General features: G+C 64.7%; 52 protein-coding genes (1 of these 52 running past the window's edge). 28 read left to right on the top strand and 24 right to left on the bottom strand.

Features of this window, described 5'->3' with window-relative positions:
* From HV773_RS17910 to HV773_RS17925, 4 genes are all read left to right on the top strand, one after another.
* Positions 1–1,510, top strand: a 1,510-nt coding sequence (locus HV773_RS17910; protein WP_175196094.1) for an AI-2E family transporter, incomplete at its 5' end; no start/stop codon positions are given.
* Positions 1,511–1,590: 80 nt separating this feature from the next.
* Positions 1,591–1,833, top strand: a complete 243-nt coding sequence (locus HV773_RS17915; RefSeq protein WP_175196096.1) for a hypothetical protein — start codon at positions 1,591–1,593, stop codon at positions 1,831–1,833.
* A 73-nt stretch (positions 1,834–1,906) separates the two neighbouring features.
* On the top strand, positions 1,907–2,266 hold the full coding sequence (locus HV773_RS17920) for a glyoxalase superfamily protein (RefSeq protein WP_175196098.1): 360 nt from the start codon (positions 1,907–1,909) through the stop codon (positions 2,264–2,266).
* 267 nt (positions 2,267–2,533) lie between these two features.
* Positions 2,534–3,409 carry a lipid A biosynthesis lauroyl acyltransferase gene (locus HV773_RS17925; RefSeq protein ID WP_175196100.1) on the top strand — a complete coding sequence of 292 codons (876 nt, stop codon included), beginning with the start codon at positions 2,534–2,536 and terminating at the stop codon, positions 3,407–3,409.
* A 66-nt stretch (positions 3,410–3,475) separates the two neighbouring features.
* Here the strand turns inward: HV773_RS17925 and HV773_RS17930 are convergent, their stop codons facing one another.
* The gene (locus HV773_RS17930; protein WP_175196102.1) at positions 3,476–3,874 is read right to left on the bottom strand and encodes an FKBP-type peptidyl-prolyl cis-trans isomerase; all 399 of its coding nucleotides are present in this window, start codon (positions 3,872–3,874) and stop codon (positions 3,476–3,478) included.
* A 128-nt stretch (positions 3,875–4,002) separates the two neighbouring features.
* Complete coding sequence (locus HV773_RS17935; protein ID WP_175196104.1) at positions 4,003–5,151, bottom strand: branched-chain amino acid ABC transporter substrate-binding protein; 1,149 nt, start codon at positions 5,149–5,151, stop codon at positions 4,003–4,005.
* A gap of 317 nt (positions 5,152–5,468) precedes the next feature.
* Here HV773_RS17935 and gdhA point away from each other — a divergent pair, with 317 nt between their 5' ends.
* Positions 5,469–6,812: an NADP-specific glutamate dehydrogenase gene (gdhA, locus tag HV773_RS17940; RefSeq protein WP_175196106.1), complete on the top strand. Its 1,344-nt coding sequence runs from the start codon at positions 5,469–5,471 to the stop codon at positions 6,810–6,812.
* Here gdhA and HV773_RS17945 read toward each other — a convergent pair.
* Together HV773_RS17945 and HV773_RS17950 are read right to left on the bottom strand one after the other, a co-directional pair.
* Entirely contained in the window at positions 6,809–7,666 is an 858-nt protein-coding gene (locus tag HV773_RS17945; RefSeq protein ID WP_175196108.1) for a class I SAM-dependent methyltransferase, read from the bottom strand. The two genes, gdhA and HV773_RS17945, sit on opposite strands and share 4 nt — an antisense overlap.
* 42 nt (positions 7,667–7,708) lie before the next feature.
* Positions 7,709–8,713, bottom strand: a complete 1,005-nt coding sequence (locus HV773_RS17950) for a LysR substrate-binding domain-containing protein (protein WP_175196111.1) — start codon at positions 8,711–8,713, stop codon at positions 7,709–7,711.
* 139 nt (positions 8,714–8,852) lie between these two features.
* On the opposite strand from HV773_RS17950, the gene HV773_RS17955 reads away from it, so the two are divergent.
* The 6 genes from HV773_RS17955 (at position 8,853) to araH (ending at position 16,265) form a co-directional block, all read left to right on the top strand.
* Positions 8,853–10,604: an IlvD/Edd family dehydratase gene (locus HV773_RS17955; protein ID WP_175196112.1), complete on the top strand. Its 1,752-nt coding sequence runs from the start codon at positions 8,853–8,855 to the stop codon at positions 10,602–10,604.
* Positions 10,605–10,625: 21 nt separating this feature from the next.
* On the top strand, positions 10,626–11,567 hold the full coding sequence (locus tag HV773_RS17960) for a dihydrodipicolinate synthase family protein (protein ID WP_175196114.1): 942 nt from the start codon (positions 10,626–10,628) through the stop codon (positions 11,565–11,567).
* Between the two features lie 52 nt (positions 11,568–11,619).
* Complete coding sequence (locus HV773_RS17965) at positions 11,620–12,549, top strand: Gfo/Idh/MocA family protein (protein WP_175196116.1); 930 nt, start codon at positions 11,620–11,622, stop codon at positions 12,547–12,549.
* 65 nt (positions 12,550–12,614) lie between these two features.
* On the top strand, positions 12,615–13,619 hold the full coding sequence (locus HV773_RS17970) for an arabinose ABC transporter substrate-binding protein (RefSeq protein WP_175196118.1): 1,005 nt from the start codon (positions 12,615–12,617) through the stop codon (positions 13,617–13,619).
* A 42-nt stretch (positions 13,620–13,661) separates the two neighbouring features.
* Positions 13,662–15,230, top strand: coding sequence for an L-arabinose ABC transporter ATP-binding protein AraG (gene araG / locus HV773_RS17975; protein WP_175196120.1), 1,569 nt, complete (start codon positions 13,662–13,664; stop codon positions 15,228–15,230).
* A 24-nt stretch (positions 15,231–15,254) separates the two neighbouring features.
* Positions 15,255–16,265 (top strand): L-arabinose ABC transporter permease AraH, encoded by a 1,011-nt coding sequence (araH, locus tag HV773_RS17980; protein ID WP_175196122.1) that lies wholly within the window; start codon positions 15,255–15,257, stop codon positions 16,263–16,265.
* A gap of 53 nt (positions 16,266–16,318) precedes the next feature.
* On the opposite strand, the gene HV773_RS17985 is transcribed toward araH, so the two are convergent.
* The 8 genes from HV773_RS17985 to HV773_RS18020 all read right to left on the bottom strand — a co-directional run bounded on the left by HV773_RS17985 (position 16,319) and on the right by HV773_RS18020 (position 24,989).
* Positions 16,319–17,044 carry a FadR/GntR family transcriptional regulator gene (locus HV773_RS17985; RefSeq protein ID WP_175196124.1) on the bottom strand — a complete coding sequence of 242 codons (726 nt, stop codon included), beginning with the start codon at positions 17,042–17,044 and terminating at the stop codon, positions 16,319–16,321.
* 104 nt (positions 17,045–17,148) lie between these two features.
* Complete coding sequence (locus HV773_RS17990) at positions 17,149–17,931, bottom strand: ATP-binding cassette domain-containing protein (protein ID WP_175196126.1); 783 nt, start codon at positions 17,929–17,931, stop codon at positions 17,149–17,151.
* Positions 17,931–18,956, bottom strand: a complete 1,026-nt coding sequence (locus tag HV773_RS17995; protein ID WP_175196127.1) for an ABC transporter permease — start codon at positions 18,954–18,956, stop codon at positions 17,931–17,933. The genes HV773_RS17990 and HV773_RS17995 overlap by 1 nt, the downstream gene beginning before the upstream one ends.
* Positions 18,956–20,068 (bottom strand): sugar ABC transporter substrate-binding protein, encoded by a 1,113-nt coding sequence (locus HV773_RS18000; RefSeq protein ID WP_175196129.1) that lies wholly within the window; start codon positions 20,066–20,068, stop codon positions 18,956–18,958. The genes HV773_RS17995 and HV773_RS18000 overlap by 1 nt, the downstream gene beginning before the upstream one ends.
* Positions 20,069–20,192: 124 nt before the next feature.
* On the bottom strand, positions 20,193–21,281 hold the full coding sequence (gene yjfF / locus HV773_RS18005) for a galactofuranose ABC transporter, permease protein YjfF (protein WP_377731074.1): 1,089 nt from the start codon (positions 21,279–21,281) through the stop codon (positions 20,193–20,195).
* An 80-nt stretch (positions 21,282–21,361) separates the two neighbouring features.
* Entirely contained in the window at positions 21,362–22,384 is a 1,023-nt protein-coding gene (locus tag HV773_RS18010) for an ABC transporter permease (protein WP_175196319.1), read from the bottom strand.
* 56 nt (positions 22,385–22,440) lie between these two features.
* Positions 22,441–23,988: a sugar ABC transporter ATP-binding protein gene (locus HV773_RS18015; RefSeq protein ID WP_175196133.1), complete on the bottom strand. Its 1,548-nt coding sequence runs from the start codon at positions 23,986–23,988 to the stop codon at positions 22,441–22,443.
* A 32-nt stretch (positions 23,989–24,020) separates the two neighbouring features.
* A complete protein-coding gene (locus HV773_RS18020; protein ID WP_175196135.1) occupies positions 24,021–24,989 on the bottom strand; it encodes an ABC transporter substrate-binding protein in 969 nt (322 codons plus the stop codon).
* 264 nt (positions 24,990–25,253) lie between these two features.
* Here HV773_RS18020 and HV773_RS18025 point away from each other — a divergent pair, with 264 nt between their 5' ends.
* Entirely contained in the window at positions 25,254–26,996 is a 1,743-nt protein-coding gene (locus HV773_RS18025) for an IlvD/Edd family dehydratase (RefSeq protein WP_175196137.1), read from the top strand.
* Positions 26,997–27,033: 37 nt separating this feature from the next.
* On the opposite strand, the gene fabV is transcribed toward HV773_RS18025, so the two are convergent.
* Both fabV and HV773_RS18035 read right to left on the bottom strand, forming a co-directional pair.
* Positions 27,034–28,230 carry an enoyl-ACP reductase FabV gene (gene fabV, locus HV773_RS18030; RefSeq protein ID WP_175196139.1) on the bottom strand — a complete coding sequence of 399 codons (1,197 nt, stop codon included), beginning with the start codon at positions 28,228–28,230 and terminating at the stop codon, positions 27,034–27,036.
* Between the two features lie 107 nt (positions 28,231–28,337).
* Positions 28,338–29,354, bottom strand: coding sequence for an NAD-dependent epimerase/dehydratase family protein (locus tag HV773_RS18035; protein WP_175196140.1), 1,017 nt, complete (start codon positions 29,352–29,354; stop codon positions 28,338–28,340).
* A 98-nt stretch (positions 29,355–29,452) separates the two neighbouring features.
* Here HV773_RS18035 and HV773_RS18040 point away from each other — a divergent pair, with 98 nt between their 5' ends.
* A complete protein-coding gene (locus HV773_RS18040; RefSeq protein ID WP_175196153.1) occupies positions 29,453–30,352 on the top strand; it encodes a LysR family transcriptional regulator in 900 nt (299 codons plus the stop codon).
* Position 30,353: 1 nt separating this feature from the next.
* On the opposite strand, the gene HV773_RS18045 is transcribed toward HV773_RS18040, so the two are convergent.
* Positions 30,354–30,836 (bottom strand): OsmC family protein, encoded by a 483-nt coding sequence (locus HV773_RS18045; RefSeq protein WP_175196155.1) that lies wholly within the window; start codon positions 30,834–30,836, stop codon positions 30,354–30,356.
* A 198-nt stretch (positions 30,837–31,034) separates the two neighbouring features.
* Between HV773_RS18045 and HV773_RS18050 the strand changes: the two genes are divergently transcribed.
* A complete protein-coding gene (locus tag HV773_RS18050) occupies positions 31,035–31,679 on the top strand; it encodes a GNAT family N-acetyltransferase (RefSeq protein ID WP_175196156.1) in 645 nt (214 codons plus the stop codon).
* Here the strand turns inward: HV773_RS18050 and HV773_RS18055 are convergent.
* On the bottom strand, positions 31,669–33,378 hold the full coding sequence (locus HV773_RS18055; RefSeq protein ID WP_175196158.1) for a diguanylate cyclase: 1,710 nt from the start codon (positions 33,376–33,378) through the stop codon (positions 31,669–31,671). The two genes, HV773_RS18050 and HV773_RS18055, sit on opposite strands and share 11 nt — an antisense overlap.
* A gap of 332 nt (positions 33,379–33,710) precedes the next feature.
* Positions 33,711–34,352, bottom strand: coding sequence for an HD domain-containing protein (locus tag HV773_RS18060; protein WP_175196160.1), 642 nt, complete (start codon positions 34,350–34,352; stop codon positions 33,711–33,713).
* A gap of 110 nt (positions 34,353–34,462) precedes the next feature.
* Between HV773_RS18060 and HV773_RS18065 the strand changes: the two genes are divergently transcribed.
* Positions 34,463–35,464 (top strand): GlxA family transcriptional regulator, encoded by a 1,002-nt coding sequence (locus HV773_RS18065; RefSeq protein ID WP_175196162.1) that lies wholly within the window; start codon positions 34,463–34,465, stop codon positions 35,462–35,464.
* 253 nt (positions 35,465–35,717) lie between these two features.
* Positions 35,718–37,175 (top strand): sensor histidine kinase, encoded by a 1,458-nt coding sequence (locus HV773_RS18070; protein ID WP_175196164.1) that lies wholly within the window; start codon positions 35,718–35,720, stop codon positions 37,173–37,175.
* A gap of 80 nt (positions 37,176–37,255) precedes the next feature.
* Here the strand turns inward: HV773_RS18070 and HV773_RS18075 are convergent, their stop codons facing one another.
* A complete protein-coding gene (locus HV773_RS18075) occupies positions 37,256–37,753 on the bottom strand; it encodes an acyl-CoA thioesterase (RefSeq protein ID WP_175196320.1) in 498 nt (165 codons plus the stop codon).
* Positions 37,754–38,113: 360 nt separating this feature from the next.
* Between HV773_RS18075 and HV773_RS18080 the strand changes: the two genes are divergently transcribed.
* A complete protein-coding gene (locus HV773_RS18080) occupies positions 38,114–39,088 on the top strand; it encodes a response regulator (protein ID WP_175196166.1) in 975 nt (324 codons plus the stop codon).
* A 73-nt stretch (positions 39,089–39,161) separates the two neighbouring features.
* Entirely contained in the window at positions 39,162–39,950 is a 789-nt protein-coding gene (locus HV773_RS18085; protein WP_175196168.1) for an FRG domain-containing protein, read from the top strand.
* A gap of 7 nt (positions 39,951–39,957) precedes the next feature.
* Here the strand turns inward: HV773_RS18085 and HV773_RS18090 are convergent, their stop codons facing one another.
* Positions 39,958–40,818, bottom strand: coding sequence for a response regulator transcription factor (locus HV773_RS18090; RefSeq protein ID WP_175196169.1), 861 nt, complete (start codon positions 40,816–40,818; stop codon positions 39,958–39,960).
* A 235-nt stretch (positions 40,819–41,053) separates the two neighbouring features.
* Between HV773_RS18090 and HV773_RS18095 the strand changes: the two genes are divergently transcribed.
* The gene (locus HV773_RS18095) at positions 41,054–42,769 is read left to right on the top strand and encodes an amidohydrolase (RefSeq protein WP_175196171.1); all 1,716 of its coding nucleotides are present in this window, start codon (positions 41,054–41,056) and stop codon (positions 42,767–42,769) included.
* Positions 42,770–42,857: 88 nt separating this feature from the next.
* Positions 42,858–44,030, top strand: coding sequence for an MFS transporter (locus HV773_RS18100; protein WP_175196173.1), 1,173 nt, complete (start codon positions 42,858–42,860; stop codon positions 44,028–44,030).
* A gap of 69 nt (positions 44,031–44,099) precedes the next feature.
* On the opposite strand, the gene HV773_RS18105 is transcribed toward HV773_RS18100, so the two are convergent.
* Positions 44,100–44,693 carry a nuclear transport factor 2 family protein gene (locus HV773_RS18105; protein WP_175196175.1) on the bottom strand — a complete coding sequence of 198 codons (594 nt, stop codon included), beginning with the start codon at positions 44,691–44,693 and terminating at the stop codon, positions 44,100–44,102.
* Between the two features lie 123 nt (positions 44,694–44,816).
* Here HV773_RS18105 and HV773_RS18110 point away from each other — a divergent pair, with 123 nt between their 5' ends.
* Positions 44,817–45,359 (top strand): MarR family winged helix-turn-helix transcriptional regulator, encoded by a 543-nt coding sequence (locus HV773_RS18110; RefSeq protein WP_175196178.1) that lies wholly within the window; start codon positions 44,817–44,819, stop codon positions 45,357–45,359.
* 74 nt (positions 45,360–45,433) lie between these two features.
* Here the strand turns inward: HV773_RS18110 and HV773_RS18115 are convergent, their stop codons facing one another.
* Positions 45,434–46,657, bottom strand: coding sequence for an IscS subfamily cysteine desulfurase (locus tag HV773_RS18115; RefSeq protein WP_175196180.1), 1,224 nt, complete (start codon positions 46,655–46,657; stop codon positions 45,434–45,436).
* A 268-nt stretch (positions 46,658–46,925) separates the two neighbouring features.
* Here HV773_RS18115 and HV773_RS18120 point away from each other — a divergent pair, with 268 nt between their 5' ends.
* From HV773_RS18120 to HV773_RS18150, 7 genes are all read left to right on the top strand, one after another.
* The gene (locus HV773_RS18120; protein ID WP_175196183.1) at positions 46,926–47,468 is read left to right on the top strand and encodes a flavin reductase family protein; all 543 of its coding nucleotides are present in this window, start codon (positions 46,926–46,928) and stop codon (positions 47,466–47,468) included.
* Positions 47,469–47,499: 31 nt separating this feature from the next.
* Entirely contained in the window at positions 47,500–48,981 is a 1,482-nt protein-coding gene (locus HV773_RS18125) for a 4-hydroxyphenylacetate 3-hydroxylase family protein (protein WP_175196185.1), read from the top strand.
* Between the two features lie 41 nt (positions 48,982–49,022).
* Entirely contained in the window at positions 49,023–49,409 is a 387-nt protein-coding gene (locus tag HV773_RS18130; protein ID WP_175196187.1) for a cupin, read from the top strand.
* Between the two features lie 2 nt (positions 49,410–49,411).
* Positions 49,412–50,758: an amidase gene (locus tag HV773_RS18135; protein ID WP_175196189.1), complete on the top strand. Its 1,347-nt coding sequence runs from the start codon at positions 49,412–49,414 to the stop codon at positions 50,756–50,758.
* Positions 50,759–50,773: 15 nt separating this feature from the next.
* Positions 50,774–51,466, top strand: a complete 693-nt coding sequence (locus HV773_RS18140) for a DUF2848 domain-containing protein (protein WP_175196191.1) — start codon at positions 50,774–50,776, stop codon at positions 51,464–51,466.
* A 134-nt stretch (positions 51,467–51,600) separates the two neighbouring features.
* On the top strand, positions 51,601–52,026 hold the full coding sequence (locus tag HV773_RS18145; RefSeq protein ID WP_175196192.1) for a VOC family protein: 426 nt from the start codon (positions 51,601–51,603) through the stop codon (positions 52,024–52,026).
* A 374-nt stretch (positions 52,027–52,400) separates the two neighbouring features.
* A complete protein-coding gene (locus HV773_RS18150; protein ID WP_175196193.1) occupies positions 52,401–52,784 on the top strand; it encodes a nucleotide pyrophosphohydrolase in 384 nt (127 codons plus the stop codon).
* A gap of 34 nt (positions 52,785–52,818) precedes the next feature.
* Here HV773_RS18150 and HV773_RS18155 read toward each other — a convergent pair whose 3' ends face one another.
* The 3 genes from HV773_RS18155 to HV773_RS18165 all read right to left on the bottom strand — a co-directional run.
* Positions 52,819–54,177, bottom strand: a complete 1,359-nt coding sequence (locus tag HV773_RS18155; protein WP_175196194.1) for an ATP-binding protein — start codon at positions 54,175–54,177, stop codon at positions 52,819–52,821.
* Positions 54,174–54,836, bottom strand: a complete 663-nt coding sequence (locus HV773_RS18160; protein WP_175196322.1) for a response regulator — start codon at positions 54,834–54,836, stop codon at positions 54,174–54,176. The genes HV773_RS18155 and HV773_RS18160 overlap by 4 nt, the downstream gene beginning before the upstream one ends.
* A gap of 82 nt (positions 54,837–54,918) precedes the next feature.
* Positions 54,919–57,671, bottom strand: the 3' portion of a protein-coding gene (locus tag HV773_RS18165) for an efflux RND transporter permease subunit (RefSeq protein ID WP_175196195.1). It continues 352 nt past the right edge of the window; the window shows 2,753 of its 3,105 coding nt (coding positions 353–3,105); its start codon lies off the right edge, out of view; it ends in the stop codon at positions 54,919–54,921.

The raw sequence follows: 57,671 nt of genomic DNA on the forward strand, positions 1-57,671 counted from the left end.
GCCCGCGCCGCCGCAGCCGCGCGGGCGCGCCGCGCGCAACCAGCCGCAGCCGCCGATGCAGGTCGAGGTCCACACGCCCGCGCCCACGCCGCTCCAGTTGGTGCGCAAAGCGTTCGCGCCGGCCGTCGCGCCGCTCGAGACCGCTTTCATCGTGCTGGTGGTGACGATCTTCATCCTGCTGCAGCGTGAAGACCTGCGCGACCGCTTCATCAGCGTGTTCGGCTCCGAAGACCTGCACCGCACCACCACGGCCATCAACGACGCCTCCGAGCGGCTCTCGCGCTACTTCGTCACGCAACTGGGCGTGAACGTCTCGGTGGGCGGCGTGATCGCCATCGGGCTCGCCGGTATTGGCGTGCCGGGCGCGCTGATGTTCGGGGCGCTTTCGGCGCTGCTGCGCTTCGTGCCCTACATCGGCATCTGGATTGCCGCGATTCTCGCGACGCTACTGGGCGCGGCCATCCAGCCGCAGTGGACCATGGCGGTCTCGACGCTGATCTTCTTCATCGTTGTCGACGTGGTGGCGGGGCAGTTCGCCGAGCCGATGCTCTATGGCCGCCGCGCCGGCCTCTCGCCGCTCGCGGTGGTGGTGGCGGCGATCTTCTGGGCGTGGCTCTGGGGCCCGGTCGGGCTCGTGCTGTCCACGCCGCTCACGCTGTGCATCGTCACGCTGGGCCGTTACGTGGACCGCCTGAACTTCCTGACCATCCTGCTCGGCGACCAGCCGGCGCTCACGCCCGCGCAGACCTGCTACCAGCGCCTGCTCGCCGACGATCCGCATGAGGCGCTGCTGCAGGCCAACCGCCTGCTCACGGAGATGCCGCTCATCGACTATTACGAGCGGGTGGTGTTCGAGGGCCTGCGCTTCGCGCGCAACGACGTCCTGCGCGGCGTGCTGCCCGCCGCGCAGCTGGCGCGCATCAATCAGGCGCTGCTCGACATCGTGGAAGACCTGGATTCGGTGAGCGATGCGCGCCACGCTTCCAGCAACCAGGACGATGCGCTGCCGGAGATACCCCGGGACGGCCGCGCGGTGCTGTGCGTGCCGGGGCGTGGGGCCTTCGACGAAGTGGTGGTGGCGATCGTGTGCCAGCTGCTCGCGCGCGCGGATATTCCGTGCCTTGCGACGACCTACGACGAAGTGCGCGCCACCCGCACGGGGATGGTGGACGTGCAAACGCTGCAGTCGATGCACGCGATGCCATCGACGCAATCCCCGCAAGCGGCGCACTTGATGCAATCGACGCGGGTGGTCTGCGTGGCGTCGCTCGATGCCGCCGAGTCGCCGCCGTACCTGCGCAACCTCGTGCGACGCGTGCGCGAGCGCGCACCGGCCTTGCCGATCATCGTGGGCGTGCGGGCGGTGCGCCGCGAAGAGGGTCTGAGCATCGCCGACGATGCCGGCACGCACCTGGCCGCCACACTGCGCGATCTCGTGGAGGAATGCGGCGTGGCGCTCGCGTCCCAGCCGGAGGAACTCGCGCACAAGCCCGCGAATGCGGGAGTGTGACAGTCATGCTCACGTCACATTGGCAAGCCAAGATATGCGGCCCTATCCCCTCTGGCTGCGGCATAGCCCGGAGAAACGAAGTGCTGAGCCCTCACGAGTTTGCAACGCTGATGCTGATCCGCCACGCGCCGGAGCAGATCGACATGAACCGCCAGGAACTCGACATCTTGCTCGAACGCCAGTTGGTCGCGCTCGAACAACGTGCCGAAGGCCACCGGCTGCCGTCGCTCACGACGGCGGGCCGTTCGCTGCTCGACGCGCTCGGCCGTGCCGAGCCCACGCACTTCGAGTACGAAGAGATGGGCGGTTTCGACGCGCATTGAGCATTGAGGTTTGCCGTTGGCGGCCAGGTCAGCAAGCGCCGCTCGTTTTAGACCCTGCAACCCGGCCGCCGCCATGAGATTGCTCGCCCCCATCCCCATCCTGCGCATGTTTTCGGTGGAGAAAGCGTACGCGTTCTATATCGACTTCCTGGGTTTCAAGCTCGACTGGGAGCATCGCTTCGAACCTGACTTGCCGCTCTACGCGCAACTGCATCGCGACGCGCTGGTGCTGCACCTGAGCGAGCATCACGGCGATGGCACGCCGGGGACGGCGCTCTTTTTGCCCATCGAGGATATCGGTGCGTTTCATCAAGAACTCACCGCGAAGCACTACGGCTACGCGCGGCCCGGCGTCGAGGACATGCCATGGGGCCGCCAGATGCAGATTGCCGATCCGTTCGGAAACATGTTGAGGTTCTGCGAGCCGAGTTAGCGCGTTATTCAGGGTGATTCCTGCAATGGGACTCACTTGGTAAAAACCCTATATCGTCTATATCACCCGCCTGCCGCAAAGGGGCGCATGCGATACTTGTCGCCAATTGCCGCGCCATGGACACAATCGATGCGACGGTGGCGCGGTTCTGAACTTTCTGCTCCTTGCCTCCCACACGGCACCTCATTCAGCAAACATCGCTTGCCCTGAAATTCTGTTGCCTTTTCGAAAGGTAATGAATGACTTCTGCAAGCCGGAGAGAATCTCTTGGAGCGACTAGGCTACTTTGCCATGGTGGCGCTGTTGCGCCTCTTTTCCATTCTGCCTTACGGCCTGGTCGGGAGACTCGGCAGCGCGCTCGGCACGCTTTTATACGCACTGCCAAGCTCCCGGAAGCATATTGTTCACGTCAATCTGCGCCTGTGCTTTCCGGGTAAGTCCGACGCCGAGTACGAGGCGCTCGCGCGAGATCATTTTCGCCATGTGATTCGAAGCTATGTCGAACGCGGCGTTCAATGGTTCGGCAGCGAGAAGGCAATCCGGAAGCTGGTTCAAATCGAAAGCAAGATCGATCTGGAAGACAAGAATGCGCCGCCGACGATCTTTTTGGGTTTTCATTTCGTAAGCATTGAAGTCGGCTGCATTCTCTATTCCACGCATTCGCCTGCCGCTTCGCTTTATACGCGCATGTCGAACGAGCGCATGGGGGAATTGGCCAAGCGGCAACGCGGCAGATTCGGCGCCGAGATGATCGAACGTTCGACCAGCGCCAAGAAGATCATTGGGCTGTTGCGTTCGGGCGTCCCCGTCATGCTGGCCGCGGATATGGATCACGGCGTCCACAACTCGGTATTCGTGCCGTTTTTTGGCGTGCCCGCGTGCACGCTCACTTCGGTTTCGCGTCTTGCCCGGCTTGCCCGTGCACGCGTCGTGCCGTTCGTTACTGAAGTGCTGCCCAATTACCGTGGATATAAGCTCACCGTGTTCGAGCCGTTCGCCGACTTTCCTTCGGAGAGCGACACGCTCGATGCACGTCGAACCAACGAGTTTCTTGAAACGCAGATTCGCAAGTTTCCCGAGCAGTATTACTGGGTGCACCGCCGCTTCAAGAATCGTCCGCCAGGCATGCCGGGTGTTTATTGAGCCCGGCGTTGAGAGAAAGCGCGTAATCCCGTAACCGCTCGGGGTTACGCGCTTTCAGCATGTCTATTACTTGCCGATGCCGATCAGTTCGACTTCGAACGTGAGGTCGCTGTTCGGCGGAATCGGGCCGACGCCGCGATCGCCATAGGCGGTTGCCGCCGGGCAGGTCAACTTGGCCTTGCCGCCCACCTTCATCTTCTGCAACCCTTGCGTCCAGCACGGAATCACCCGGCCAAGCGGGAACTCGGCGGGGCCGCCGTGCTTGTCGGAGCTGTCGAATTCGGTGCCGTTGGCAAGCGTGCCGCGATAGCTCACGCGCACGACGTCGTTGGCGGTCGGTTGCGCGCCGGTGCCTTGCTTGATGTGTTCGACCACGACGCCCGAAGGCAGCTTGTCGATGGCGTTGGCGGCGAACGCCGTCGATGCGATGGTGGCGGTGGCCAGTACGGCAATGAGTGATTTCATGCGATGTCCTCGTTGAATGGCCCGCCAATTATATCGGCAGCCACACCCGAATCCGGAGCATCGCGAGCGATTGCCCAGGTCCCGCCGGGGAGCGGAGAGCCCCCGGCGGGACCGCGTGAACGATCAGATCAGAGGCCGCTGACCGTCTTGACCGTCACCCACTGGCCGTTCTTGACCTGATAAACGGTGGATGAGCCGGTCTTGAGCGAGCCGTTCGCGTTGAACTCGATTTGGCCAGTGATGCCGTCGAAGTTGATGGTCTGCAGCTTCGCGCGATAGTCGGCGGGCTTCGTCGAGTTGGCTGCCTGCATCGCCTTGATGGCGGTCCACGCCGCGTCATAACCGAACGGCGCATACGAGAGCACGTCCACGCCGAACTTCTGCTTGAAGCGCTCGGCGAACTTCGAGCCTACCGGCGTGCTGTCGAGCGGACGACCGTATTCCCACGCCATCGCGCCTTCGGACACGTCGCCCGCGAGCTTGATGAAGTCGACGTCCTTCACGCCGCCGCCGCCCACGTACTGCGCCTTGATGCCGAGCTGCGCCATCTGCTTCATGATGCCAGCGGCCTGCGGATTGAGCGCGCCCACGAAAATCAGATCGGGGTTCTTGCTCTTGATGGTCGTGAGCTGGGTCTTGAAGTCGGTCGCCTGGTTGGTCGTGTACTCGCGATCGACGATGTCGCCGCCGTGCGCCTTGACCGCCTTCACGAATTCATCGGCTTCGCCCTGGCCGAACGCCGTGCGGTCGTCGATCACCGCGATGCGCTTGGCCTTCGTCGTCGTGACCGCATAGGCGCCCGCGGTGCCAGCGTTTTGCGCGTCGCTCGAAATCACCATGAAGACGTTCTTGTAGCCACGGCCGCTGATGGTTGGGTTGGTGGCGGCCGGATCGATGACGGGCAGGTTGGCCTTTTCGTAGAGTTCGGAAGCGGGGATAGTCGTGCCCGAGTTGAAGTGGCCGACGACCACCGAAACGCCTTCGTCCACGAGCTTTTGCGCGACTTGCACGCCCACGCGCGGGTCGGCCTGATCGTCCTCGGCTACCAACTGGAACGTGACGGGCTGGCCGTTGATCTTGACGCCTTGTGCTTTCGCGTCGTCGAGCGCCATTTTGACGCCGTTCTCCAGGTCCTTGCCGTAACTGGCGTTAGGCCCGGTGAGCGGCGCGGCAAAGCCGATCTTTACGACGGTATCCGCGTGAGCAGCGAACGGTGCAACAGCGAGAAGTGCTCCAACGGCAACGGCGACAGGGGTGAGGGTCTTCGCGAAACGCATGTTGTTTCCTTTGTAGTATCGATCGAACCGCTGCGAATGGGGAACGCGTGGCGAACCGCCGAAAGCGACTATAGGAAGCCAATATCGCCCCGTCTTGAACTTTCGCGACGCATCCTATGCGCATTTCGGCATAGCAGGGCAAATCCCGGCAATTAGGGCAAATACGCCCGTTCGCGCGCGTTTCTAGCAGCCGCACCGGTCTTGCACGAGCTGGCAATTGCATTACTGCGTATTTCATTTTTATTACGTGGTGTCGCGTCGATTGGTGCAAAATGCTTGTCCCGCACAAGAATCCGCACCCTCGATGGGCGTTCGAAATGAAATATCAATCACTTGAAGACTTTTTGGGCGCCACCGCCGAGCGCAATCCTGGTCAACCGGAGTTCCTGCAAGCGGTTACGGAGGTGATGGAAAGCCTGTGGCCGTATATCTCTGAGCACCGCAAATATGCCGAGCACGGCTTGCTCGACCGCCTGGTCGAGCCGGAGCGCACGGTGATGTTTCGCGTCTCGTGGGTCGACGATCGCGGCGACGTCCAGGTCAATCGCGGGTATCGCATCCAGCACAGCTCGGCCATCGGCCCCTATAAGGGCGGCCTGCGCTTTCACCCCTCGGTCAATCTTTCGATTCTCAAGTTTCTCGCCTTCGAGCAGACCTTCAAGAACGCGCTGACGACGCTGCCCATGGGCGGCGGCAAGGGCGGCTCCGACTTCGATCCGAAGGGCAAGAGCCCCGGCGAAGTCATGCGCTTCTGCCAGGCATTCGTGAGCGAACTGTTCCGCCATGTCGGCAGCGACACCGATGTGCCGGCTGGCGATATCGGCGTGGGCGGCCGCGAAGTCGGCTTCATGGCCGGCATGATGAAGAAGCTCTCCAACCGCGCCGATTGCGTGTTCACGGGCAAGGGGCTGTCATTCGGCGGCTCGCTGATTCGCCCCGAAGCGACCGGCTACGGCACGGTGTACTTCGCCGAGGAAATGCTCAAGCAGATTGGCCGCAGCTTCGACGGCCTGCGCGTGAGCGTTTCGGGCTCGGGCAACGTGGCGCAATACGCGGTCGAAAAAGCCATGGCGCTGGGCGCGAAGGTGGTGACGGTTTCGGATTCCAGCGGCACGGTGGTCGACGAAGACGGCTTCACCACCGAAAAACTCGCCGAACTGATGGACGTGAAGAACCATCACTACGGCCGCGTGAGCGACTACGCAAAACGCACGGGACTCTCGTTCCTGCCGGGTCAGCGTCCGTGGCATGTCCCCGTCGACGTCGCGCTGCCGTGCGCCACGCAAAACGAACTGGACGCCGACGATGCGGGCATGCTGGTCAAGAACGGCGTGATTTGCGTGGCGGAAGGCGCCAATATGCCGTCGACCAACGCAGCCGCGAAATACTTCGAAAAGCACGGCATTCTGTACGCGCCGGGCAAGGCCAGCAACGCCGGCGGCGTAGCCACGTCGGGCCTGGAAATGAGCCAGAACGCCATGCGCATTTCCTGGCCGCGCGAGGAAGTCGATGCGCGCTTGCACGACATCATGCGCAGCATTCATGAGGTCTGTCTGCAGCATGGCCGTCGCGCAGATGGCTCGGTGAGCTATGTGAACGGCGCGAATGTGGCCGGCTTTGTGAAGGTCGCCGATGCCATGCTGGCGCAGGGCGTGATTTAAACCGTCGCTATCAAAAACGACTCCCCCGTGGAAGGCCGCAAGCCGTCGCTACGTCCTGCGAAATATCGCGCGACGATATCGGCGGTGCTCACGTGCTCGGCCTTCGAAAACCCCGCCTCCTGCGCGAGCGCGAGCATTTCCTCGGGGCGAAAGAAGCTGAGAAACGGCGTGCCGGCCGCGCGCGCCCGTTCATAAACGGCTTCGTGCTGCGCGCGCTCCGCGGGATCGACGAGATCGAGCGGCAGCGTGAAAGTCATGGCAAGCGTCGATCCCGGCGCGAGCTGAGCGATCTGACGCAGCGTGGCGAGATTCGCCTCGCGCGTGAGGTACATCGAGACACCCGTGGAAGCCACCACGGCGCGCGCCTTCGCATCGAATCCCGCGCGTGCCAGCAAGGTCCACCACGACTCGCCCGCCTCGAAATCCACCGGCACGAAACGCTGCCACGCCTCTTCGCGATAGCCGAGCTCGCTTAGCCGCTGCCGCTTCCATGCCTGCGTGCCGGGCTGATCCACTTCATACACATGGAGCCGCGCCGCAATCTCAGGCCGGCGCTGCGCGAAGGTGTCCAGGCCCGCGCCCAGAATCACATACTGCCCGACGCCCGCATCGGCCTGCTCGGCCACGAGATCTTCGATAAAGCGCGCACGCCCGACGATGGACGCGCGATAGCCGCGCGTGCCCAGCGGATGCATGTCGGGGCGATCGCGCCAGTTCGCGTCCGGCGAGGCGAGCTGCATGCCGACTGCGTCGTCGAGCACGTGCGGCTCGGCATCGACTTCCAGGTGCAGCGCGCGCCAGAGCGCGACGCGGATAGCGCTGGAATCGGGGGTGGCTGTCTTCGGGTCTTGCATATGCATTTTCCTGTTCGATAGGGCGCTGATGCTGGACCGGCATCAAGCCGAACCGCGCACGCCATAAATTTCCCCGCTCACCTCGCGCAACACATCGATCATGATCTGCGCTGCAGGCGAGAGCAGGCGGTCGGCGCGCGTGATGATGCCGAAGTCGTCCATCTGGCAATCCATTTGCAGCGGCAGCACCGCGACCATGCCGTGCACCGCGTAGTAGCGCGCCACGTCCTCGGTGAGCACGGCAATCATGTCGCTTTGCTCCAGCACACGCGTGATGAAAAGCAGCGCGGGCGTTTCCACCACGTTCGAGGGCGGCGCGAGGCTCGCGCGCTGGAACATCAGTTCGAAGCGATGGCGCAGCACGCTGCCCACGGGCGGCACGACCCAGGTGGCGCGCGCCACATCGGCGAGCGCGAGCGGCGCTCCGGCTCGCACTTCATCCGGCGTTCCCTCACGCAACGGCGAAGAGGCCGCTTCCAGCAACGGATGCCCGGGCCGTACCACAGCGCATACCGGTTCGCCCGTGAGCGGTTCGTAGCGTAGCTGAAGCTTGTCGTGTTCGGCGGAAAGCCGCCCGAGCACGACGTCGAGTTTTTCTTGCGCGAGATGTTCGAGCAGCGCGTTGCTCGCGTCGATTTCCACCGAGACGCGCATATTCGCATGCGCGCGCTTGACGGCCGCCACCGCGGCGGGCAGCACGCGCACGCCTGGCGAGGTGATCGCGCCCACGGCCACGTGGCCGAGCCGCCCCGCCTTGAGCGCCGAGAGTTCCTCCTGGGCCTGGTCGAGGCTGCCGAGCACGGCGCGCGCGTGGCGGATCAGCGCGTCGCCGTAGAGCGTGGGCCGCATGCCGCGCGGCAGGCGCTCGAACAGCACCGCGCCCAACATCTCCTCCAGCTCGCGTAGCAGCTTCGACGCTGCCGGCTGCGTCATGTTTAGCGCCGCCGCCGCGCGATGAATATTGCCTTCTTCCGCGAGCGCGACGACCAGCAGCAACTGACGCGTCTTGAGCCGCGTGCGCACATACCAGGGGCTCGAATCGAGCATGTTTCGCCTGTCGTCCCAAATAGTTTTCAGTGTTTATACCAATGCCGAAATCGATATCGAAAGCATCCGATATTTCATTAGAAGGTTATCAGAGTTCTTTCTAGACTAAGTCGACTGCTTATTCACTCGGACCCGGACGATGTCGGCAACAACACCCAAACTGCGCTCGCAACAGTGGTTCGGCACCACTGACAAAAATGGCTTCATGTACCGGAGCTGGATGAAGAATCAGGGCATTCCCGATCACGAATTCGATGGCCGTCCGATCATCGGCATTTGCAATACGTGGTCCGAGCTTACGCCCTGTAACGCACACTTTCGCAAGCTCGCCGAGCACGTGAAGCGCGGCATTTACGAGGCGGGCGGCTTCCCGGTGGAGTTCCCGGTATTTTCAAACGGCGAATCGAATCTGCGCCCCTCGGCGATGCTCACGCGCAATCTCGCGTCGATGGATGTTGAAGAAGCCATTCGCGGCAATCCCATCGATGCGGTCGTGCTGCTGTGCGGCTGCGACAAGACCACGCCCGCGCTGCTGATGGGCGCGGCAAGCTGCGATGTGCCCGCGATCGTCGTGACCGGCGGGCCGATGCTCAACGGCAAGCTCGAAGGCAAGGACATCGGCTCGGGCACGGCAGTGTGGCGTCTGCACGAATCGCTGAAGGCGGGCGAAATCGATCTGCATCATTTCCTTTCGGCCGAGGCGGGCATGTCGCGCTCGGCCGGCACCTGCAACACCATGGGCACGGCCTCCACGATGGCCTGCATGGCGGAGGCGCTGGGCGTTTCGCTGCCGCACAACGCAGCCATTCCGGCCGTGGACGCGCGCCGCTACGTGCTCGCCCACATGTCGGGCATACGCATCGTGCAGATGGCGCTGGAGGATCTCAGGCTCTCGAAGGTGCTCACGCGCGAGGCGTTCGAGAACGCGATTCGCACCAACGCGGCGATAGGCGGCTCGACCAACGCCGTGATCCACCTGAAGGCGATTGCGGGACGCATTGGCGTGCCGCTCGAACTCGAGGACTGGATGCGCATTGGCCGCAATACGCCCACGATCGTCGATCTGCAGCCGTCGGGACGCTTCCTGATGGAGGAGTTCTATTACGCGGGCGGCTTGCCGGCGGTGCTGCGGCGGCTCGGCGAAGCGAATCTGCTGCCGCATCCGGGCGCGCTCACGGTCAACGGCAAATCGCTGTGGGACAACGTGCGCGAGGCGCCCAACTTCAACGACGAGGTGATCCGCCCGCTCGGCAATCCGTTGATCGACGACGGCGGCATCTGCATCCTGCGCGGCAATCTCGCGCCGCGCGGCGCGGTGCTCAAGCCCTCGGCGGCCACGCCCGAATTGCTCAAGCATCGCGGCCGCGCAGTGGTGTTCGAGAACTTCGATCACTACAAGGCCACGATCGCCGACGAATCGCTCGACGTCGACAAAGACTCGGTGCTCGTGATGAAGAACTGCGGGCCGCGCGGTTATCCCGGCATGGCCGAGGTCGGCAACATGGGGCTGCCGCCCAAACTGTTGCGCGAGGGCGTGAAGGACATGGTGCGCATCTCGGACGCGCGCATGAGCGGCACCGCTTACGGCACGGTGGTGCTGCACGTCGCGCCCGAGGCGGCGGCGGGCGGGCCGCTGGCGGCGGTGCGCAACGGCGACTGGATCGAGCTCGATTGCGAGGCGGGCCGCCTGCATCTGGACATCAGCGACGAAGAGCTGAAACGCCGCTTGGGTGACGTCGATCAGGCGGCGGCGCCCGGCGTGGCGGAGCAACTGGGCCGGGGCGGCTACGCGCGGCTTTATGTCGATCACGTGTTGCAATCGGACGAAGGCTGCGACCTCGACTTTCTCGTGGGCCAGCGCGGCGCTGCCGTGCCGCGCCATTCGCATTGATTGCCTGGCAAGACTGACGATATGAACACAAGCCCGAACACGAAAACCCCGCCGCGTTATCGCGGCATTTTTCCGGTGGTGCCCACCACCTTCACCGAGACCGGCGAGCTGGATCTGGACAGCCAGAAGCGCGCGGTCGACTTTATGATCGACGCGGGCTCGGATGGCCTGTGCATCCTCGCGAACTTCTCCGAGCAGTTCTCGCTCTCCGACGACGAACGCGAAACCATCACGCGCACCGTGCTCGACCACGTGGCGGGCCGCGTGCCGGTGATCGTCACGACCACGCAATACGGCAGCAACGTGTGCGCGGCGCGCAGCCGGCACGCGCAGGAGCACGGCGCGGCGATGGTCATGGTGATGCCGCCGTATCACGGCGCGACTTTTCGCGTGCCTGAGCAGCAGATTTACGAGTTCTACGCGCGCGTGTCGGACGCCATCGACATCCCCATCATGATCCAGGACGCGCCCGCGAGCGGCACCGTGCTTTCCGCGGCGTTTCTCGCACGCATGGCGTGCGAGATTGAGCAGGTCGCGTACTTCAAGATCGAAACGCCGGGCGCGGCGAACAAGCTGCGCGAGCTGATCCGCCTCGCAGGCGACGCCGCCGAAGGCCCATGGGACGGCGAAGAAGCCATCACGCTGCTGGCGGACCTCAATGCTGGCGCAACGGGCTCGATGACCGGCGGCGGCTTCCCCGATGGCATCCGCCCGATCATCGAGGCGCATCGCGCTGGCCGTCTCGATGAAGCCTTCTCGCTCTACCAGAAGTGGCTGCCGCTCATCAATCACGAGAACCGCCAGGCGGGCTTGCTCGCCTGCAAGGCGCTCATGAAGGAGGGCGGCGTGATCGCATGCGAGTTGCCGCGTCACCCACTGCCCGCGATGCACCCGGAAACGCGCGCCGAATTGATCGCCATTGCGCGCCGGCTCGATCCACTCGTGCTGCGCTGGGGGAAATAGTTGCTTCGGCATGCAGATCAACTGGATGGGTCGTTTCGATAAAAGGGCCTTTATGAACGCGTCGTATACGTTGGCCATCGCGGGCGTGGGCAAGATCGCGCGCGATCAGCATTTGCCCGCCATCGCGGGCAACCCCGGCTTCGAGCTCGTGGCAATCGCGAGCCGCAACGCGCAGGTCGAAAACGTCCGCAATTACACCGATATCGGCGCGCTGCTGGCCGCCGAATCCGGGCTCGACGCTGTCTCGCTCTGCGCGCCGCCGCAGGTGCGCTACGCGCAGGCGCGCGCGGCGCTCGAAGCGGGCAAGCACGTGATGCTCGAAAAGCCGCCCGGCGCGAGCGTGAGCGAAGTGGAGGCGCTGCGCGAACTCGCGCGCCAGCATAACCGCACGCTGTTCGCCACATGGCATTCGCGTTACGCGAGCGCTGTCGAACCGGCGCGCGCGTGGCTCATGAAGCGGACGATCCGCGCCGTGCACGTGCGCTGGAAAGAAGACGTGCGGCGCTGGCACCCTGGCCAGCAATGGATCTGGGAACCGGGTGGTCTCGGTGTGTTCGATCCGGGCATCAACGCGCTTTCCATCGTCACGCGCATCCTGCCGCGCGAGGTGCTGCTGCGCGGCGCGACGCTCCACGTGCCGAGCGATTGCGCCACGCCCATCGCCGCCGAACTCGACTGTATCGACACCGATGACGTGCCAGTGCGCGCCGAATTCGACTGGCGGCATGGCCCCGTCGAGCAATGGGAAATCGATGTGGAAACCACGGACGGCCTGCTCTCCATCGCCGAAGGCGGCAAGCGCCTGGTTATCGCGGGCGAGCCGGTCGAACTGGAGGCGGAGCGCGAGTACGCGGCGCTTTACGAGCGCTTTCACTGGCTTATTGCGCACGGCGCCGAAGACGTGGATGTGCGACCGCTGCGGCTCGTGGCGGACGCGTTCCTGCTCGGCCGTCACGTCGAAGTGAAAGCGTTCGGGCATTGAACGCGAACGGTTCTTCACTACTGTTGCAACAACTAAACCAGAGACATACCCGAGGAGACAACAGCATGACCAGCAAGATCCGCCGCTTCACCCTGCGCGCCGTATTCGCGGCCATGTGCATCGCGCCGCTCGGCATGAACGTGGCCGCGCACGCCGACGCGCCCACCAAGATCGGTTTTCTCGTGAAGATGCCCGAGCAGGCATGGTTCATCAACGAGCAGAAGGCCGCGACGGCGCTCGGCCAGAAGGAGCAATTCTCGGTCGTCAATATCGGCACGCCCGATGGCGAGAAGGTGCTGGCCGCGATCGACAACCTTGGCGCGCAGGGGGCGCAAGGCTTCGTGATCTGCGCGCCCGATGTGCGTCTTGGACCGGCTATTCAGGCGCGCGCGAAACGCTACAACATGAAGTTCGTGACGGTGGACGACCAGTTGGTCGACTCGTCGGGCAAGCCGCTCGCGAACGTGCCGCACCTGGGCATGTCGGCGTTCAAGATCGGCAATCAGGTGGGCCAGGCGCTCTCCGACGAGATGAAGCGGCGCGGCTGGAAGCCCGAGGAAGTGGGCGCGCTGCGCATCACCGACTACGAACTGCCCACCGCGAAGCTACGTACCGATGGCGCGACGCAGACGCTGCTCGCCAACGGCTTCAAGAAGGAAAACATCTTCGACGCGCCGCAGAAAACCACCGATGACGAAGGCGGCTTCAACGCGGCTTCGCCCGTGCTCGCGCAGCATCCGAACATCAAGAAGTGGGTGGTTTTTGCGCTCAATGAAGAGACGGTGCTGGGCGCGGTGCGTGCGACCGAGCAACTGCATCTGCCTTCCGCGGACGTGATCGGCGTGGGCATCAACGGCGCGGGCGAAGCGTTCGCCGAGTTCCAGAAGAAGCAGCCGACGGGCTTCTACGGGACCATTGCCGTGAGCTCGACGAACCATGGCAAGGACAGCGCGCAGAACCTCGTCGACTGGATCCGCAACGGCAAGCAGCCGCCCGCCGATACGCAGACCACCGGCAAGCTGATGACGCGCGATAACTGGCAGGCCGTGCGTACCGATCTGGGCATTTAACGCACGCGCACGCGCAAGAGTAAGAGCAAGGGCAGGCATGCAATGACTGAAACCATGATTCAGGCGGTTCAACAGGGGCAGCAGGGGCAGCAGGGGAAGCAGGGGCAGCAGGCGCAGCACGAGCCGCGCGCGTATCTGGAACTCGACGGCATCACCGTGAGCTTCCCGGGCGTGCGCGCGCTCGACCGCGTTTCGCTGGCCGTGCGCGCGGGCGAAGTGCACGGCTTGATGGGCGAGAACGGCGCGGGCAAGTCCACGCTGCTCAAGGTGCTCTCGGGCGTGAACCAGCCGCAGGAAGGCACGCTGAAACTGGGCGGCGTTGAGCAGCGCTTCGCGACCACGCGCGCCGCGCTCGACGCGGGCATCGCCATCATCTATCAGGAACTGCATCTCGTGCCCGAGCTCACCGTGGCCGACAACCTGATGCTCGGGCAATTGCCCAACCGCCTCGGCGTGCTCGACGAGCGCACGCTCGTGCAGCGCGCGATGGCGGAATTGCAGCGCCTCGGCGAGCGCATCGATCCGCGCACGCCGGTGAAGCACCTCTCCATCGGCCAGCGGCAGATGATCGAAATCGGAAAGGCGCTCATGCGCGACGCGCGTGTGATCGCCTTCGACGAGCCCACGAGTTCGCTCTCGGCGCGCGAGACCGAGAACCTCTTTCGCATCATCAACGCGCTGCGCGCGGATGGCCGCGCGATCGTCTACGTCACGCACCGCATGGACGAAGTGGACGCGCTATGCGACCGCGTGACGGTGTTCCGCGACGGCAGGCGTATCGAGACCTTCGAGTCGGTGGCCGACCTCGACCGCAACCGGCTGATTGCCGCGATGGTGGGCCGCTCGATTGCGGACGTCTATGGCTATCGCGCGCGCCCAGCCGGCGAGGTGCTGCTTGAAGCGAAGGCGCTGATGGGGCCGGGGCTGGCCGAGCCCGTGTCGTTCACGGCGCGGCGTGGCGAGATCGTCGGCTTCTTCGGGCTCGTTGGCGCGGGCCGCTCTGAACTCATGAAGCTGCTCTACGGCGCCACGCGCGCGAGCGCGGGCCACGTCGAACTGGACGGCCAGCGCGTGAATTTCGCGAGCCCGCGCGACGCAGTGCGCGCAGGCATTGCGCTATGCCCTGAGGACCGCAAGCAGGAAGGCATCGTTGCGATCGCTTCGGTGGCCGATAACCTCAACATCAGCGCGCGGCGTCATTTCAGCCCCGCGCGCTTCCTGCTCGACGCGAAGCGCGAGCGCGCGCTCGCGCAGGACTACATCCAGAAACTCGCGATCAAGACCCGCAACGGCGACACCGCCATCGGCACGCTCTCGGGCGGCAACCAGCAGAAGGTGATTCTGTCGCGCTGGCTTGCCGAGCGCATCGAAGTGTTCCTGATGGACGAACCCACGCGCGGCATCGACGTGGGCGCGCGCGCCGAGATCTACAACCTGCTCTACGAACTCGCCGAAGCGGGGCGCGCGGTCATCATGGTGTCGAGCGACTTGGCCGAGGTGATCGGCGTGGCCGACCGCATTGTGGTGATGCGCGAAGGACGCATCGTGGGCAGCGTGCCGAAGGCCGGGGCCACGCCCGACGAACTGATCAAGATGGCGCTGCCGCGCTGAAACCCCCACGAAAGTGAACCCAAGATGAGTCAAGCCATGCAGCCACAGGGCACGCCAACCGTCAACGAAGCCGCCGCGCCCATCACGCCTTCGCGTGCGCGCGCGTGGGACATGATCAACAAGTCGGGCATCGTGGTGGTGTTCGTGGTGCTGTTTGCGGTGCTATCCGCCACGGTGCCCGACTTCCTCACGACCCGCAATATTCAGGGCCTGCTGCTTTCCGTAACGCTGATCGGCTCGATTGCCGTCACCATGATGTTCGTGCTCGCATTGGGCGAGGTCGATCTGTCCGTCGCGTCGATCGTGGCGTTCTCGGGCGTGGTGGCCTCCACGGTCATCACGCAATCGCATAGCGTGGTGCTGGGCATCGCGGCGGGCGTGCTCGCGGGCGGCGCCGTGGGCCTCGTGAACGGCGTGCTGATCGCGCGCTTCAAGGTCAATTCGCTAATCGCCACGCTCGCGATGATGGAAGCCGTGCGCGGTCTCGCCTTCCTCACCTCGAACGGCGATGCCGTGATGATCTCCGAAGAGCGCTTCTTCGATCTTGGCGGCGGCGCGTTCCTCGGCATTTCGTATCCGATCTGGAGCAACATCATCGGCTTCGCGGTGTTCGGCTTTCTGCTGAAGAAAACCGTGTTCGGCAAGAACGTGCTCGCGGTGGGCGGCAACGGCGAAGCGGCGCGGCTCGCGGGTCTGCCGGTCACGCGTATCAAGATCACGGTGTTCGTGCTGCAAGGGCTCGTCACGGGATTCGCGGGCGTGATGCTGGCGTCGCGCATGAGTCTCGGCGACCCGAAGACTTCGGTGGGGCTGGAGCTGGGCGTGATCTCGGCGTGCGTGCTGGGCGGCGTCTCGCTCACGGGCGGCGTGGCGACGATCTCGGGCGTGCTGGTGGGCGTGCTCATCATGGGCGCCGTGCAAGACGCCATGAGTCTCATGAACGTGCCCACCTTCTATCAGTACCTGATTCGTGGCGGCATTCTGCTGCTGGCCGTGCTGTTCGACCAGTTCCGGCGCAGCAAGCGGGCGGTGTGAACCCGCGGCGCGCGGGCGGTGCTTGCCGTGCGGCCGGATTTGCGATGCGGTTGCTAGGTTTCCAGCGCCGCGCCGCCCAGAATGGTATTGGCGTCCGCGCGCGCATTGTCGAGCTGCACCACGCTCGCCTGCCGTGCGGCCAATGCATCGCGGTTCTCGATTGCCGTGAGTATCGCCTTGTGGCGCGGCAGCGAAAGCGCGTGCGTGTTCGGATGGCGGCTCGTGAGCTTGATCGACTCGGTAAGCGCGAGCGAAAGCATGTTGCCGATATACGCGAGCATGTCGTTGTGCGTGGCCGCCATGACCGCGCGGTGAAACTCCAGATCGGGCTCGAGCAGGTCGGCCGCCGTTTTGGCCTGCTCCATGCGCGCATAGGCAGCGGTAATGCGCGCGAGGTCCTGGTCGCTGGCGGAAATGGCGGCGAGCGCGGCGGCCGCGGGCTCGATGATCTGCCGCACCACCATCAGCGAACGGAAGAACTCGCCTTCGGGAATGCTGTTGACGGTCCAGTACAGCACGTCGGGGTCGAGCATGTGCCACTCTTCGCGCTTGCGCACCACGCTGCCCACGCGCGGCTTGGACACCACCAGACCCTTGGCCACCAACACGCGCGTGGCTTCGCGCAGCACGGGACGGCTCACGCCATAGGTCTCGCACAGGGTGGGCTCGGCGGGCAGGCGCTGGCCGGGCGCGAGCTTGCCGCTCACGATCTGCATGCCGAGCTCCTGCACGATGCGCCCGTGCATGCTCTTGCGTTTGTCTAGATTGCGGTAATCCATGTCTGTCCTGCCGGGGCGTTCCGAATGTTCGATGTTCGGTCCGGGCGGCCCGTTCGGACACTCCCTGTTTTAAATGTCCGGTGTGCTCGGTCGCTCAGTGGGGTTCAGTGTGCCGAGCCAGCGCGCATGGCCCGATATTCCCTCCGCACGATCTCCATGAGCTCCGTCACCGACGTGAGCGCACTTTGCTGTTCGTAGGTCACGCGGCCCCGCTGCATCAGCATGATGCGATCCGCGATATCGAGCGTCTGCGCGTAATTGTGCATGATCATGATAATGGATAGGCCGCCTTTTTCCTTCAATCGCATGATGAGGTCGATGATGAGCCCGGCCTCGCGTGCGCCCATGGCCGCGAGCGGCTCGTCGAGCAGCAGGATCTTCGCGTTCGAATGCACGGCGCGCGCCACGGCAATAGCCTGGCGCTGGCCGCCTGAAAGCCGTTCGACAGGAACATCCACGGAAGGCACGTGCACACCGATGTCGTCGAGGCAACGCGCTGCGCGTTCGCGCATCTGCTTGTGGTCGAGCAGACGCAGTGGCCCGGGCCGCACGATCTCGCGGTTCAGGAACATGTTGTGGTAAATGCTCAGCGAATTCGCGAGCGCGAGGTCCTGATACACACATTCGATGCCGAGCGCGCGCGCGTGATCGACCGAGCGCAGCAGCGTCTCTTGGCCGTCGATGTGCAGTGTTCCATCGGTTGGCTGATGAAAGCCCGTGAGTATTTTCACGAGCGTGGACTTGCCCGCGCCGTTGTCGCCGAGAATGCCCAGGATTTCGCCCTTGCCGAGCGTGAACGAGACGCCGTCGAGCGCCGTGACCGCGCCAAAGCGCTTCACGAGACGCTCGCCGCGCAGCGCGAGCGGCGTGGCTTGCGATTCGTCCATCAGCGGTCTCCCTTGCGGCGAATGCGTCCGGCGTGGATACGTCCTATGTGGATGTTGAAAACCATGGCGGCCAGAATCGCAGCGCCCAGGATGATATTGAACGTGAACGCGTTGATGCCGATGAGCGTGAAGCCATCGTTGAGAATGCCGAGCACCGCCGCGCCAATGAGCCCGCCCACGATGGTGCCCGAGCCGCCTGTGAGCGGCGTGCCGCCGATCACGGCGGCGGCCACGGCGAGGAACATGATCTGGTTGCCGCCCGCTTGCGGATCGATGGAGGTGATGCGAAACGCTTCGAGCATGCCGGTAAAGCCCGCGAGCACCGCGGCCAGAATGAAATTGCCGAGCCGCAGCCGGTTCACGTGAATGCCGGCCTCGCTCGCGCCCAGCGGGTTCGCGCCCGCCGCCTGCGTATGCAGGCCCCAGCGCGTGTGCCGCAGCAGCACATGCATGGCGAACGCGATCGCCAAGGTCCAGATAATTTCGCTGTAGCCCCACGCGCCCATGAAGGCGGAAAACGCAGGCGAGCCCGGCGTGGCGGCAGGCGTGCCGCGCGAGACCGTGAGCGTGACGCCGTTGATGAGAAAGAGCGTGCCGAGCGTGGTGACGAACGAGGGCAGGCGCAGCCACACGGTCACCGCGCCGTTCACGAAGCCGATCAGCGCGGCAGCCACGAGCCCCCCGATCACGGCCAGCCACATGGGCGCGCCCGCGTCGCTCGCGAACACCATCATGAATGGCGCGAACGCGAACACCATGCCCGCCGAAAGATCGATGTCGCCGCCGATCATCAGCATGATTTCGCCGAACGCGATGATCGCCACCGGCGCGATGAATTGCGAGAGATTGACGAGACTGGCGTTGGTGAGCAGGAAATCGTGGTTCGCGAATTCGAAATACGCAGCCAGCAGCACGGCCACGAGCAGGATGCGTAGCTCGGGCGCCCATCGCGATGCGAATGAAACGCCCGCGCGCCGCGGCGCGCGAGCAGCTTCGGTATGGCCGGATTCGTTCACTGTACCCATCACGACTTGATTGCGCCGTTCATCGGCACGATTTGCGGTTTCGCGGTCTTGCCTTCATAGCGCGTCGACGTGTTGAGGTACGGCTCGACGGTCGACTTCGTCACGAATTTCAGGCCCGTGTTGATGTCGGCCGGTCCGACCAGCCCGCCCGAGGCGAGGAACACGAACGACTCCATCACCGTATAAAAGCCCTGTACGTAGGGCTGCTGATCGATGGTGAAGTCGAGAAAGCCTTCGTGGATGAGCTGGATCGTGGTGGGCAGCAGGTCGAAGCCGCCGCCGTGCACGCCTTTTGCGCCGAGGTTCGAGTCCTTCATCACCTGCGCCACGCCTTGCGTGCTGCCCGCATCCACGGCGAACATGCCCTTCAGGTCCTGGTGGCCCAGATAGAACGACTTGATCTTCGAAAGCTCTTCGTTGACGGTCGCGCCCGTGGCCACGGTTTGAATGTCGATCTTCTTGCCGGACTTCTTGATGGCGTCGCTCGCGCCATCGAGACGCGGCTGGATATTGAGCTGCCCCGGCGTCGCAATGAAGAGCGCGACCATGCCGCTGTCGATCAGGCTCACAATGCGCTCGCCCATCTGGTAGCCGGAGAGATACAGGTCCTGGCCGATATAGGCGAGGCGCGGGTTGTGCTTGCCGCGCGGTGCATCGGCGTTATAGGCGAACACCGGAATGCCGGCGTCGAGCGCAGCTTGGATGGGCTTGTCGAAGGCGCTCGGGTCGACAATGGGCACCGCAATGGCGTCGGCCTTCGCTGCGATCGCCGAGTTCACGGCGCGCACCATTTCACCCGCGTCGGACGTGGCTGAGCCGGTCCACTGATAGTCCATGCCAAGCAACGCACAGGCATCCTGAATGCCGTATTGCGTGGGCACGAAGAACGGGTTCGTAGTCACATGATTGACGAACACGATCTTCCACTTCTTGTGCGAGGGAAACGCGGCTTCCGCCGCTTGCGCCTGCGAAATCAGCCCGCCCGCGCCGCCGCCGAGCGCACTCATGAACGAGAGCGCGGCGCCTAGCCCCGCACCCTGCATCAGCCCCCGCCGCGCGGCGCTGAAACCGTTGCTGCCCTGTTCCTGGTCGTCATCCTGCTGCTGTGCCATGTCTTCCTCCGGCTCTCTTCTTCGTGGGTCGATGTGGTCGACGTTGAGTCGATCGCGTGCAGATGCGCAACAGCACCGCTAACCAGGCGCTTGCAGTGAGGCTAGTGAAGCCGCTGGCGGCGCTTCATGCCTCGCGTGGCGGCGGCGCGGCAACGAGTTTCGTTTGGTCGAGCGGCGCGGCGGGCTGCATGCGGACCCGCGATGCGCGCGCGGAGCCCTTGCCGCCACCGGTGGATTTGCGGCGCGCCGCATGGCGCTCGGTGGCGCGCTGCAACAGGCAGAACGCGCAGAGCAGGGCGCCGATCACGATGCGCGTCCACCACGAACTGAGCGTGCCGTCGAAGGTGATGAGCGTCTGGATCGTGCCGAGAATGCCCACCCCGAACACCGAGCCGATCACATAGCCCACGCCGCCCGTGAGCAGCGTGCCGCCGATCACCGTCGCGGCGATGGCGTCGAGTTCCATGCCCTGCGCCTGGAGGCCGTAGCCCGAGAGCACATAAAGCGTGAACACCACGCCGCCGAGCGCGGAGCAAAAACCCGAGAGCGCATAGACGGCGATCTTGGTGCGCGCGACGGGCAAGCCCATGAGCAGCGCGGAACGCTCGTTCCCGCCAATGGCGTAGACGTTACGGCCAAAGCGCGTGAAATGCGCGATCACGATGCCCGCCGCGAGCATGGCGAGCGCGGTGAGCGAACCGGTGGTGAGCGAACCGCTGCCCACGGGAATGCTGAATTCGGAGAGCGCGTGAAAGCCGCGGTCGTTAATCTGGATGGACTCAGTGGTGATGAGAAAGCAAGTGCCGCGCGCGAGGAACATGCCGGCGAGCGTAATGATGAAGGGCTGAAGCCGGAAGAAGTGAATCAGTGCGCCCATCGCCGCGCCATACAGCGCACCGAGCAGCAGCACGAGCGGCACGACCACGACCACTGGCCAGTGCAGCTTTTCGGTGCCCACGGCGCACAGGATTGTGGTGAGCGCGACCACGGCGCCCACAGAAAGATCGATGCCGCCCGAGATGATCACGAATGTCATGCCGATAGCCACGATCAGCAGGAACGCGTTGTCGACGAGGAGTCCGAACAAAACCTGAAGCGAGAAGAAGCCGGTGTACATCACGGAGCCGAAGCCGAACAGCGCCATGAACAGCAGCACAGTGACGACGATGGGCAGCACGCGCGGATCGACGAAGCGCGAGACGCTGCGGCGCAATGCGGTGAGCGTGCCCGAAGCGGCGTGGTCGTGAGCTTGCGATGGGCGGTTCATGCTCGGATTCCCCGAAGTCTTTATTCTCAGGCTCGTGCGCGCCGCGCGAGCGCGATGCGCCGGATTTGCCGGGCGGCGAAGGCGCGCGCGGCGGGCGACTGGATCACGCACACGCCCAGCACGACTACCGCCTTGACCACGAGCGTGGCCTCGGGCGGCACGCCGATCGAATAGGTGGTGTAGGTGAGCGTCTGGATGATGAGCGCGCCCAGCACCGTGCCGGCGAGGCTAAAGCGCCCGCCCGAGAGCGAGGTGCCGCCGAGCGTCACGGCGAGAATCGCGTCGAGTTCGAGCAGCAGGCCCGCGTTGTTGCCGTCGGCGCTGCGCACGTTCGAGCTGATGAGAATGCCGGCGATGGCCGCCGTCACGCCGCAGAACGCATAGGTGCCGAACACCACGGCTTGCGAAGACAGACCCGCGAGCCGCGCCGCCACCGGATTCACGCCAATCGAGCGAATGAAGAGCCCGAGCGCCGTGCGATTCACAATCAGCACCGTGAGCACCGTCACGGCAATGGCGATCCACACGGCGCAAGGCACCAGCGCGAAATAGCCGCCGCCCGCGTACAAATAACCTTGCGCGCCGATGGGGATGATCTGGCCGCCGGTGAGCAGCTGCGCGACGCCGCGTCCGGCCACCATGAGGATCAGAGTGGCGATGATCGGCTGCATGCCGACGAAGGCCACGAGCAAGCCGTTCCACATGCCCGCGAGCAGGCCCACGGCAAGCGCCGCGCCGAACGCGGCGCCCACGCGCGCGGGGTCGTCGGCGAGCACGGTGGCGGCGGCCGCGCCCGCGATCGCCACCACGGCGCCCACCGAAATGTCGATGCCGCGCGTGGCGATCACGAGCGTCATGCCAAGCGACACCACGACGAGCGGTGCGGCGCGCATGAGGATGTCGACGGGCGCGCCGAACAGATGGCCGCCCAGCAGCGTGATGGAGAGAAAGTTCGCGCGATGCGCGACGTCCACGGCGAACAGCGCCACGAGCGTGAGCGCGGGCCACACGAGCGGATGCTTGAGCACCAGCGCGAGCCACGCGGGCATGCCCGAGGTCGAGCCCGAAGTCGAGCCCGAAGTCGAACCTGGAGTCTGGCGCGCATTCACTTGCGATCTCCGGCAATGAGGCCATAGACCTCGTGCTCCGAGCGCACCGCGCCCGAAAGCTCGGCTACCTTGCGCCGGTCGCGTAGCACGGCAATGCGGTCGCTCACGCGCACCACCTCGCTGATTTCCGAGGAGATGAAAAGAATGCCGAGCCCTTTCGCGCAGAGCGCACGCACGCGGTCCATGATCTCGAACTTGGCGGCCACGTCGATGCCGCGCGTGGGTTCGTCGAGGATTAGAAGGCGCGGCTCGGTTGCGAGCCAGCGCGCGAGCAGCACCTTCTGCTGATTGCCGCCCGAAAGCAGGCCGATGGGCTGCTCGGCGTCGCGCGCCTTGATGCCTAACTGCTCGATATACGCATTGGCCAGTTCGCGCTGGCGCGCGCGAGAGATCATGCGCCACCAGCCGCGCCGCGCCTGCAGTGCGAGCACGATGTTCTCGCGGATCGACAGCTCCGCAACGATGCCTTCCTTCTTGCGGTCTTCGGGGCAATACGCCATGCCGTGACGGACCGCGTCGCGCGGCGAGGCGAGCTTTACGGACTTGCCATTGATGCGCACGGCGCCCGCGTCGGCCCGGTCGGCGCCGAACAGTAGGCGCGCCGTTTCCGTGCGCCCCGAACCCAGCAGGCCGGCAAGGCCGAGAATCTGGCCAGGCCGCACTTCGAGATCGAGCGCGTTGAGCACGCCCCGGCGCGCGATGCCTTGCGCGGCGAGCCAGGGCGCATGGGCTTGCACGTCGGCCTGTACGTCGGCCTGTACCTCGCTTTCGGGCGAGTGCGTCTGCTGCGCGCCGTGCGCGAGCCGTTCATCGGCGTGGCTCACGCCCACCATCTTGGCCACCAGCGTCTGCACCGGCAGTTCAGCGGCGAGATATTCGCCCTCGCGCTCGCCATTGCGCATCACGGTGATGCGGTCGGAAATCGCATAAGTCTGCTCGAGAAAATGTGTGACGAACAAAATGGCGATGCCCGATGCCTTCAACTTGCGCAGCACGTCGAACAGACGCGCGACCTCGCCTTCGTCGAGACTCGAGGTGGGCTCGTCCAGAATGAGGATGCGTGCATCGACCGACACGGCGCGCGCGATTGCCACCATCTGCTGCATGGCGATGGGGTAGGTGTCGAGCGACTGCGTGACGTCGAGCGAGAGATTGAGCGCGGCCAGCACCTCGGCGGCGCGCCGGTGGATCGTCTTCCAGTCGATCAGGCCGCGCCTGCGCGGCTGGCGGCCCGCGAAAATATTCTCCGCCACCGAGAGGTTGGGGCAGAGATTGACTTCCTGGTAGAGCGTCTGAATGCCCGCGGCCTCGGCTTCCTGAGGCGTCGAGAAGCGCACCGGCTGGCCGGCGAGTCGGATCTCGCCGGCCTCGGGCTCGTGCACGCCCGTGAGCACATTGATGAGCGTGGACTTGCCCGCGCCGTTCTGGCCCATCAGCGTATGGACCTCGCCGGGAAAGAGGCGGAAGTCGACGCCGTCGAGCGCGCGCACGCCGGGGAACGTGCGCGTCAGGCCGACGGTTTCCAGCAGCGGCGTGGGACTCATGCGTGCCTGCGGCTAACTTGCGATTACCGGTGTTAGTACTTGCGCGACGGCAGGACCTGCGCCGCCACGCTTTCCGGGAACACCGTCTCGTTCGTGACGATGCGCTTGGGCAGTTGCTTGCCGGCCACCACGTCCTTCACGGCGCTCATGAGTTGAGGCCCGAGCAGCGGGCTGCATTCCACGTCCACGTTCATCTTGCCGGCGATCATTGCCTCGAAGCCGCCCTTGGTGGCGTCGAACGACACCACGCTCACGTCCTTGCCCGGCTTCATGCCCGCCTCTTCCATGGCCTGGATCGCGCCGAGCGCCATGTCGTCGTTATGCGCGTACACCACGTTGATCTTGTTGCCATACGTCTTGGCGAAAGCTTCCATCACCTGCTTGCCGCCCGCGAGCGTGAAGTCGCCGCTTTGCGACGCAATGATCTTGAACTTCGGATCGTTCTTGATCACCTCGATGAGACCCGCGTGACGATCGTTCGCGGGCGCGGAGCCCACCGTGCCCTGCAATTCGACGATATTGATGGGGCCGGGATTGTTCTTGTAGTGGTCTTCGAGCCACTTGCCCGCGCGGCGGCCTTCTTCCATGAAGTCCGAGCCGATCATCGTCACATAGAGCGACTGGTCTTTCACGTCGATATTGCGGTCGGTGAGAATCACCGGAATCTTCGCGCGCTTCGCTTCCTGGAGCACCGGCTCCCAGCCCGATTCCACCACCGGCGAGAACGCGATCACGTCCACCTTCTGTGCGATATACGAGCGGATTGCCTTGATCTGGTTTTCCTGCTTTTGCTGGGCGTCCGAGAACTTGAGGTTGATGCCGGCCTCCTTGGCGGCGGCCTTGACCGAGACAGTATTGGCCGTGCGCCAGGCGCTTTCCGCGCCCACTTGCGCGAAGCCCAGCGTGATCTGCTTGTCTTCGGCGTGCGCGACGCCCGCCGCGAACGAAAAAGCCGCGGCGGCGGCAATGAGGCCACTTGCCAAGCGAGTTGCCAGTTTCATGCGTGTCTCCAACGTAGCTTTGTCTTTCTTGAATTCGGCGCTACATACACTCGCGTCCCTCACGGCCAGACAGTGTCACGAGTCAATCGCGCCATCCCGGGCCGGTGTTTAGTCGGCGTGACTAAACATTGGCCATCTGCCTTGCGAGCCTCAATAGGCAAACTATATTCAACGGATAAGGCGGTTTAAATTCGCGTTTTCCCGATCTTTTCTCGCCATATAGTCATGCTATTTATGGGTTTTTCTCACTAAGTGGGTAAAGCCATGAACACTCGCAAAATCCGGCTTCGATCGGCCGCGTGGTTCGGCGCCACGGACAAGAACGGCTTCATGTACCGGAGCTGGATGAAGAATCAGGGCATCCCTGAGCACGAGTTCGCGAGCAAGCCGATCATCGGCATTTGCAATACGTGGTCCGAGCTCACGCCGTGCAACGCACACTTCCGCAAGCTCGCCGAGCACGTGAAGCGCGGTGTGTACGAAGCGGGCGGCTTTCCAGTGGAATTCCCGGTGTTTTCCAACGGCGAGTCGAACCTGCGGCCCACGGCGATGTTCACGCGCAATCTTGCGTCGATGGACGTGGAGGAAGCCATTCGCGGCAACCCTGTGGACGCGGTTGTGCTGCTGTGCGGCTGCGACAAGACCACGCCCGCGCTGCTGATGGGCGCGGCAAGTTGCGATGTGCCCGCGATTGTCGTGACTGGCGGGCCGATGCTCAACGGCAAGCATGAAGGGCGCGATATCGGCTCGGGCACGGTGGTGTGGCAATTGAGCGAGCAGGTGAAGGCGGGCAAGATTTCGATGCACGAATTCATGTCGGCGGAGGCGGGCATGTCGCGCTCGGCGGGCACCTGCAACACCATGGGCACGGCCTCCACGATGGCTTGCATGGCCGAAGCGTTGGGTGTTTCGCTGCCGCATAATGCGGCTATTCCCGCCGTGGATGCGCGTCGCTACGTGATCGCGCATTTGTCGGGAATGCGAATTGTTGAAATGGCGCTTGAAGACTTGCGCCTCTCGAAGCTGCTCACGCGCGCGGCATTCGAGAACGCCATCCGCGTGAATGCCGCGATTGGCGGATCGACCAACGCAGCGATTCACCTGAAGGCGATCGCGGGCCGCATCGGCGTGAAGCTCGATCTCGACGACTGGACGCGTATCGGCCGCCACACGCCCACCCTCGTCGACTTGCAACCCTCGGGTCGTTTCTTGATGGAGGAGTTCTATTACGCGGGCGGCTTGCCGGCGGTGCTGCGTCGGCTCGGCGAAGCGAATCTGCTGCCGCATCCCGACGCGCTCACGGCGAATGGTCACACGTTATGGGAGAACGTGCGCGACGCGCCGAGCTACAACGACGAAGTGATTCGCCCGCTCGACAACCCGCTCGTGCAAGACGGCGGCTTGTGCGTGCTGCGCGGCAATCTCGCGCCGAACGGCGCGGTGCTCAAGCCCTCGGCGGCCACGCCCGAATTGCTCAAGCATCGCGGCCCTGCCGTGGTGTTCGAAAACTTCGACGACTACAAGGCGCGCATTGCCGACCCCGCGCTCGACGTCACGCGCGACTCGGTGCTCGTGATGAAGCACTGCGGGCCGAAGGGTTATCCCGGCATGGCCGAGGTGGGCAACATGGGCCTGCCGCCGAAGCTGCTCGCGCAGGGTGTGACCGACATGGTGCGCGTGTCCGACGCGCGCATGAGCGGAACCGCCTATGGCACGGTGGTGCTGCACGTGGCGCCCGAGGCGCGCGCGGGCGGGCCGCTTGCGATCGTGCGCAACGGCGACTGGATCGAGCTCGACTGCGAGCAGGGCACGCTGCGCGTGGACATCAGTGATGAAGAGATCCGCACGCGGCTCGCTGCGTGGGCCGCCGCGCAAAAGCCCGAGCCGGCGGATGGCAGCGGGTATCGCAAGCTTTACGTCGAGCACGTGCTGCAGGCCGACGAGGGGTGTGATTTCGATTTCCTCGTGGGCTGCCGGGGCGCGGAGGTGCCGAGGCATTCGCATTGAAGGCGGCGCGACATCGAGGCGCGACGCAGTTCGCAGCCTATTTCTCGACGATGCCGGGAATCGCCACGTTCGGATCGACGTCAGCGCCATAGTCCACGCCTTCGATGCCAAAGCCAAACAAACGCAGGAATTCCGCCTTGTAGCCCGCAAAATCGGTGGTGGCGTAAAGGTTCTCGTTGGTGACCTGGTCCCACGCGGCTTTCACGCGCGCCTGGATGGCGGGGTCGAGCTCCTTGTAGTCGGCGCGCAGGCGGCCTTCGTCGTCGATCACCGGCGTGGCGCTGTAGAGCGAATCGCGCAGGAGTCCATAGACTTGCTCGATACAGCCCTCGTGCGTGCCGCTTTCCTTCATCGCCTTGAAGAGCAGCGCGAGATAGAGCGGCATGATGGGAATGGCGGAGCTGGCCTGCGTGACCACCGCCTTGAGCACGGCGACGCGCGCGTCGCCGCCGCGCGCGGCGAGCTTCGCGCGGATGCCCAGCACCTTCTGGTCGAGATCTTTCTTGGCCGCGCCAATGGAGCCGTTCCAGTAGATGTCGTGGGTGATCTCCGCGCCGAGATAAGTGAACGCGGTGGTCTTTGCGCCATCGGCCAGCACGCCCGCTTCGAGCAGTGCGTCGATCCACATCTGCCAGTCCTCGCCGCCCATCACGGCCACCGTGGCGTCTATTTCGCTCTGCGTGGCCGCCTCGAGCACGGTTTCCTTGAGGATCTCCTTGTCGGTGTCGATGCCGCGCATGCGCAGCGTCTTGCCCACCGGCTTGAGCGTGGACGTGTGCACCGCGCCCGTGACCGGATGCGTGCGGCGCGGCGCGGCAAGGCTGTACACCACGAGGTCGACCTGGCCGAGATCACGCTTGATGGCGTCGATGGTCTCGCGCTTCACGGCGTCCGAGAACGCGTCGCCGTTGATGGTTTTCGCGTAGAGCCCTTTCTGCGTGGCGAACTTCTCGAACGCGGCGGTGTTGTACCAGCCGGCGGTAGCGGGGCGGGTATCGGCGCCGGCGCGCTCGAAGGCGACGCCTAGCGTGGCCGCGCCCGAGCCAAACGCTGCCGAAATGCGCGCGGCGAGCCCATAGCCCGTGGACGCGCCCAGCACGAGCACGCGCTTCGGGCCATTGGCAATGGGACCGTGCGTGTTGACGTAGTCGATTTGCTGCGCGACGTTGGCTTCACATCCCACGGGATGGGCCGTCACGCAAATGAAGCCGCGAACGCGCGGTTCGATAATCATCAGACTTCTCCGTTTCTCCGCATTTCGCGGATGCATGCAAGAACGGGCGGCATTTTAGCGCGAGCAAAAAGTCTGGGCCATGGTTGGGGTGCCCGGCGCGTCACCCCTCATAGCGCGCCGGCCAGCGCGCCCACACCATCACCGAGACAACCCAGACCGGCCAACGTCGCTTCCACGGCCATATCGAGCGGCGTATGCGGCTCGCTCCCCAGCGTCGCCACCAATCTGGCGTTATCGAGCTGAAGCGCTTCGCGCCACAAATACCGCATCTCCAGCAGCTCGCGAGGCGTGGTGGCAAATGGAGCCACAGCATAAATCAGCGGCCACATGAACGGCTTGCGCTGCGTGTGCAAGCCGTGGCGTTGCGCGACGCGGCAAATCGCGGCGGCCATTTGTGTGCCGTCGGCGTCCCAATGCCCGGCCAGGTGAAAGCGCGCAAACGGCGCGAGTTCCGCTCGCATTTCGATCAGTTCGACGATAGCGCGGGCGGCATCGGGCACATAGGCCCACGCGTGGCCCACGCCGGGCACGCCTGGCTCGCGGATCGTGCTCACGGGCTGCCCTGGCTTCACGAAGCCCTGCGCAAGCCAGCTATTGCCCACGCGCGGGCCGAAGAAGTCGCCGGCGCGCACGATGATCGAGCGCACGCCGTGCGCCGCAGCCGTTTCCAGGCGCCGCTCCAGAGCCACGCGAATTGCGCCCTTGCGGGTGCGCGGCTGCTGCGGCGCGTCTTCGCCCACGAGCGGCAGCGCCTCCGGCCCGAAGTTGTAGACGGTGCCCGGCAGCACCACGGTCGCGCCCTGGCCTTGAGCGGCGGCGATGGTGTTGTCGATCATCGGCAGCACGAGTTCGGCCCAGCGCTTGTAGCCCGGCGGATTGACCGCATGCACGATCACCTCGCAGCCCTGCGCGGCGCGCATCACCGCTTCGCGGTCCATGGCGTCGCCTTGCACCTGCTCGATACCATGGCCGGCGTGCGTGGCCGTGGCCGCGTTGGTCCCGCGTTGCAGCGCGCGCACGCGCCAGCCCGCGCCGATCAACTGCCGCGCCACTTCGCCGCCGATGCCGCCGGTTACGCCCAGCACGAGCGCCGTGCGGCCCGTTTCGAGAGCTTGCGTTGCCATGTTCGTTCTCCGTTTGAGAGGTGTCGATGGCGTGATTCTGCGCGTCTCGGGGATAATAAAAAATTACCTGGAATCGCGTATCGGCTATACATTTATGCATGGCCTCGAACCTGAACTGGGAACTCTACCGGACCTTTCTCGCGGTGCTTACCGAGGGCTCGCTCTCGGGCGCGGCGCGCGCGCTCGGCATCACGCAGCCAACAGCGGGGCGGCACGTCGCGGCGCTCGAAGCCGCATTCGGCCAGCCGCTCTTCACGCGCTCGCCCGCGGGTTTCCTGCCCACCGAAGCGGCGCGCATGCTGCGCGGCTACGCCGAATCCATGCGCAGCACGGCGGCGGCGCTCGAACGCGCCGCGTCGGGGCAGGGCAATGCCATGCGCGGCGTGGTGCGCGTGTCGGCAAGCGAGGTCGTGAGCGTGGAAGTGCTGCCGCCGGTGCTCGCGCAGCTAGGCCGCGCGCATCCCGAACTAGTGGTGGAGCTGGTGCCGTCCAACCGTGTGCAGGATCTGCTGCAGCGTGAAGTGGATATCGCCGTGCGCATGACGCAGCCGCAACAGGAGATGCTGATTGCGCGGCGCATCGGCGAAATCGAAGTGGGGATGCACGCGCGCGACGACTATCTCGCCGAGCGTGGCACGCCTAAGACGCTCGCCGATCTCGCGCAGCACACGCTGATCGGCTTCGACACCGTTACGCCGTTCCTGCGCGAAGCCATGCGCAAGCTGCCGTACTTGAAGCGCGAGGCGTTCGCGCTGCGCACCGATAGCGACGTTGCGCAGTTGGCGATGATACGCGCGGGCTGTGGCATCGGCATGTGCCAGGCGGGCGTCGCGCGGCGCGATGCCCGGTTGCGGCGCGTGCTGCCGCGCCTGTGCGCCTTCAAGCTGCAAACGTGGGTCACGATGCATGAAGACCTGCGCGGCAACCGCCGCTGCAAGGCGGTGTTCGATGCGCTCGCGGGCGGCCTGGAAGCGTATATCGCGAGCGCGCGCGGCTGAATTACGCTGCGCTCGCAACCTCGATAACGGCTTCGCAGCGGATCGGAAAACTGACCGAGTTCGCGACGTAGCACTTCTCGTGTGCCGTGTGATGGAGTTGCGCGGCAAGGCCCGCATCGTCGCCTGCGCGAATCGTCACGCGCGGGTGCAGCACGACTTCGCTGAAGCGCCCGGGTTCGTGGCCACCGTCGATCATGGTGCCTTGCGCCTCGTCGACATAGGCGAGCACGGCGATGCCCGCATCGGCGCACAGGTGCAGATACCAGAGCTTATGGCACGCGCTGACCGAGGCCACGAGCAGTTCCTCGGGGTTCCAGCGCGTGCGGTCGCCGCGAAACGCGGGGTCCGACGAACCGGCGATGGCGGGCTTGCCTGCCGCTTCGATCGTGTGGTCGCGGTCGTAGTCGCGATAGCCTGAAGTGCCAGTGCCACGATTGCCGGTCCACTGCACCGTTACCTTGTATTTGTGTTCCGTGTGCGCCATTGCCGTTCTCCGTGCGGTCGGTCAGCGCGCATTATCCCATCGAATTTTTGCCTTGCGCGAATGCAAATCCATGGCGCGCGCCGTGCGCCGCGTTTGCGTTTGCCTTTGCGTTTTCCGCGCGCTTTTTTACGGCATTTTTTCTTGTGGGCGTTTGCGGGCAAACCTAGACTTTGCTGCACGGAAACGACTGGAGAGGCCATGTCGACACGTCACGCGACGCAGCGCCAGAGCGACAGCATCATCTGCAATCAACCCGGCATCGGCCGGCTGGTGCTGCGCCGTTTCGATCCGCAACGCGACTCGTGGGAACGGCTCACGCAACTGCTGCACCGAGCCTTCGCGCGGCTCGCGTCGCTCGGTCTGCATTGTGCGAGCGTGGATCAGGCGGCCAGCGCTACGCGAGCGCGTGCGCTCGCTGGCGATTGCTTCGTGGCCCTGTGCAATGGCCGTATCGTCGGCACGATGACGATCGAGGGGCGCGACAGCGCCTCGCCCTGCGAGCATTATCGGCGGCATGGCGTGGCCTCGCTGCATCAGTTCGGCATCGAACCCGGGTGGCAGGGGCGCGGGATCGGCCGCGCGCTGCTCGCTTTCGCGCAGCGCTGGGCCGCCGCGCGCGGCTTCACACAGCTCGCGCTCGATACGCCGTTTCCCGCCGCGCATCTGCTGGCGTTCTATCGCGCGGAGGGCTTCAGTCTCGTGGATGTCGTGCGCTTCGCGGGGCGCGGCTACGACAGCGCGGTTTTCAGCAAACCCGCCGCGAGCCATCCGTTCGTGAGCGTGCGGCGTGCGCTTGGGCTGCCGCTGGCGCGCGAGGCGCACGAAGCGAGCATCATGCCTTGACGTCCGGCGCCGGCGCGCTGGCATGCACGACGCGGTTGCGCCCGTTCTGCTTCGCCAGGTAGAGCCGCTCGTCGGCCACGTGCATGAGCGCCTCGTAGTCGATGGGGCCATCCACGGGACTCGTGGCCACGCCGATGGACACCGTAAACGTGATGGCCTCGGGATGTTCGGTGCTGGCGGGCACGGTGGCGTCGCGCGCGTGGCTCTCGATTGCGAGGCGCACGCGCTCGGCCACGGCGGTGGCCGCAGCGAGATCGGTGTCGGGCAGCAGCGCCGCGAATTCCTCGCCGCCCATGCGTGCGGGCAAGTCGACGCCACGCAGGTTGGCGCGCAGGATCGAGGCGAGAATCGTCAGCACGCGGTCGCCGGCCGCGTGGCCGAAGCGGTCGTTGACGCGCTTGAAAAAATCGATGTCGAGCATCAGCACCGCCAACGAAGCCGGTTGCTGCGGCGCGCGGTTTGCGCGTTCGTGTGCTTCGGCAAAGACCTCCTGAAAGCGGCGCCGGTTCGCAAGCCCGGTGAGCGGATCGCTGCGGGCGAGCGTTTCGAGCCGCTCGCTTGCCTCCACGTAGTGGCTGAATATATTGGTCACGATGCGCAGCGTGCCGATCAACAATAGGCCGAGCACGATCCACGCGGCAATCAGCGGGCTGCCCAGCACGCGGCGCGCCGTGGCGATAGTCAGTTCGGCATTGTCGGTGGCCGCGAGCAGGATCCAGTGCGATTGGCCGATGCGCCGGTAGAGCAGGTACTGGCCGTTGCGCTCGATATAGCCGGAGCCCTGCTGCATCCACGTATCGACCGATTTTGCCGCTGTTTTCAGCAGCTTGGGGCTAAAGCGTGTCGGACGCTGCTCGATCACCGCGCCGTCGCGGAAGTACACGATGCTCCCATTGGTATTCAGGAGGCCGAACTCAAGGGGATCCACGTCGTCTTCGGCATTGCCGGTGGAAAGGCGCAGCGAAAGCAGGCGCGACTGCGTGATGTCCATCACCACCACGCCGCGAAACTGGTTGCGGAGATAGACGGGCGCGCTCAGGGTGGAGACCGCTTCGCCGTTTTGCAGTCCGGTATAGACGGGCGTCCAGAGCACGTCGCGCCGTGGATTGTGTTCGGGCAACTGGCCCCGGTAGTAATACATGGCGCTGAAGTGGCGCAGCAGTTCGGCCGTGCTCATGCCCTGATGCTCGGGTGCGCTCACGAACATGCCGTTTGGCGAGATGAATGCGACCGCGCTGCGCATGGCGTCTGCCTGATGACTGATTTCCACGAGCGGGCTGAGCGCGCGCGAGAGCGCGATGTCGCCGGGCAGCGCGGCCGGGTCGCGGTGAAAGCCATCGAGGCCCGCCAGGTTCGCGGCGTTCGTGCCGAACACGGCGGGGCCGCCCAGCAAACCAGGCACTTGCCAGACCGGTTGTGACGTCTGCCCGAGCGCCGTTTGCACGGCGGGGCTTTCGACGCCGATACGCTGCTGCTCTTCGGCGGCAAGCACGTGCTCGGCATAGTTGCGCAGGGCGACGAGGTGGCGGCGCTCGGCGTCGATGAGCGCATCCACGCCCACGGCGCGCACTTCGAGGTCGCGCTGGCGGTTTTGTAGATCGGAACGCGCGAGATTGTAGAGTTGGCGCACCCCCACGAGCGTCACGAGCGCCATGGCGCCTGCGAAGCACAGCGTCACCACGAGAAGCGGCCGTTTCATGACGATGCTGGAGAAACGGTCGGGCCGGGTTTGGCCTGACTTGCGCTTCGCGCTGTGCTGCATGGTATCCCCGACCTTACAAAATGTGTGGATGTGCGTTGGCCTGTTGCCCGCCGCATTGGCAGGCGCATTGTTCAACTAATGCGCGAAGCATAGCATCGCGCAAATTCATCTTCTCCAATCGCGCTGGTGAGCAAGGTGGCTATTGCGGCCGTCGCCGCTTCGGCCGCCCTGCCCATGCTTTACGTTTTCGCGATGCAGATGCCGCTGGGCGATATTCTCGGCAAGATCGTCAAAACGATCATCTAGGCTGCTCCGTTCGCGGCGATAGCCTATCCCTGCCACGCGGACCTGCGGATCACGCTGCAGAAGTTGCCCGGGTGGAACTGCGGGTCCTTGTCGGCGAGCACGTCGGCCTTCACGTTGCCGAAGGTCGTGTCGGGCTTGTGGCGGATGCCGTTGTAGAACGCCTGAATGATGTCCTCCTTGAAATGTTCAGAGCGCGGATGCGCGTGCACGACGGCCTCGCGTTCCGCATCGCTGTACTCGCGGTAGGTGAGACCGAGCACATCCATCTCCACGCCCGCCGTGACGAGCGCGATCACCGGGTGCATATGCTGAGGAATACCAGGCGTGGTGTGAAGCGCGATGGCGGTCCAAACGAGATCGAGATCGTTCTGCGCGATGCCGCGCGCACGCAGGAAGTCGCGCGCCGCATTCGCGCCATCCACTTCGAAGCGTTCGTGCTCGCTGCTGTGCGAGTGCATGAGGCCGACGTCATGGAACATCGCACCCGCGTAAAGCAGTTCGCGGTCGAACTGAAGCCCGCGCCGCAGGCCGGCCAGCGCGCCGAAATAATAGACGCGGCTCGAATGGTGAAACAGCAGGGGCGATTCGGTGTCGCGCACGAATTCGGTGATTTCGCGTGTGAGCTGGCTATCGGGAACGGCAACGCTGGCGAGGTCGAGGTTCATGGCTGGGCTCCATTTAACGGGGAAGGTGGAGTTCATTGTGGTCCGTGATAGCATTGTCCTGATTCGACGTAAAACGTCGTTTTCTGCCATTTCATGCTGGATCCGGACACGTGCCTAAAATCGTCGCCATTCTTGCGCTGCCGGGCGTGCAGTTACTCGACGTGAGCGGTCCGCTCGACGTGTTCGCGCAGGCCAATACCGAGGCGGGGCGCACCGTGTACGACTTGCGCGTGATTGCCTGCCGCGCGGGACCTATCCGTAGTTCGTCGGGCGTGCGGCTCTTGCCCGATGAGGTGGCGGGGCAAGGTGGTCAAGCGCGGGAGCGCATCGACACGCTGCTCGTGGCCGGCGCGCCCGACGCCGCCACGCTCCAGCTCGCGCCGCGCGTGCTCGACTGGCTGCGCGCGACGGCGGCGCGCGCGCGGCGTTACGGCTCGGTGTGCACGGGCGCGTTTGCGCTGGCGGCCAGCGGCCTGCTGGACAAACGCCGGCTGACCACGCACTGGGCGGCCGTTGAGGCGCTTGCGCAGGCGTGCCCCACGGTCTCCATCGAACCCGATTCGCTCTACGTGCGAGACGGCAAGCTGCGCACGGCGGCGGGCGTGACGGCGGGACTCGATCTGGCGCTCGCGCTGGTCGAGGAGGATCTGGGCCGCGAGATCGCCATGCGCGTGGCCAGCCAGCTCGTGATGTTCTTCAAGCGCCCCGGCGGCCAGTTGCAGTTCAGCCGCAAGGGCGAGACGCGCCCGGCGGGACGCTCCGCGCTCCAGGAGGTGCAGCGCTGGGTGGCGGCCAATCCTGCGCTCGCGCACCGCGTGCCGGAACTGGCGGCGCGCGTGGGGTTGAGCCCGCGCCATTTCGCGCGCCTGTTTCAGTCCGAGGTGGGCATTACGCCCGCCGCATGGGTCGAGGCCGTGCGCGTGGACGCGGCACGCGAGCTGCTCGAAACCGGGGGAGAGCCGCCCAAGCGCGTGGCGGACCGCTGCGGCTTCGCGAACGCCGACACTTTGCGGCGCGCATTCATCAAGCATATGGGCGTGACGCCGACGCAATACCGGCGGCGCTTTGGCGGTGGAGCCGAGGCAAACGGGCCGGCGCGCGAGCGCAACTGAGGGCGCGATGCAGCGCTGCGCCGAGTGGTGCGCATTGACGATTCATTGCGCATCTTTATGCGAAGTTATACGGAATTTCGCGAAAAAGTCGCCGATTCAAGCGATAATCGCAAAGATGAACCTGTTGCGCGTGGCGGCTGGCAGGCAGACGAAAAGGTGACACGGGGATGCCTTTTCACGCAGCACTAGACCACTGCCTTGCGCGCCTGCGCCACGCGCCGTTCGACGAAAACAAGAATCACGCGACCAATCTATGTATTCGATCTTGCCCGCGTTCGTATCCGCGTTGTTTCTCGGATTCGGCGTGTACGTCTTGCTCACGGAAGGTGTGACGCGCCTCTCGCTGCCATTTGCGGCGATGTGCGGAACCACCTTCGTCTGGCAAGGCACGTGGGCGTTTCTATTCCAGATTTCGGAGCCGGGCCTCGCGGGGGCGCTCGTCAAATTCGGCTACCTGTTCATTCTGTTTTTGCCCACGACCTTCTATCACTTCGTGATCGAAGTCACCACGCGGCGCAGCGAGCGGCCATTGCTGTTCGCTTCGTACGGCTTGTGCATCGTGCTTGCGATGGTGCTCGCGGTGAGCGACGAAGTGGTCTCGGGCTATGGCAGTTTCTTCTTCGGCAAGTATCCGCGCGCGGGGCTGCTGCATCCGGTGCACGTCGTGCAAACGGTGCTGCTCGCGCTGCGCAGCGCCTGGCTGCTGTTCGCGGCGCGGCGCCAGACCCACGCGCACGACCGCCGCAAGCTGCTCGATCTGTGCTTGCTGAGCTTGTGTCTCTATGGGATCGCCGCGTCCGACTATGCGGTCAATTACGGCGTGGCGTTCTATCCGGTGGGCGCGGTGTTCATCGCCCTGAGCCTCGGCATTCTCGCGGTGACCATCGTGCGCTATGGCCTCATGCGGCCGTATTTGCTCGCGGCGACCGTGGCGCATGAGGTGGCCACGCCGCTGGCGGCTATCGGCATGCACGCCGAGGAGATCGGCAACGTGCTGCCCGAACTCATGCGCGGCTACCAACTGGCCGTGCAGCACCAGCTATGCGTGGACGGCCTTTATCCGGGGCAATCGGAGCGCATTTCTTCGCTGGCCTCCTCGATACAGCGGCAGGTGGACAGCACGAGCACCGTCGTCGAGATGTCGCTGGCCTCGTTTACGCTCGACCGGCTCGACCGCCGCAGCTTCGAGGCCTACTCCATCCGCTCCTGCGTGAATGCGGCGCTCGAACGCTTTCCATTCCGGCCGGGCGAGCGCGAAATGGTCAAGGTGATGCCGATCGAGCCGCAACTGGAGTTTTCGGGCTCGGACTCGCTGATCGTGTTCGTGCTTTTCAACCTGCTCAAGAACGCGCTCTTCGCGATTCACTCGAGCGGCAGCGGCAGTGTGCAAATCTCGGCGACGAGCGAGGACGGCTATTGCGTGCTGCGCTTTGCCGACAACGGCCCCGGCATTGCCCCCGACGTGCTTCCGCATATTTTCGAGCCGTTCTATTCCACCAAGTCTCACGGCAAGGGGGCGGGCATGGGGCTCGCGTTTTGCTGGCGCGTGGCCCAGGCACTGGGCGGCACGATTGCCTGCGAGTCCAAGGCCAATGTGGCGACCACGTTTACGCTCCAACTGCCCGAACCGGGATCCGCAGCCGACCGCGCGCCACACGATCTGGCCGGCAAGCCCCGCCGTTGGACGGCGGGGCAGGACTACATGGGTTGAATCAATTCACGGTCTTAAATTGGCCCGCCTATCGTACGCATAGGTATGCATAGCGCATGGATGGCGGCCGGACCCGTGTTTTAATTCGCCCCCGCGGGCAGGATGAGTTCATATTCCTTGACGCGCTCGATGATCCCCGGCGGGAAACGGCGAATCCGCTTGTCGGTGCCGGCAAAGAGAATCTGCTGGTAACCGAGCGAAACGGGGCGCCCGTCCACGCAAAAGCGAAACACCAGATAGGCGGAGCATTGGCGCACCTGGAAGGTATTCAGATAGCAATCGACGCGTTGAAACGGAAAGGTCTCTTGCACATATTCCTGGTGCGCGCGCTTCGTGACGAAGATGCCGCCCGCCGCGAGCAGATTATTGTGGATGCATTCGTGGAACCAGCGCTCGCGGCAAATGCCCTGCCATTCGAAATAGCGGGCGAAGTAAGTGTTCATGAAGGCATTCGAGTCCTTGAGGTAAATGTCGATGACATGATGGAAGGTCTTGCTCGGTGTGGCTTCCATGATTTCCGAGCTAAAGCCGTTGGCGCCACGGGAGAGCACGGAGGGGATCGATTCACGGGCATTCATTTCAAAACTCCAGTTCGAATTGGCCGCCGGCGGCGGCCACGCATGTCTTCGATGTTTGAAGACATGCGCCAATTCTCTGCGCCTTCCTTTGCCGCTAAAACCGCCTTGATCACATAGTCGCGAGGATCTTCCAGCCGCTCGCGCTTGCCAGGCCGCGATAGTCGTATGCAAACGCGCATGCGAGTGCGGACGCAAACGATTACGCCGGTCCGCACGCGCGATGAAGATCTTTTGGGATGGCGCGCAGCGGTTGCCGCGCGCGCCCGCAAGGCCGCATAATCTGGCAGCCGGCGGCGCGCCATCTGCAACGAGTGGCATCGATTCGCGCCGTGGGTCTGTAGCGAGCACCGAGGCCATTACATGAGTTCCATCGTCAGACAGCCGGTTTTCTACCCCGTATCCGTGGTCTTTCTCGACGACAGCACGGATTTTCTCCATGCACTGCGCGGCTTCTTCCCGAATGCATCCACGCATCACTTCTTCACTTCGCAGCCCGAGGCGCGCGCGTTCATCGAGGCGCAGGGCGCGCGTGGCGCGGGCCACAGCCCGACCTCGGGCGAGCTATGGTCGGAGTTCGAGAAGCGGGGCGGCAATGCGCTGGGCAAGGACGCGATGGCCGACGCCAGGCGCTTTTCGCAAGTCGCGGCCGTCGTGGTGGACTACGATATGCCGGGGCAGGATGGGCTCGAATTTCTCGCTTCGGTGAAGGATGTAATGCATGACGCGAGCTGCACGCGCATTCTGCTCACCGGCACCGCCGACGAATCGCATGCGGTGGACGCGTTCAATGCCGGGCTCATTCATTTCTACGTGAAGAAGTCCGATCCTGGCATGGCGCGCAAGCTCGCGCAGGCGCTTGCCAATGCGCAGCGCAAATTCTGCGCGGGGCACGGCCATATCGGTGTGCACGGCGTGGGCGCGGCCTATGCGAGCCGGGGCGTGGCCGAGGCATTGGATGCGCTCGTGCTGCGCGAGCGCATCGTCGAATATTATTGGCGGCCCGAACAGAACGCGGTGCTCACGTTCGACGCGGCGGGCCAGGCGGGCGTATTTCTCGCATGGGACGCGCACGACTGGGCGGCGCAATGCGACGTCGTGACCGACGAGCGCGGGCCCGCCGCGTTGCGCGAGGAAATGGAAGGGCGCCGCATCATGCCGGTGTTCTGGCCCAATGAAGCGTACCGGCCGGGCATGGCCAACGTGGAGTTCGCGGCGCCGCAGCTGGTGCCGGGCACGCCGGATACCTATGTCAGCTGGACCCGCATCGATAGTGTGGACGTGGCGCCGGAAATCGTGACCTACGCAAAGTGGTTGCGTACGCAACGGATGCATTGACTTCGTGATGTAACGGTCGATGTGGTAGCGTGTCTGGCACTTGCGCGGCCACAGATTATCCCCGGACATCCTCATGCAGACCACCGAACTCGCCAACTGGAACCAGTTCATGGAGCTGACGACGCAGCTCGACGGCTGGGCATTTCGCGGGCAGCAGAACGCCCAATGGCGGCTGGAGAGCTCGCTGTCGCGCTATATGCGCGATTTCGTTGGCGACCGCAGCCAATGGCGCGCACGCGAGGAGCGCGCGATTCGCGTGTTTCGCCGCAAAGCGCACAACTTTCTCGCGCATCCCAACATACTCGCCGACGACCTGCGCTGTCTCGCGCTCATGCAGCACCACGGCGCGCCCACGCGGTTGCTGGATTTCACCAAGAGCCCGTTCGTGGCGGCCTTCTTCGCGCTCGAGCGCGCCACCGGCGACGCCGTCGTCTATGCGTTGAACACGCCCGCGCTCTGGAACAATCGCGCGCGCCCGAAAGCCGACCCGGTGCTCACGCGCGACGTGATCGATCCACGCGTGCCCGGGCACTTCGAGCGCTATTTTTTCTGCAATACGCATGAAGTGCTGTGGTCGGGCGAGCCCACCGAAATGGACGACCGGCTGGTGGCGCAGTCGGGCACCTTCGTCGTGCCTGGCGTGATCGACAAGCCCTTGCAGAGCATTCTCGACGGCTACGAGAGCAACGAGGAACTGCTGCATCAAATCGTGCTGCCCGCGCGCATCCGCATGGACGCGATGAAGTGGCTCTACCGCATGAACATCACCAACGCTTCGCTGTTTCCGGGGCTGGACGGGCTCGCGCGCTCGATTGGCGTGGAGCTGGAGATCGTGTGGTCGGGGATGATGCAGGCGCAGTGAGGGGGCGTCACCGCGATCGGGCATGCCCCTCGTTCTGCACCGGCTGTCCCAGCGCCCATTGCGCGAGCTCGCGCCGGGTTCGCACGCCGAGCTTGGCGAACGCGCGCTGCACGTACGATTTGGCCGAAGTTTGCAGCACGCCCAGCAACTCCGCAATCTCCGGCACCGTATGTCCCCGGATCAAATGCCGGCACGTTTCATATTCGCGCTTCGAAAGCCGGATGCCGTCACGCTCGATACGCGCGTCGAATAGCACGAGCGGGTCGGTATCGGTGACCGCGTTGGCTGTGCGCTTGATTGCGGCCGTGGACGCATGCAGCTCCACCAGCGGAAAAAGCAGCTCGCCCAGGTGCCTCAAATAATTCAGGTCCGCGAGCGAAAACGGTGGCAGGCGGTCGCGGCGCACGATTGCGAGCGAGCACTGCGTGCGCGGCGCGCTTTTCGTCAGCACGCATTCGTGAGCGATCTCACGGCTTTCGAAAATGCGCTCGCGAAATTCGCCGGCAGGCACCTGGCTCATGTCGCGCACCACGAGATGCGTGCCCACCGTGGTCCGGATGCCCGCGAACAGCGGGTCGACGGCCTGAAAGCGTTCGTAGTAGAGCGCCATCACATCGTCGACAACGGACTGCGCTTCGTTCACGGCGCCGCTGCCGAGCCACTCGCAGCGATACCCGAGCGGCGAGCGGCTGTCGAGGCGCGAACGCTCGACGTGCACGAAGTCCAGCGGCACGAGTTCGTTCAGGAACAGCGTGAGCTGGTGCACGAAGTGCGGCAGGCCCACGGCTTCGACAACCTCGCCCATCGTCTTGATCGGCACGTTGAGGTATTGGCTGCCTTGATTGAATGGGTCGACGTTCAATAGCATGGTGTCACCCCGGTCGGTCCTCGGGTCGTTCCTCGAGTCAGTCCTCTGGTCAGGCTTGCGCGGAACCTTATCAGAAAGCGCGCGCCGCCAGAATCCGTGAATTCGTGAAACGCGCGCCATGCGGGAAATGCTGTCTTGCCCTCCTTGAAGTAGGGCATACCTCGGTGAAGCGACCCGATACCTTTGTCGCCAGCCATCGAATGACGGCACTTGAATTCCCTCATTGAATCCCGCCATGAATCTACAGAACGAACACAAGGAGACGCCGGCCGACGTCATTTTCACGAATGCACGGGCTTATACGGTCGATCCCCATTGCCCCTGGGCGAACGCGGTCGCGGTGCGCGACGGCAGGATCGTCTTCGTGGGCGATACGCTGGGCGCGCAGCGCTTTGCCAGCGCGCGCACGCGCACGGTCGACGTGGGCGGCCGGCTGATGCTGCCGGGCTTCGTCGAGTCGCACTGGCATTTCTCCACCACGGCATTCGCCGCGCAGGCATTCATCAACTTCGAAGACCCGCAACGGGTGCTGGATGCGCTGCGCACCTACGTAGCGGCGCATCCGCACGAGAAAAGCATCATCGGCATGGGCTGGGTGCAAGCGGCCATGCCCGCCGAACTGCTCAATCGCGCGACGCTCGACGCGATTTGCGCCGACCGCCCGGTCTGCCTGCTTTCGACCGACTTTCACACCATGTGGGTGAATTCGAAGGCGCTCGAAGTCGGCGGCATCGATGCATCCACGCCGCCGGTCGAGGAAGGCGCAAGCTGGTTCGAAAAAGATCCGGTGACGGGCGAGCCCACGGGTGTGATCGTCGACGGCGCTGCGTATTCGCTGCTCATGCGTCGCCTCTCCGAAGCGGGCTTTCTGCCGCCGTGGGGCGAGCTCTATTACGACTCGTTCGTGAAGTGGCAAAAGAAGCTCGTGGCCGCGGGCATTACGACCGTGTTCGATGCGGGCTTCATCGACCCGAGCGGCGATCAGACCTGGCTCTATGAAACGCTGATGCGCATGGAACGCGACCGCGCGCTCAAGCTGCGCGTGGTGGGCAGCTATGCCGCTATCGAAGCGACGCGCGACCCGGTGGAGACGATTCTCGCGTATCGCGAGCGCTATCAGTCGCCGCTCGTGAAGGCGCGCACGCTCAAGCTGTTCCTCGACGGCACCGAGATGAACCATACGGCCTACCTGCTGGAGCCGTACGAGGACCGGCCGCACTACTGCGGCGAGCCGAACACGCCGATCGAGGACTTCAACCGCTTCGTGCTGGAAGCCGACCGCAATGGCGTCGACGTGATGGTGCACTGTGTGGGGGATGCGGCCGTGCGCGGCGCGCTCGACGCGATCGAGCGCGCCAACACGCTCAATCCGCCGCGCGATCGCCGTCACGTGATCACGCATGCGTTTCTCACGCATCCCGCGGATATTCCGCGTTTCCGCCGGCTGGGCGTGCTCGCGAATACGCAACTGCAATGGGGCGTGGTCGACACCTATACGAAGGCCATTCGCGAGTTCTACGGCGAGAAGCGCTGGAGCAGCATGTACAAGTTCCGCACCTTCATCGAGGAGGGCGTGACGGTGTCCATCGGCATGGACGGGCTCGCATGCCAGTGCCGATGCCAGCATCGCCCCGTTGAGCACATCGAATCGGGCCTGACGCGTCAGCTTGCCGGCGAGCCCGATGCAGCGGTGTTCCCCGACATCAACGAACGCCTGAGCATCCCGCAACTGATTGCCGCGTACACGATTCACGGCGCCTATCAGCTTGGCATGGAGAAGGAAATCGGCTCGCTGAGCGTGGGCAAGCGCGCGGATCTCATCGTGCTCGAACGCGATTTGTTCGAAGTGGGCAAGTACGAGATCGGCAAGGTCGACGTGGGCCTCACGATGATGAATGGCGAGGTCACCCATGCGCAGGGCGATTTCGCGCGCGAGGCGCTGGACCGGTAAGGCGCGGGCCGCGTGGTGCAAGGTGCGCCGCGCATGTTGGAGGAGACAGCCCGGGTCGCGATGCCCGGGCTCGAGACAGGATGGTGCAATGAATAGAGAAAACGGCACACGACGATCGGAGAAGGTTTTCGTCGCGGCAATGGTGGCGCTCGGCGTGTTCGCGCCGACGGTGTTCATGGGTCTGCCTGCCGTGGTCGGGCAGGTCGCGCAGCATTGGGCGTTTGGTGACGCGACGCTGGGCGTCGCGGTGTTTATCGAAGTGCTCGGCATGTCGTGCGGATCGCTGCTCGTGGCGTTCGCGCTGGGGCGCCAGCCGGTTCGACTCGTACTTCTGGCCGCAGCGGTGCTGGTGGCTGGAGCAAATCTCGCGACGCTTGGCGTGCATGGGTTCGTGGCGTTCGCGCTGTTGCGCTGGGTGGCGGGCATCGGGTCGGGGGCGCTCAATGGCATCGCCATGCGCTACCTCTCGTACACGGGCACGCCGGAGCGCCATCTCGGCATGCTGGTGATGGGGCAGGTGTTCTGGGGCATGGCGCTGCTTGCGGTGGTGATTCCGTCACTGGGCGCCGCATGGGGTGCGGCCGGCGTGTTCACGTTCGTGGCGGCGCTGTCCGTGCCGTTCGCCTGCGCCGCGTGGCTGTTAGGGCGCGACGAAACTCTGGCCACGCCGCAGCAGGCGGTGCAAGGACACGTCGATAAAGGCGGTGCGCTGCTTTCGTTGGTCGCGCTGTTCGCGCTGTATGGCGGCGTGGGCGTGGTGTGGACCTTTCTGGAGAAGATCGGCGCCGACGCGGGCCTGAGCAGCGGATACATCTCCGGCGTGCTGGCGGTCGCCAATCTGGTGAGTTTGGCTGCCTGCGTGCTCATGCCGAGGCTTGGCGTGGGCGGCGGCCTGCGGCGCTGGACGCTGTTCAATCTCGCGGGCTGCGTGCTGGCCGCGGCGTCGCTTACGCTGCCGCCCTCGCCGTTGTCGTTTGCGCTTGGCGCCGTGGTGTTCATCGTCTGCTGGACCGGCGGAGCGCTGCTGATCTTCGCGACGATTCCCCAGTACGATTTCGTTGGCCGCTTCGCCGCGCTCTCGCCCGGCTTTCTCGCGCTCGGCTTCGGCGTGGGCTCCATTGCGGGTGGTGAACTGCTGGAGGCCTCGGGCACGCGCTCGGCGCTCAAGGTGGCTATCGCGCTGTGCGTGCTGGCGTTCCTGTTCTATGCGAAGCTGCGGCGACTCGACGACGATACCGCGCTCGTGCCGACCTGCGAGTGATGAGTTGGCAGTGTGCCGGGCGAACGCCGATGAGTTGGCATTCGCCCGGCGCGGTGCAGTAAAGGGTTCCTAGCTGCGCACTGGGTCGGTCTCCGCAGGCTCCCGAAACGCCGCGACAAACGCCGAATCTGGACACGTTCCCTCAAACGCCTGAATACCGCGTGCCAACATCGCGGGCGGCATCCACGGGTAGGTCAGCGCGGCCTGCAGTGCGCTCAACTTGACCGACCCCGCGTCGGCGATCGTATCCATGCATTCGATATGGATATGCAGCGCGACGATTCTCTCCACGCCCTCGGCCGTGCGGCCCATTCGCCAGCGATACGCGCCCTTGCCGAGCCGCAGCGCTTCAGTCTCCTTTTCGCGCATCGCCACGAGCCACGGCATGATGCAAACCCCGTCCGCATCCAGATCGGGTTCAGCGCACACATAGTACGTACGGCATCGATCGAAGCGTTCACCGAAGTCGGACACCAGCGTTTTCGCAATGGCGTCCGCACCCGTCACGCTGCGCGGGAAATCGATCGAATCGGTTGCGATCGAGAACGTCAGCGTGGCATCGGCGGCGAAACATTGCGCGATCAACTCGGGCCGGTTCTGGTCCTTCGCATGCAGATAGCATTCCAGCAGAGACCGCGCGGTTGAGAGGGAGAGTGAGGTCATGTCATGAATCCTGGGCGCGAGTGCGCGCACGTGTGCACCATGGTGGTGCGGGAGGGGGCAGGCTTTGCAGTATAATTAGCTTACAAAGGTAACCGCGTAAGCAGCCGGGGGAGTGCGAAGAACATGGCGAAACAACCAGATCAGTCCGTCTTGACGGTAACTAACCCGGCCTGCCTCGTCGATGGCAGCGACAAGGAGTTTCGTCATTTGATCAATGGCCTGCTGCCGTTCGCGGCGCGGCTGTTGTCGATCCGCGACGGATTCGGCGCGCTGGTCGGCCTGAGCGGCATTCAATATTCGCTGCTGGTGTCGATCTCCCATTTGTCCGACGACGACATCGTGACGGTCAACCGGCTCGCGGACCATCTACACCTGAGCGGCGCATTCGTCACGCTCGAAACTGGCAAGCTCAAGAAGCTCGGCCTGATCGACAAGCGCCCGGACCCCGACGACAAGCGCAAGATGCGCCTGACCGTGACCACGGCCGGATGGAAATTGCTGCGCGCGCTGGCGGAGAACCAGCAGCTCATCAACAACGTGCTCTTCGAAGGCGTGACGAAGGCCGAATTCAAGGCGCTGTGCTCGGTCGTGGACCGGCTGGTGGGCAACGGCGACCGCGCGACGCTTGACCTTTCGCATATGATCGCTCGCCAGGAAAAGCTCTGAGCGCAATTTCCGTGGCAAGCGGCTCATAAGCGGCTCATAAGCGGGTCATCATCAATCGCAATGGCGCGCCGCCTTCAATGCGCTGCCCATTGAATGGTTTCGAGGTCCACGCCGTCCAGGTGCATGTCCCACAGCGGGCTCAACGCACGAAGTTTCGCCACGGTTTCGGTCACCTGCCGAATCACTTCGTCCACTTCGGCCTCGGTCGTGAAGCGGCCCAGGGTAAAGCGGATCGAGCTATGCGCGAGCTCGTCGCTGCGCCCGAGCGCGCGCAGCACGTACGACGGCTCCAGCGACGCTGAAGTGCACGCCGACCCCGACGATACCGCTACGCCCTTGATCCCCATGATCAAGGACTCGCCCTCCACGAAGTTGAAGCTGACGTTCAGGTTGTGGGGAATGCGCTGCTTGAGGTGGCCGTTGACATAGACCTCGTCCAGCTTCGTCAGCCCGGCCAGCAGCCGGTCGCGTAGCGCGCCCACTCGCGCGCTTTCCATTTCCATCTCTTCCTTCGCAAGCCTGAACGCCTCGCCCATGCCGACGATCTGATGCGTGGGCAGCGTGCCGGAGCGCATGCCGCGTTCGTGGCCGCCGCCATGCATCTGCGCCTCGATACGCACGCGCGGCTTGCGGCGCACATACAGCGCGCCGATGCCCTTCGGGCCATAGAGCTTGTGCGCCGTGACCGTGAGCAGATCGACGCCGAGCGCGTTCACGTCGATGGCGATCTTGCCCGCCGCCTGCACTGCATCGCAGTGGAAAACAATGCCTTTGGCACGGCACATCGCGCCGATTTCCGCAATCGGCTGAATGACGCCGGTTTCGTTGTTCACCATCATGACCGACACGAGAATGGTGTCGTCGCGCAGCACCGCGCGCAGCGTATCGAGGTCGAGTAGACCGTCCGCGCCCACGTCCAGGTACGTGACTTCAAATCCCTGCCGCTCCAGTTCGCGGCACGTGTCCAGCACCGCCTTGTGCTCGGTTTTCACCGTGACTAGATGGCGGCCACGGCCCTTGTAGAAGTTCGCCGCGCCCTTGATCGCGAGATTGTTGCCTTCCGTGGCGCCCGAGGTCCAGATGATCTCGCGCGAATCGGCATGCAGCAGATCGGCGACCTGCTGGCGCGCGGTTTCCACGGCGGCTTCGGCGGTCCAGCCATAGCTGTGGCTGCGCGATGCGGGATTGCCGAAATCCTCGTGCAGGAAGGGCACCATCTTCTCGACCACGCGCCGATCGACCGGGGTGGTCGCGCTGTAGTCCATGTAGATCGGGCGTGAATCGGTCCTGGATTCCATCAATCGTGCTCCTGATGCGGTGTGTTTGCTACGGCCACGCGAGCGCGAACTCGCGGGACGAAGTGTAGCGCGGCCCCTTTCCCGAAACCCCCAACATCCATCCCGTCAGTATGGTTATCTTTCAAACAAAGCTTTCTATTAGTGGTAAACCATAGCTTGAACCGCTCTTCTGTTTTGACTTTAATAATAGCTATGTAACAAAGCTAACTTAACTCGCATTGTGGCCGTGGGGAACGGATGCGCAAGGCGACAAAGCAAGGAGAGCGAGATGGGCAGCACTACGGGCAGCACAACAGCACAGCCCGACGGCAACGTCGACGTTCAGCGGCAGTTCCGGTCGGCGTTGTCGATGTTCGCCACGGGTGTGGCGGTCATCACCGCGCCGCGCCAGGAAGGGCATCCGATTGGCATCACGGTGGCTTCGTTCAATGCGGTGTCGCTGGATCCGCCATTGATTCTGTTCTCGGTCGACCGACGCAGCCTGAGCCTCGCCGATCTGTGCGGCGCGTCCGGCTACGCCGTCAATGTGCTCGACGAGACCCAGCAGGACATGTCGAACCGTTTCGCCAAGGCAAATGGCGACAAATGGAGCTGGCGCGACAGCGAGGCCAGCGAGCGCGACGCCGCCGTGCTCCTGCCCGACGCGCTCGCGACCTTCGAATGCGAACCCTATGCGCAATACGACGGCGGCGATCACGTGATTTTCGTGGGCCGCGTCACGCGCCACCAGGCGCGCGCCCACGGCCGCCCCCTGATTTTCTTTGGCGGACGTTACCGCTCCCTCGACGTTGTTCAAACCGCATCGGCGTAATACCGCATACGAATTCACTCTGGAGAAGATCGTGATCAAGAACGGAACTCAACATATTGCATCGCTGCGCGACGGGCGCGAGGTATTCCTCAATGGCAAGCCGGTGGGCGATGTGACATCGCACCCTGCGTTTCGCAATTCCATTCGCAGCTACGCGAATCTCTACGATTACCAGGCGCGCCCGGAAAACGTCGAGAAGATGACGTTCGCGTCCCCCGACTCCGGCCGCCGCGTGAGCCGGATCTGGGAACTGCCGACCTCGTATGAGCAACTGGTCGAGCGCCGCGCCGCCCTCGAAGCCTGGACGGAACAGCATTTCGGCTTCATGGGTCGCTCGCCGGACCACGTTGCGTCCTGCATTGCCGGCATGTACATGGGCATCGACGTCTTCGAGCAAGCCGATCCGGCGCGTGCCGGCGCGCTGCGCGACTACTACAAATATGCGCGCGACAACGATCTGTTCCTGACCTATGTGATCGTCAATCCGCAGGCGAACCAGGCCAAGTCGGCGCACGAGCAGCAGGACAAGTATCTGGCCGTGGGCATCGTGGACCAGGACGCGGAAGGCATCACCGTGCGCGGCGCAAAGATGCTGGCAACGAGCGGCATCATGGCGAACGAAGTGTTCTGCAGCTGCATCCAGCCGCTGCGCGAAGGCGACGAGATGTACGCGCTGTCGTTCGTGGTGCCAATGAACGCGAAGGGCATGAAGGTCATGTCGCGCAAGTCGTACGAGGAAAACGCGACGTCGGTGTTCGACAACCCGCTCTCGAGCCGCTACGACGAAAACGACGCGGTGCTGTACTTCGACGACGTCAAGGTGCCGTGGGAACGCATTTTCGTCGCCGGCGACGTCTCGTTGTGCGCGAAGCAGTTTCACGCCACGCCGGCGCACGTCTATCAAAACTACCAGTGCCAGGTCCGCCTGATGACGAAGCTGCGCTTCCTGGTTGGGCTCGGTCTCAAGATCTCGGAAGTGAACGGCACCAACAGCTTCCCGCAGGTACGCGAGGCGCTCGGGCAGCTTTCGGCGGAAGCGTCGATGGTCGAGGCCTATGTGTACGGCATGGAAGCGAAGGGCACCATGGTCAACGGCTACTACGTGCCCGACCGCAACATGCTGTACAGCTCGCAGGTGCTCACGCAGCAGTTGTACTCGAAGATTCTCAACACGCTGCGCGAACTCGCGGGCGGCGGGATGATCATGCTGCCTTCGAGCATTCAGGACTTCGAAAATCCCGAACTGCTGCGCATCATCGAAAAGACCCAGAAGTCGCCGGTATGCAGTTCCGAAGAACGCGTCAAGTTCTTCAAGCTCGCATGGGACGCAGTGGGATCGGAATTCGCCTCGCGCCACAACCAGTACGAGTTGTTCTATGCCGGCGCATCGTTCGTGACCAAGGGTCACGCCTATCGCACCTATGACTGGCGCAAGGCCACGGGCCTCGTCGACAACCTGCTGTCGAGCTATTCGCTCGAACAGGAACTGGCGAGAACGCCGCGCGCCGCTTGAGCGCGGGTCGACGCAATTCACATTCCATCAAGGAGAGACACATGGCAATCAATAAACTCCATGACGAGTTTCATGGGCTGGACATGGCAAACGGTTGGCGCCTTCCCGAAGGCTACGATCCCGAATCCGGCGCGCAGGAATTGATTCTTTCCGGCGAACTCGACACGGTCAACAAGCGCGGCAGCCGCACGCGCCTGCTGCGCCTGCCCGCAGGGCTCTTTACGAAGAAGCCGTTCGTGCACGACTACTGGGAAGAGGTTTTCCTCGTCGAGGGCGACCTGACCGTCGGCAACGACGAGCGCGGCGAGGGCGGCAAGCCCTTCAAGGGCTACACCTATGCAGTGCGCCCGCCCGGCGCATGGCACGGCCCGTTCAAGTCGAACGACGGCTGCGTGCTGCTGGAAATCCACTACTACGATCCGGCCTGATCATGTTGCCAACGCTCGACACATTGCGAGCCCGGCTCGCGGATCGTCAGACCGATGCGGCGGAAGTGGTCGCCTCGTGCGTGGCGCGAATCGAGGATAGCGCCGGCGAAGGGCGGCGCGTGTTTCCGCATGGCGCGAGTCCCTCGGCGATGGTGCAGGCCGAAGCCAGCGATGCGATGCGCCGCTTCGGCGTGGCCGGGCCGCTCGCGGGCATTCCGGTTTCGGTCAAGGACCTGTTCGACATTCAGGGCGAAGTCACGCGGGCCGGCAGCCGGGCGCTATCCGGCGCGCCGGCTGCCCGCGACGCCGTGGCGATTGGCCGGCTGCGCGCGGCGGGGGCGGTGCTGGTCGGCAGAACCAATATGACCGAGTTCGCCTATTCGGGGCTCGGCATCAACCCGCACTTCGGCACGCCGGCGAATCCGTTCGACCGGGCGGCGGGGCGTATTCCAGGCGGCTCGTCGTCGGGCGCGGCCGTGTCGGTCACGGATGGCATGGCCGCTGCGGGGATCGGTTCGGACACCGGAGGATCGTGCCGGATTCCCGCCGCCCTGTGTGGCGTGGCGGGTTTCAAGCCAACTGCCGCACGCATCCCGCTGCAAGGCGCGGTGCCGCTCTCGACGAGCTACGACTCGGTGGGCTCGATGGCGCCGAGCGTCGCGTGTTGCGCCGCGCTCGATTCGATCATGGCGGGGGAACTGGCGCTCCAGCCCTATGAAGCGCAAGCGCTCGCTGGACTGCGCTTTGCCGTGCCTTCGGCCATCGTGATGGAGGGTCTCGATGCGCACGTCGCGGCCGCGTTCGAACGGGCGATTGCACGGCTGAGCGCGGCCGGCGCATTCGTCAAGCAAGTGGCGTTCGACAGCTGGCAGCGTCTTGGCGCGCTTGGCGAGCACGGCGGCCTGGTGGCCATGGAGGCCTGGTCGTGGCACGTCGGGCTGATCAAGGAGCATGCGGGCGAGTATGACCCGCGTGTGTTGTCGCGCATCCGCCTCGGCAGCCAGAACAGCATCGCGGAGTATCTGCGCATGAAGGCATTGCGCTCGGAACTCTGCCTGCGCGCCGACAACGAACTCCAGCCCTACGACGCCGTGGTTTGCCCCACGGTTCCCATCGTCGCGCCGCGCATCGCCGATCTCGCGGAGGAGTCCGAGTACACCGCGACGAACCGCCTGCTGCTCCGCAACCCCGCCATCGCCAACATGCTCGACCTGTGCGCCGTTTCGATCCCTTGCCACGCGCCGGGAGACGCGCCGGTTGGACTCATGCTGATGGGCCGGCACATGAGCGACCGGCGCTTGCTCTCGATCGGCATGGGCGTCGAGAACGTCGTGCGCCAAACCCATTAAAGGAAGGAGGATATTGTGAAGGTCATCAAGTTCAGGATCGAAGAGGGCGCCGGCCGATACACCGAGCGCGCGATCACCATCAACAACCTGGTCATCGCCGGCTGGACCGGGCGCGACACGGTCGCCATGGAAAAGCACATTCGCGAACTCGAAGAACTCGGTGTGAAGCGTCCCGCTTACACGCCGGTGTTCTATCGCGTGGCGGCGGACCGCATCGGCGCGGCGCCGTCCATTCAGGTCACGGGCGAGGAAAGTAGCGGCGAGGCCGAGTTCGTGCTGGTGAAGGCCGGCGGCGAAACCTTCGTTGGCATTGCCTCCGATCACACCGATCGTCAGGTGGAAACCTATGGGATCACGGTCTCCAAGCAGATGTGCGAGAAGCCCTGCTCGGACACGCTGTGGCGCCTGAGCGAAGTGGCCGGCCACTGGGATGATCTGCTGCTGCGCTCGTACGCGACGATCGACGGCGAGCGCGTGCTGTATCAGGAAGGCAAGGTCACGGCGATGCGCAGTCCGCAAGATTTGCTCGCGCAGTTCGCGAGCCGGGGCGGTCAGTTCGAAGACGGCACCGCGATGCTGTGCGGCACGCTGGCGGCGATTGGCGGCATCCGCGCCGCGCAGGCGTTCGAGGTCGTGCTTGAAGACCCCGTGCTCGGGCGCACGCTGCGGCATGCGTATGAGGTCGAGACGCTGCCTGTGGTGGGCTGACGTATGGGCTGACGGGGCTGACGCGTTCGAACGCGGAACCGGACATGCGATTAGACTTCGTTGCGCGCCAAGCGTACGCTGGGCAGCCTGCTGGCTGCATCGGCGTCACGCTTTACCCACAGGGAGTCCATCTCATGAAACCCCGCATCACCGTCATTACGCTAGGCGTCGACGATCTTGAAGCTTCATTGCGCTTTTACCGCGATGGGTTGGGGTTTCCCACCGAAGGCATCGTAGGCAAGGAATTCGAGCACGGGGCCGTGGTGTTCATCGACCTGCAACCCGGCCTTCGCCTGGCGCTATGGCCACGCGCGAGCCTGGCGCACGACACGGGGCTGGCGGTGGGGCCAGCCAGCCCTACCGAGCTCAGCCTGGGTCACAACGTTGCTTCGAAAGCCGAGGTGGATGCCGCCATGACACAAGCGGCTTCGGCGGGCGCGCGCATTGTAAAACCCGCGCACGACACATTTTGGGGCGGCTACGCAGGCTATTTCCAGGACCCCGATGGGCATCTCTGGGAAGTCGCCTGGAATCCGCAGTGGCTGGAATCCACTCCCTGAGGCGGCGCTTGCCTCGTTCAGCACCACACGACGCGATCGTACGCGACGGTGCGCCGGTAGATGTTCTTCCCGAGCCAGCTCGAATATTCCATGTAGGCGCAGTCGAGCACTACGATCCAGTTGGTCACGTTCATTTTGTTCCCCCATCAAACCATCGTTGTTTGAATGCAAGACTAGTCTACGGCTGCAATTCGTGGGACGAATTCATGAGCAAAGAGAGGTAAACCGCTCAGTTCTCGCATTTGCGTTGCGTGCTAGCAACTCTTCCGTCCAGCACGTCGCTTGCTGGTCTCCTGCCCAATGACACCGCAACTCCGGTGCCTGGGCGTTAACCTATTCGATCTTTCCGCTTCGATCTTTTAGCACCCACCGCCATGACCGAACCCTCGCCAAACCCCACCGCGCCCACGCCGCTCGACCGTCTCATGGAGCAAGTCCTTGCCTTCCGCGACGCGCGCGACTGGCAGCAATTTCACACGCTGCGCAACCTGATCGTGTCGACGAGCATCGAGGCCGGCGAGCTACTCGAAACGATCCAGTGGAAGGACGACGCGCAGATCGCCGCGCTGGTGGCCGACCCGCGTGACCGCGCGCACCTGGAGCAGGAATGCGCCGATGTATTCATCTATCTGCTGCTGGTGGCGCATACGGCGGGCTTCGATCTGGTGAAGGCGGCGGCGGACAAGGTGAGGCTGAATGAGACCCGCTATCCGGCCGATAAGGCGAGGGGCAACGCGAGAAAGCACAGCGAGCTTTGACGTCCCCATGGTGCAGGGAGCGCGAAGCGCGGGCTCAGGCCTGCGCGTCCGCCTGCGCTTGCACGCGTGGACGCAATCCGCTGACCGCCGCGGTCAGCCCGTGCCCGTCCGAATTGTTGCGCAGCACCAGTTGGAGATCGTGGCGCTGTGCGATGCGCATCGCGATGGAGAGGCCGAGACCGCTGCCGGTGCCTTGCACATGGCTCGCGCGATAGAAGCGGTCGAGCACGCGGCCCAGATCTTGCTCGGGAATGCCGGGCCCGTTGTCGACGACTTCGAAGCCCAGTTGCTCGCCCGTGCGCGTGAGCACGAGATCGATCTTGCCGCCGCGCGGCGTATAGCGGATCGCGTTGTCGAGCAGATTGTTCAGCAGCGTGTTGAGCCCATGCGGGTCGGCGGCCACGTTGCAGGCATCGCCTTCGGTCACGGGCGCGCGCATTTCGAGCCCGAGGTCGATGTCCTTTTCTTCGGCGAGCAGCGAAAAGTCGCCGATCGCCTGTTCGCCGAGGCGCCGCAGGCTCACCACGGCGACGGGCAGCGCCGGCTGCGCGTCCTCGCGCGCGAGCGTGAGCAATTGCTGCACGAGCCGGATCAGGCGGTTCAGGCGGGTTTCGATGCGCTCGGTCGTGTGCGGCTCGCCGGTGAGCGTGCCGTCGCGCAGCGCCGCCTGCAATTGCAGCTTGAGCGCCGCGAGTGGCGAGCGCAGTTCGTGTGCGGCGTCGGCGATGAAGGTGCGCTGCGCCTGCGAAGCGGTGTTCAGGCGCTGCAGCAGGCCGTTGAGCGCCTCCACCAGCGGGCGCAGCTCGACGGGCGCTGAACCGTCCAGCCGGATCGGCTCCAGCACGTTGTACGAGCGTGCGGACAATAGCGCCGAAAGCGCGCCAACCGGTGCGAGCCCGCGCGCCACGACGAACAGCACGAGCACAATGGCCACCGGCACGAACAGCGCGAGCGGCCAGAGCGTATGCAACGCGAGGTGCAGCGCCAGCGCTTCGCGCACGGAGATCGGCTGGGCGACTTGCACGAAGCGCCCGGCTTGCTGCACGCCGAAAGTGCGCCAGTGCGTTTCCGCCTGTTCGATCGTATGGAATCCTTGCGGACTGCGCGGCAGCAGCGTGTCGTGCGAGGTGTGATAGATCGGCGTGCCGCTGGCGTCCCAGATCTCGATGAGGATGCGGTCGTCGGCGATGCCCTGCAGGTCGGGCGCCGCGTGTGCCGTATGGCCTTCGGTGAGGTTCGACGGCAGCGAGAGCGCGACTGCGCGCAGTTCGTAGTCGAACAGTTCGTTCGCCTCGTCATGCGCGGTGTGGAAGATGCCGAAGCCCGCCACCACCGATCCGGCCGCGAACCCGCAGATCAGCCAGCCCAGCAGCCGGCGGCGGATCGATCTCATTCGCCCCTCTTGAGCCGATACCCCACGCCGCGCACCGTCACGATCTGCTCCGCGCCAATCTTGCGGCGCAAGCTGTGCACATGCACTTCGATCGTGTTGCTGCCCACCTCCTCGCCCCAGCCGTAGAGCCGCTCTTCGAGTTCGGCCTTGGTGAACACGCGCGCGGGCTCCTCGATCAGCACGTGCAGCAGCGCGAACTCGCGCGGCACGAGCGAGACGGGTTCGCCGCCCTGGGTCACCTCGTGCGCGGCCGGGTCGAGCGCGAGGTCGCCATGCTCGTAGACAGGCTGCTTGCGGCCCGTGCGCCGCCGCAGCAGCGCGCGGGCGCGCGCCGCGAGTTCGTCGAGATCGAAGGGCTTGACGAGGTAGTCGTCGGCGCCCGCGTCGAGTCCGCTCACGCGGTCGGTCACGCTGTCGCGCGCGGTGAGGATCAGGATCGGCGCTTCGCCGCCGCGCCGGCGGTAGGCGGCCAGCACGCTCACGCCGTCCTTCTTCGGCAGGCCCAGGTCGAGCAACACGAGGTCGTAGACGTCGTTGGCGAGCGAGAGTTCGGCCTCGCGCCCGTCCTTCGCCCAGTCGACGGCGTAGCCTTCGCGGCGCAGCGCGTCGAGCACGGGCTCGGCAATCATTTCGTCGTCTTCGACGAGCAAGAGACGCATTGTGTTGCTCCAGGTTGCTTCTTCCATCTGCAATTGTCGCTCAGGTGCGCGCATGGCACAGCCCTCCTCGTCTCTTTGTGCTTCAGCCTTCCCCATGGCGCGCCGCCTGGCGCTTGCCGGCGGGTTTGCCGTGCTGGCCCGCGCCCAGCAGCAGGCGCAGCAGCGCCGGCAGCACCAGCAGCACGAGTGGCATTTGCACGATCAAGCCCGAGATGATCGCCACCGCGAGCGGCTGCTGCATCGCGGACCCCTGGCCCAGCGCGAAGGCGAGCGGCAACAGCGCGAGGATCGCGGCAATGGTGGTCATGGCGATCGGGCGCAGGCGGTTGCGGCCGGCGGCCAGCAGCGCCTCGGGCACCGGCACGCCTTCGTCGCGCACGAGGTTCTGGAACTCGGAGACGTAGAAGATGGCCACTTCGGTCACGATGCCGATGATCATCGTCATGCCCATCATCGCGGAGATGTTGAGCTCGATGCCGGTCACCCACAGGCCGATGAAGACCGCGCCGGTCGCGAGCAGCGGCATGGCCATGACCGCGAGTGCCACGCGAAAGCGCTCGTAGAGAAACAGCAGCAGCCCGAACACGAGCGCGACCGCCGCGCCGAACACGGCAACGAGCCCCTTGAAGGCGATCTGCTGCTGCTGGTAGAGGCCGCCCAGCTCGTAGTAGACGCCGGTTGGCAGCAGGTTCGGGTCGGCCAGCGCGTGCTGCACGTCGGCGATGGTGGAGCCGAGGTCGCGCCCGTCGATGCGCGCCGTGACCGCGACCATGCGCTTGAGGTTGTCGCGGCTGATCTCGGGCTGCCCGCTCACTGTCACGCGCGCGGCCACGCGCGAGAGCGCGAACACATGGCCGTCGGGCGCGCGGATCGGCAACTGGCCGAGCGCCGTGTCGGTCATGTGCAGCGCGCCTTGCGCGCGCACGCGCACGCCGATGCTCTTCGGGCCGTCCTGGTACTGCGTGGCCACGTTGCCGTCGAGCAGGTCGCTCACCTGCTGCGCGATGGCTTGCGGGTCCATGCCCTCGGCCGCGGCGGCGTCGGGCCGGATGTGCAGGTCGATGGCGTCGCCGGCGGGGTTGATGCCGTCGTCGATGTCGACCACGCCGGGGATCTTGCCGATGCGCGCGGCCACGCGCTCGGCCGTGCCGTCGAGCACGTTCTGGTCGTCGGAGTAGATCTTGATCTGCACCGGCTGCGGCACGGCCGTGAGGTCGCCGATCAGGTCCTCCATCAGCTGCGCGAGCTCGATGCTCACGCCCGGCACCTGGGTTTCGACCTGCGAGCGGATTTCCTCCATGACCGTTTCGATGGGCTCGCGCTTGCCCGACTTCAGGCGCACGAAGAAGTCGCCCTTGTTCGGCTCGTTGAGGTCGCCGCCGAGGCCCGCGCCGGTGCGCCGCGAGTAGGTGGCCACGTTCGGATTGGCGCGAATGATCGTTTCGACCTGCCGCATGAGGCGGTCGGTCTCGGTGATCGAGGTGCCGGGCCGGGTGTGATAGTCGAGCACGAAGCCGCCTTCGTCCATCGAGGGCATGAAGCCGCTGCCCACGCGCGTGAAGGCGAGCGCGGCCAGCAGCGCGAGCGGCACGATCAGCGCGAGCACCCACACGGGCCGCGCGCTCACGGCCGCGACGAGCCGCGCGTAGTGGCGGTTCAGCCATGCGGCGAAGCGCGTTTCGCTGTGTTCCTCGGCGTCCTGCGCGGTGAGCCAGCGGTCGCACAGAATCGGGATGGCGAGCCACGTCACAAGGAACGAGATGAAGAGGGCGCTGGCCATGGTGACCGAAAGCGCCTTGAAAAACGCGCCCGTCACGCCCGAGAGAAACGCGAGCGGCACGAAGATGATGAGCGTGGCCGCCGAAGAGCCCGCGAGCGGCCGCGTGAATTCGAGCGCCGCGCTCATCACGCGGCCATGGAACGCGTGCGCACCGGCTTCGCGCATGCGCCGCGCGATGTGCTCGATCATCACGATGGCGTCGTCGATCACGAGGCCCACGGCGGCGGCCATGCCGCCGAGCGTCATGATGTTGAAGCCCATGCCGAAAACGTCGAGCAGGAGGATGGTCGCGGCCATCACGACGGGCACGAGCGCCACGGCGATCAGCGTGATCTTCACGTTGCGCAGGAACACGAAGAGCGTGAGCGCGGCCAGCACCACGCCGATCATGATGGCGTCGCGCACGCTCGTGGCCGAAGCGATCACCAGTTCGCTCTGGTCGTACCAGTTCGAAATGTGGACGCCCGGCGGCATCTGCTTGCCGAAGCTCGCGAGGCGCGCGCGAACGGCGGCCGCCATCGCCACGCTGTTCGCGCCGGGCTGCTGGTAGACATTGATGAGCACGGCATCCTTACCGTCAGCCGTTACGCGTATCCACTGCGGCACCGTGCCTTGCGTGACCGTGGCGATGTCGCCGAGCCGGACCTGGTTGGCCTGGTTTTGGCCTGGCGTGGCCACCACCACGTTCTTCAGTGCGTCGATGCCGTTCACGGGCGCGTTCGCCACCACGAGGTAGAGCTTGTCGTGGTCCTCGATGCGCCCCGTCGCCATCAGCACATTGCCCGCGCCGATCGCGCGCGAGACGTCGGCCACGGAGAGTTTGTACGCGGCGAGGCGTGCCGGATCGACGGCCACTTCGAGTTCGTCGCGCGCACCGCCCGCGACATCCACGCGCGCCACGCCTGCCACGGAAGACAGCAGCGGGCGCAGTTGAAATTGCGCGAGATCGTGAAGCTGCGCGAGCGAGAGCCGCGACGAGGTCAGGCTGTACGCGAGCACTGGAAAGACCGTCGGGTCCATGCGGCGCACCTGCATGGTGGTGCCGGAGGGCAGCG

Source organism: Paraburkholderia caffeinitolerans, assembly GCF_902859945.1.
Classification (GTDB): Bacteria; Pseudomonadota; Gammaproteobacteria; order Burkholderiales; family Burkholderiaceae; genus Paraburkholderia; species Paraburkholderia caffeinitolerans.

Coding starts and splice junctions, on each gene's coding strand:
- araG (WP_175196120.1), top strand. CDS start 13,662: ATGACTGAAACCATGATTCAGGCGGTTCAACAGGGGCAGCAGGGGCAG.
- HV773_RS17990 (WP_175196126.1), bottom strand. CDS start 17,931: ATGGACGAATCGCAAGCCACGCCGCTCGCGCTGCGCGGCGAGCGTCTC.
- HV773_RS18035 (WP_175196140.1), bottom strand. CDS start 29,354: ATGGCAACGCAAGCTCTCGAAACGGGCCGCACGGCGCTCGTGCTGGGC.
- HV773_RS17920 (WP_175196098.1), top strand. CDS start 1,907: ATGAGATTGCTCGCCCCCATCCCCATCCTGCGCATGTTTTCGGTGGAG.
- HV773_RS17935 (WP_175196104.1), bottom strand. CDS start 5,151: ATGCGTTTCGCGAAGACCCTCACCCCTGTCGCCGTTGCCGTTGGAGCA.
- HV773_RS17970 (WP_175196118.1), top strand. CDS start 12,615: ATGACCAGCAAGATCCGCCGCTTCACCCTGCGCGCCGTATTCGCGGCC.
- HV773_RS18070 (WP_175196164.1), top strand. CDS start 35,718: ATGTATTCGATCTTGCCCGCGTTCGTATCCGCGTTGTTTCTCGGATTC.
- HV773_RS18015 (WP_175196133.1), bottom strand. CDS start 23,988: ATGAGTCCCACGCCGCTGCTGGAAACCGTCGGCCTGACGCGCACGTTC.
- HV773_RS18045 (WP_175196155.1), bottom strand. CDS start 30,836: ATGGCGCACACGGAACACAAATACAAGGTAACGGTGCAGTGGACCGGC.
- HV773_RS17950 (WP_175196111.1), bottom strand. CDS start 8,713: ATGCTCGATTCGAGCCCCTGGTATGTGCGCACGCGGCTCAAGACGCGT.
- HV773_RS18105 (WP_175196175.1), bottom strand. CDS start 44,693: ATGACCTCACTCTCCCTCTCAACCGCGCGGTCTCTGCTGGAATGCTAT.
- HV773_RS18020 (WP_175196135.1), bottom strand. CDS start 24,989: ATGAAACTGGCAACTCGCTTGGCAAGTGGCCTCATTGCCGCCGCCGCG.
- HV773_RS17965 (WP_175196116.1), top strand. CDS start 11,620: ATGAACGCGTCGTATACGTTGGCCATCGCGGGCGTGGGCAAGATCGCG.
- HV773_RS18085 (WP_175196168.1), top strand. CDS start 39,162: ATGCAGACCACCGAACTCGCCAACTGGAACCAGTTCATGGAGCTGACG.
- HV773_RS18040 (WP_175196153.1), top strand. CDS start 29,453: ATGGCCTCGAACCTGAACTGGGAACTCTACCGGACCTTTCTCGCGGTG.
- HV773_RS18100 (WP_175196173.1), top strand. CDS start 42,858: ATGAATAGAGAAAACGGCACACGACGATCGGAGAAGGTTTTCGTCGCG.
- HV773_RS17960 (WP_175196114.1), top strand. CDS start 10,626: ATGAACACAAGCCCGAACACGAAAACCCCGCCGCGTTATCGCGGCATT.
- HV773_RS18160 (WP_175196322.1), bottom strand. CDS start 54,836: ATGCGTCTCTTGCTCGTCGAAGACGACGAAATGATTGCCGAGCCCGTG.
- HV773_RS18145 (WP_175196192.1), top strand. CDS start 51,601: ATGAAACCCCGCATCACCGTCATTACGCTAGGCGTCGACGATCTTGAA.
- HV773_RS18150 (WP_175196193.1), top strand. CDS start 52,401: ATGACCGAACCCTCGCCAAACCCCACCGCGCCCACGCCGCTCGACCGT.
- HV773_RS18000 (WP_175196129.1), bottom strand. CDS start 20,068: ATGGCACAGCAGCAGGATGACGACCAGGAACAGGGCAGCAACGGTTTC.
- HV773_RS17955 (WP_175196112.1), top strand. CDS start 8,853: ATGTCGGCAACAACACCCAAACTGCGCTCGCAACAGTGGTTCGGCACC.
- HV773_RS18115 (WP_175196180.1), bottom strand. CDS start 46,657: ATGGAATCCAGGACCGATTCACGCCCGATCTACATGGACTACAGCGCG.
- HV773_RS18080 (WP_175196166.1), top strand. CDS start 38,114: ATGAGTTCCATCGTCAGACAGCCGGTTTTCTACCCCGTATCCGTGGTC.
- HV773_RS17945 (WP_175196108.1), bottom strand. CDS start 7,666: ATGCAAGACCCGAAGACAGCCACCCCCGATTCCAGCGCTATCCGCGTC.
- HV773_RS18095 (WP_175196171.1), top strand. CDS start 41,054: ATGAATCTACAGAACGAACACAAGGAGACGCCGGCCGACGTCATTTTC.
- HV773_RS18135 (WP_175196189.1), top strand. CDS start 49,412: ATGTTGCCAACGCTCGACACATTGCGAGCCCGGCTCGCGGATCGTCAG.
- HV773_RS18155 (WP_175196194.1), bottom strand. CDS start 54,177: ATGAGATCGATCCGCCGCCGGCTGCTGGGCTGGCTGATCTGCGGGTTC.
- HV773_RS18120 (WP_175196183.1), top strand. CDS start 46,926: ATGGGCAGCACTACGGGCAGCACAACAGCACAGCCCGACGGCAACGTC.
- HV773_RS18060 (WP_175196160.1), bottom strand. CDS start 34,352: ATGAACCTCGACCTCGCCAGCGTTGCCGTTCCCGATAGCCAGCTCACA.
- HV773_RS18055 (WP_175196158.1), bottom strand. CDS start 33,378: ATGAAACGGCCGCTTCTCGTGGTGACGCTGTGCTTCGCAGGCGCCATG.
- araH (WP_175196122.1), top strand. CDS start 15,255: ATGAGTCAAGCCATGCAGCCACAGGGCACGCCAACCGTCAACGAAGCC.
- gdhA (WP_175196106.1), top strand. CDS start 5,469: ATGAAATATCAATCACTTGAAGACTTTTTGGGCGCCACCGCCGAGCGC.
- HV773_RS18090 (WP_175196169.1), bottom strand. CDS start 40,818: ATGCTATTGAACGTCGACCCATTCAATCAAGGCAGCCAATACCTCAAC.
- HV773_RS18010 (WP_175196319.1), bottom strand. CDS start 22,384: ATGCCCGCGTGGCTCGCGCTGGTGCTCAAGCATCCGCTCGTGTGGCCC.
- fabV (WP_175196139.1), bottom strand. CDS start 28,230: ATGATTATCGAACCGCGCGTTCGCGGCTTCATTTGCGTGACGGCCCAT.
- HV773_RS18110 (WP_175196178.1), top strand. CDS start 44,817: ATGGCGAAACAACCAGATCAGTCCGTCTTGACGGTAACTAACCCGGCC.
- HV773_RS17985 (WP_175196124.1), bottom strand. CDS start 17,044: ATGGATTACCGCAATCTAGACAAACGCAAGAGCATGCACGGGCGCATC.
- HV773_RS18025 (WP_175196137.1), top strand. CDS start 25,254: ATGAACACTCGCAAAATCCGGCTTCGATCGGCCGCGTGGTTCGGCGCC.
- HV773_RS17930 (WP_175196102.1), bottom strand. CDS start 3,874: ATGAAATCACTCATTGCCGTACTGGCCACCGCCACCATCGCATCGACG.
- HV773_RS18130 (WP_175196187.1), top strand. CDS start 49,023: ATGGCAATCAATAAACTCCATGACGAGTTTCATGGGCTGGACATGGCA.
- HV773_RS18050 (WP_175196156.1), top strand. CDS start 31,035: ATGTCGACACGTCACGCGACGCAGCGCCAGAGCGACAGCATCATCTGC.
- HV773_RS18075 (WP_175196320.1), bottom strand. CDS start 37,753: ATGAATGCCCGTGAATCGATCCCCTCCGTGCTCTCCCGTGGCGCCAAC.
- HV773_RS17995 (WP_175196127.1), bottom strand. CDS start 18,956: ATGGGTACAGTGAACGAATCCGGCCATACCGAAGCTGCTCGCGCGCCG.